The sequence below is a fragment of the Streptomyces spinosus genome, assembly GCF_020400655.1.
GTDB classification, from domain to species: domain Bacteria; phylum Actinomycetota; class Actinomycetes; order Streptomycetales; family Streptomycetaceae; genus Streptomyces; species Streptomyces argyrophylli.
Window position 1 is genome coordinate 168,338 of sequence record NZ_JAINRC010000004.1, and the last position, 57,271, is coordinate 225,608.

50 protein-coding genes (2 of these 50 cut by a window edge) are annotated in these 57,271 nt (G+C 71.8%); 22 read left to right on the forward strand and 28 right to left on the reverse strand.

Going from position 1 to position 57,271, the window contains the following annotated elements; genetic code table 11:
* Positions 1-484, reverse strand: partial view of an ABC transporter substrate-binding protein gene (locus tag LG395_RS10030; RefSeq protein WP_225809134.1) — the 5' end (the start) only. The gene continues 788 nt to the left of window position 1, outside the view; 484 of the gene's 1,272 nt are visible here — the first part of the coding sequence; its start codon is at positions 482-484; its stop codon lies off the left edge, out of view.
* 124 nt (positions 485-608) lie between these two features.
* Here LG395_RS10030 and LG395_RS10035 point away from each other — a divergent pair, with 124 nt between their 5' ends.
* Genes LG395_RS10035 through LG395_RS10045 form a run of 3 tightly spaced genes read left to right on the forward strand, consistent with a single transcriptional unit; the run spans position 609 to position 4,176 of the window.
* On the forward strand, positions 609-1,124 hold the full coding sequence (locus LG395_RS10035) for a PadR family transcriptional regulator (RefSeq protein WP_225809135.1): 516 nt from the start codon (positions 609-611) through the stop codon (positions 1,122-1,124).
* Entirely contained in the window at positions 1,121-1,873 is a 753-nt protein-coding gene (locus LG395_RS10040; RefSeq protein WP_171157405.1) for an ABC transporter ATP-binding protein, read from the forward strand. Before LG395_RS10035 ends, LG395_RS10040 begins: the two co-directional genes overlap by 4 nt.
* 20 nt (positions 1,874-1,893) lie before the next feature.
* The gene (locus LG395_RS10045) at positions 1,894-4,176 is read left to right on the forward strand and encodes an ABC transporter permease (protein WP_225809263.1); all 2,283 of its coding nucleotides are present in this window, start codon (positions 1,894-1,896) and stop codon (positions 4,174-4,176) included.
* A gap of 6 nt (positions 4,177-4,182) precedes the next feature.
* Here LG395_RS10045 and LG395_RS10050 read toward each other — a convergent pair whose 3' ends face one another.
* From LG395_RS10050 to uvrC, 13 genes are all read right to left on the reverse strand, one after another.
* Complete coding sequence (locus LG395_RS10050; RefSeq protein WP_225809136.1) at positions 4,183-4,959, reverse strand: DsbA family protein; 777 nt, start codon at positions 4,957-4,959, stop codon at positions 4,183-4,185.
* A gap of 122 nt (positions 4,960-5,081) precedes the next feature.
* The gene (gene pgi / locus LG395_RS10055) at positions 5,082-6,734 is read right to left on the reverse strand and encodes a glucose-6-phosphate isomerase (RefSeq protein WP_225809137.1); all 1,653 of its coding nucleotides are present in this window, start codon (positions 6,732-6,734) and stop codon (positions 5,082-5,084) included.
* Between the two features lie 52 nt (positions 6,735-6,786).
* Entirely contained in the window at positions 6,787-7,824 is a 1,038-nt protein-coding gene (locus LG395_RS10060) for an MFS transporter (RefSeq protein WP_225809138.1), read from the reverse strand.
* A 121-nt stretch (positions 7,825-7,945) separates the two neighbouring features.
* On the reverse strand, positions 7,946-8,281 hold the full coding sequence (locus LG395_RS10065) for an RNA polymerase-binding protein RbpA (RefSeq protein WP_003976875.1): 336 nt from the start codon (positions 8,279-8,281) through the stop codon (positions 7,946-7,948).
* Between the two features lie 203 nt (positions 8,282-8,484).
* Complete coding sequence (secG, locus tag LG395_RS10070) at positions 8,485-8,715, reverse strand: preprotein translocase subunit SecG (RefSeq protein WP_041665101.1); 231 nt, start codon at positions 8,713-8,715, stop codon at positions 8,485-8,487.
* A gap of 113 nt (positions 8,716-8,828) precedes the next feature.
* A complete protein-coding gene (gene tpiA, locus LG395_RS10075) occupies positions 8,829-9,605 on the reverse strand; it encodes a triose-phosphate isomerase (protein WP_171157398.1) in 777 nt (258 codons plus the stop codon).
* A gap of 3 nt (positions 9,606-9,608) precedes the next feature.
* Positions 9,609-10,820 carry a phosphoglycerate kinase gene (locus LG395_RS10080; protein ID WP_171157396.1) on the reverse strand — a complete coding sequence of 404 codons (1,212 nt, stop codon included), beginning with the start codon at positions 10,818-10,820 and terminating at the stop codon, positions 9,609-9,611.
* A gap of 136 nt (positions 10,821-10,956) precedes the next feature.
* Positions 10,957-11,964, reverse strand: a complete 1,008-nt coding sequence (gap, locus tag LG395_RS10085; protein ID WP_069781521.1) for a type I glyceraldehyde-3-phosphate dehydrogenase — start codon at positions 11,962-11,964, stop codon at positions 10,957-10,959.
* Between the two features lie 298 nt (positions 11,965-12,262).
* Entirely contained in the window at positions 12,263-15,217 is a 2,955-nt protein-coding gene (locus LG395_RS10090) for a M14 family metallopeptidase (RefSeq protein ID WP_225809139.1), read from the reverse strand.
* Positions 15,218-15,370: 153 nt separating this feature from the next.
* Positions 15,371-16,360: a DNA-binding protein WhiA gene (whiA, locus tag LG395_RS10095; RefSeq protein WP_030583311.1), complete on the reverse strand. Its 990-nt coding sequence runs from the start codon at positions 16,358-16,360 to the stop codon at positions 15,371-15,373.
* Entirely contained in the window at positions 16,351-17,418 is a 1,068-nt protein-coding gene (locus tag LG395_RS10100; protein ID WP_171157389.1) for a gluconeogenesis factor YvcK family protein, read from the reverse strand. Before LG395_RS10100 ends, whiA begins: the two co-directional genes overlap by 10 nt.
* Positions 17,415-18,518, reverse strand: a complete 1,104-nt coding sequence (gene rapZ, locus LG395_RS10105) for an RNase adapter RapZ (protein ID WP_225809140.1) — start codon at positions 18,516-18,518, stop codon at positions 17,415-17,417. Before rapZ ends, LG395_RS10100 begins: the two co-directional genes overlap by 4 nt.
* Entirely contained in the window at positions 18,515-20,665 is a 2,151-nt protein-coding gene (gene uvrC, locus LG395_RS10110; protein WP_225809141.1) for an excinuclease ABC subunit UvrC, read from the reverse strand. The genes rapZ and uvrC overlap by 4 nt, the downstream gene beginning before the upstream one ends.
* A 591-nt stretch (positions 20,666-21,256) precedes the next feature.
* Here uvrC and LG395_RS10115 point away from each other — a divergent pair.
* Entirely contained in the window at positions 21,257-22,204 is a 948-nt protein-coding gene (locus LG395_RS10115; RefSeq protein ID WP_225809142.1) for a hypothetical protein, read from the forward strand.
* 66 nt (positions 22,205-22,270) lie between these two features.
* Here LG395_RS10115 and LG395_RS10120 read toward each other — a convergent pair whose 3' ends face one another.
* Positions 22,271-22,699, reverse strand: a complete 429-nt coding sequence (locus tag LG395_RS10120; RefSeq protein WP_225809143.1) for a Rieske (2Fe-2S) protein — start codon at positions 22,697-22,699, stop codon at positions 22,271-22,273.
* Between the two features lie 341 nt (positions 22,700-23,040).
* Here LG395_RS10120 and LG395_RS10125 point away from each other — a divergent pair, with 341 nt between their 5' ends.
* Positions 23,041-24,180, forward strand: a complete 1,140-nt coding sequence (locus LG395_RS10125; RefSeq protein WP_225809144.1) for a LacI family DNA-binding transcriptional regulator — start codon at positions 23,041-23,043, stop codon at positions 24,178-24,180.
* Positions 24,177-25,097, forward strand: a complete 921-nt coding sequence (locus LG395_RS10130) for a carbohydrate kinase family protein (protein WP_225809145.1) — start codon at positions 24,177-24,179, stop codon at positions 25,095-25,097. Before LG395_RS10125 ends, LG395_RS10130 begins: the two co-directional genes overlap by 4 nt.
* 193 nt (positions 25,098-25,290) lie before the next feature.
* Here the strand turns inward: LG395_RS10130 and uvrA are convergent, their stop codons facing one another.
* Positions 25,291-28,317 carry an excinuclease ABC subunit UvrA gene (gene uvrA, locus LG395_RS10135; protein ID WP_171157375.1) on the reverse strand — a complete coding sequence of 1,009 codons (3,027 nt, stop codon included), beginning with the start codon at positions 28,315-28,317 and terminating at the stop codon, positions 25,291-25,293.
* 224 nt (positions 28,318-28,541) lie between these two features.
* Here uvrA and LG395_RS10140 point away from each other — a divergent pair, with 224 nt between their 5' ends.
* The 5 genes from LG395_RS10140 to LG395_RS10160 all read left to right on the forward strand — a co-directional run bounded on the left by LG395_RS10140 (position 28,542) and on the right by LG395_RS10160 (position 33,051).
* Positions 28,542-29,228 (forward strand): maleylpyruvate isomerase family mycothiol-dependent enzyme, encoded by a 687-nt coding sequence (locus LG395_RS10140; RefSeq protein WP_225809146.1) that lies wholly within the window; start codon positions 28,542-28,544, stop codon positions 29,226-29,228.
* Between the two features lie 86 nt (positions 29,229-29,314).
* Positions 29,315-29,971, forward strand: a complete 657-nt coding sequence (locus tag LG395_RS10145) for an MBL fold metallo-hydrolase (RefSeq protein WP_225809147.1) — start codon at positions 29,315-29,317, stop codon at positions 29,969-29,971.
* 455 nt (positions 29,972-30,426) lie between these two features.
* Complete coding sequence (locus LG395_RS10150; protein WP_225809148.1) at positions 30,427-31,311, forward strand: ABC transporter substrate-binding protein; 885 nt, start codon at positions 30,427-30,429, stop codon at positions 31,309-31,311.
* Complete coding sequence (locus LG395_RS10155; protein WP_225809149.1) at positions 31,308-32,243, forward strand: amino acid ABC transporter permease; 936 nt, start codon at positions 31,308-31,310, stop codon at positions 32,241-32,243. The genes LG395_RS10150 and LG395_RS10155 overlap by 4 nt, the downstream gene beginning before the upstream one ends.
* Before the next feature lie 79 nt (positions 32,244-32,322).
* Positions 32,323-33,051 (forward strand): amino acid ABC transporter ATP-binding protein, encoded by a 729-nt coding sequence (locus tag LG395_RS10160; RefSeq protein ID WP_225809264.1) that lies wholly within the window; start codon positions 32,323-32,325, stop codon positions 33,049-33,051.
* A gap of 13 nt (positions 33,052-33,064) precedes the next feature.
* Here the strand turns inward: LG395_RS10160 and aroQ are convergent, their stop codons facing one another.
* Positions 33,065-33,538 carry a type II 3-dehydroquinate dehydratase gene (aroQ, locus tag LG395_RS10165; protein ID WP_225809150.1) on the reverse strand — a complete coding sequence of 158 codons (474 nt, stop codon included), beginning with the start codon at positions 33,536-33,538 and terminating at the stop codon, positions 33,065-33,067.
* Between the two features lie 210 nt (positions 33,539-33,748).
* Here aroQ and LG395_RS10170 point away from each other — a divergent pair, with 210 nt between their 5' ends.
* Entirely contained in the window at positions 33,749-35,020 is a 1,272-nt protein-coding gene (locus LG395_RS10170) for an MFS transporter (RefSeq protein ID WP_225809151.1), read from the forward strand.
* 30 nt (positions 35,021-35,050) lie between these two features.
* Here LG395_RS10170 and LG395_RS10175 read toward each other — a convergent pair whose 3' ends face one another.
* The 6 genes from LG395_RS10175 to LG395_RS10200 form a co-directional block, all read right to left on the reverse strand.
* The gene (locus LG395_RS10175; protein ID WP_171157361.1) at positions 35,051-36,151 is read right to left on the reverse strand and encodes a calcium:cation antiporter; all 1,101 of its coding nucleotides are present in this window, start codon (positions 36,149-36,151) and stop codon (positions 35,051-35,053) included.
* Between the two features lie 315 nt (positions 36,152-36,466).
* Positions 36,467-37,468, reverse strand: coding sequence for a TerC family protein (locus tag LG395_RS10180; protein WP_225809152.1), 1,002 nt, complete (start codon positions 37,466-37,468; stop codon positions 36,467-36,469).
* Positions 37,469-37,693: 225 nt separating this feature from the next.
* The gene (locus LG395_RS10185; protein WP_225809153.1) at positions 37,694-39,703 is read right to left on the reverse strand and encodes a TerD family protein; all 2,010 of its coding nucleotides are present in this window, start codon (positions 39,701-39,703) and stop codon (positions 37,694-37,696) included.
* 29 nt (positions 39,704-39,732) lie between these two features.
* A complete protein-coding gene (locus LG395_RS10190; RefSeq protein ID WP_132783985.1) occupies positions 39,733-40,311 on the reverse strand; it encodes a TerD family protein in 579 nt (192 codons plus the stop codon).
* 170 nt (positions 40,312-40,481) lie between these two features.
* Positions 40,482-42,629, reverse strand: a complete 2,148-nt coding sequence (uvrB, locus tag LG395_RS10195; protein WP_171157356.1) for an excinuclease ABC subunit UvrB — start codon at positions 42,627-42,629, stop codon at positions 40,482-40,484.
* Positions 42,630-42,669: 40 nt separating this feature from the next.
* Positions 42,670-43,548, reverse strand: coding sequence for an MHYT domain-containing protein (locus LG395_RS10200; RefSeq protein ID WP_225809154.1), 879 nt, complete (start codon positions 43,546-43,548; stop codon positions 42,670-42,672).
* Positions 43,549-43,826: 278 nt separating this feature from the next.
* On the opposite strand from LG395_RS10200, the gene LG395_RS10205 reads away from it, so the two are divergent.
* Complete coding sequence (locus LG395_RS10205; RefSeq protein WP_225809155.1) at positions 43,827-44,699, forward strand: glycerophosphodiester phosphodiesterase; 873 nt, start codon at positions 43,827-43,829, stop codon at positions 44,697-44,699.
* 40 nt (positions 44,700-44,739) lie between these two features.
* Positions 44,740-45,294, forward strand: a complete 555-nt coding sequence (locus LG395_RS10210; protein ID WP_171157350.1) for a methylated-DNA--[protein]-cysteine S-methyltransferase — start codon at positions 44,740-44,742, stop codon at positions 45,292-45,294.
* A 136-nt stretch (positions 45,295-45,430) separates the two neighbouring features.
* Here the strand turns inward: LG395_RS10210 and LG395_RS10215 are convergent, their stop codons facing one another.
* Positions 45,431-45,862, reverse strand: a complete 432-nt coding sequence (locus tag LG395_RS10215; RefSeq protein WP_171157348.1) for a VOC family protein — start codon at positions 45,860-45,862, stop codon at positions 45,431-45,433.
* Between the two features lie 99 nt (positions 45,863-45,961).
* Here LG395_RS10215 and LG395_RS10220 point away from each other — a divergent pair, with 99 nt between their 5' ends.
* Both LG395_RS10220 and LG395_RS10225 read left to right on the forward strand, forming a co-directional pair.
* Positions 45,962-46,870, forward strand: a complete 909-nt coding sequence (locus LG395_RS10220) for a pseudouridine-5'-phosphate glycosidase (protein ID WP_225809156.1) — start codon at positions 45,962-45,964, stop codon at positions 46,868-46,870.
* The gene (locus LG395_RS10225) at positions 46,855-47,790 is read left to right on the forward strand and encodes a carbohydrate kinase family protein (RefSeq protein WP_225809157.1); all 936 of its coding nucleotides are present in this window, start codon (positions 46,855-46,857) and stop codon (positions 47,788-47,790) included. The genes LG395_RS10220 and LG395_RS10225 overlap by 16 nt, the downstream gene beginning before the upstream one ends.
* Positions 47,791-48,057: 267 nt before the next feature.
* On the opposite strand, the gene LG395_RS10230 is transcribed toward LG395_RS10225, so the two are convergent.
* Complete coding sequence (locus LG395_RS10230) at positions 48,058-48,852, reverse strand: methyltransferase domain-containing protein (RefSeq protein WP_225809158.1); 795 nt, start codon at positions 48,850-48,852, stop codon at positions 48,058-48,060.
* A gap of 176 nt (positions 48,853-49,028) precedes the next feature.
* Between LG395_RS10230 and LG395_RS10235 the strand changes: the two genes are divergently transcribed.
* The gene (locus LG395_RS10235) at positions 49,029-50,156 is read left to right on the forward strand and encodes a magnesium and cobalt transport protein CorA (RefSeq protein ID WP_225809159.1); all 1,128 of its coding nucleotides are present in this window, start codon (positions 49,029-49,031) and stop codon (positions 50,154-50,156) included.
* A 181-nt stretch (positions 50,157-50,337) separates the two neighbouring features.
* Here LG395_RS10235 and LG395_RS10240 read toward each other — a convergent pair whose 3' ends face one another.
* A complete protein-coding gene (locus LG395_RS10240; protein WP_225809160.1) occupies positions 50,338-50,970 on the reverse strand; it encodes a nucleoside/nucleotide kinase family protein in 633 nt (210 codons plus the stop codon).
* A gap of 47 nt (positions 50,971-51,017) precedes the next feature.
* Entirely contained in the window at positions 51,018-51,410 is a 393-nt protein-coding gene (locus LG395_RS10245; protein ID WP_212768285.1) for a winged helix-turn-helix transcriptional regulator, read from the reverse strand.
* Between the two features lie 98 nt (positions 51,411-51,508).
* Between LG395_RS10245 and LG395_RS10250 the strand changes: the two genes are divergently transcribed.
* From LG395_RS10250 to LG395_RS10265, 4 genes are all read left to right on the forward strand, one after another.
* The gene (locus LG395_RS10250; RefSeq protein ID WP_171157338.1) at positions 51,509-52,237 is read left to right on the forward strand and encodes an NAD(P)-dependent oxidoreductase; all 729 of its coding nucleotides are present in this window, start codon (positions 51,509-51,511) and stop codon (positions 52,235-52,237) included.
* Between the two features lie 63 nt (positions 52,238-52,300).
* Positions 52,301-52,999 carry a DUF2293 domain-containing protein gene (locus LG395_RS10255; protein WP_225809161.1) on the forward strand — a complete coding sequence of 233 codons (699 nt, stop codon included), beginning with the start codon at positions 52,301-52,303 and terminating at the stop codon, positions 52,997-52,999.
* 312 nt (positions 53,000-53,311) lie between these two features.
* A complete protein-coding gene (locus LG395_RS10260) occupies positions 53,312-53,791 on the forward strand; it encodes an anthrone oxygenase family protein (protein WP_225809162.1) in 480 nt (159 codons plus the stop codon).
* A gap of 156 nt (positions 53,792-53,947) precedes the next feature.
* Positions 53,948-55,435 (forward strand): glutamate synthase subunit beta, encoded by a 1,488-nt coding sequence (locus LG395_RS10265; RefSeq protein ID WP_225809163.1) that lies wholly within the window; start codon positions 53,948-53,950, stop codon positions 55,433-55,435.
* Positions 55,436-55,491: 56 nt separating this feature from the next.
* Here the strand turns inward: LG395_RS10265 and LG395_RS10270 are convergent, their stop codons facing one another.
* Positions 55,492-56,031, reverse strand: a complete 540-nt coding sequence (locus tag LG395_RS10270; protein WP_225809164.1) for a carboxymuconolactone decarboxylase family protein — start codon at positions 56,029-56,031, stop codon at positions 55,492-55,494.
* Between the two features lie 46 nt (positions 56,032-56,077).
* Between LG395_RS10270 and pdxR the strand changes: the two genes are divergently transcribed.
* Positions 56,078-57,271, forward strand: the 5' portion of a protein-coding gene (gene pdxR / locus LG395_RS10275; RefSeq protein WP_225809165.1) for a MocR-like pyridoxine biosynthesis transcription factor PdxR. Its footprint extends 246 nt past the window's final position; only the first 1,194 of its 1,440 coding nucleotides appear in the window; it begins with the start codon at positions 56,078-56,080; the stop codon falls past the right edge of the window.

Here is a 57,271-nt window from a genome sequence, read left to right on the forward strand (position 1 = left end):
GGCCGAGGACGTCCTTGCGGTACAGGAGGAGTCCGGCGTTCGTGACGTACGGGACCGCGTACAGCCGTCCGTCGTAGGTCGCCGTGTCCACGACCGGCGGCAGGAAGCTGTCCAGGGGGAAGCGGTCGCGGGGCAGCGGGCGGATCCAGCCGGCCGCCGCGAACTCGGAGGTCCAGTCGACGTCGATGTTGAGGACGTCGAACCGGCCCCGGTCGCCGCCGCGCAGGTCGGTCGTCATCTGCGCGTGCGTCTCGTCGGCGGAGTCCGGCAGCTCGACCAGGGTGACCCTCTCGCCGGGGTGGGTGCGGTTCCAGCCCTCCAGCAACGGGCCGAGATAGCCCGTGAGGTCACCGGCGGTGGCCAGCGTGAGCGGGCCCCGGCCGCCTCCCGCGCCCTCGTCGGCGCGGGCTCCCGAGGCCACGTACCCGGCCATGACCACGACGAGAACGAGAAGGCCCCTACCGGCGGCGCGCATCCACCGCATAGGTTCCTCCCTGTACACCCGGCACCACGGGCGCCCTCGCCCGGGGACAGAGGCCATGTATACCTGTTAGGTATGCGCGATACTAGGGCCTGGAGCACATGAAGCAGACAGGAGGACAGCACGAGTGCGCCTGCCCCTCCTGGCACTCCTCGCCCGCGGTCCGGCCCACGGCTACGAGCTGAAGCAGGACCTTGAGCAACTGCTGGGCGCCGCGTACCCTCAGCCGAACGTCGGCCAGATCTACGTCACCCTCGGCCGTCTGGAGAAGTCCGGGCTGATCGAGGGCGAGGACGTCGAGCAGTCCAGCCGGCCCAACAAGAAGGTCTACCACCTCACCGACGCCGGGCGCGAGGCGCTGCTCGCCTGGTTCGAGGAGACCGAGGACGAGCCGCGGGTGCGGGACGAGTTCTTCATGAAACTCGCCCTCGCCCCGCAGACCGGTCTCGCCGACCAGATCGCCCTCATCAACCGGCAGCGGCGCCAGTACCTCAACACCATGCGCAACCTGTCGAAACTGGCCGCGGCCGAGAGCCGGGACAACCGAATCGCCCAGCTGCTGATCGAGGGCGCGATGCTGCACCTCCAGGCCGACCTCGACTGGCTGGAACGGTGCCAGGAGGAACTGGAGGGTCTGGAGTGAGTGACGGGCACGCTCCGGTGCTGCGCGCCGAGGGACTGGTGAAGACCCACTACGGCGAGGGCGCGCCCGCGCACGCCGTGCGCGGGGTCGACCTCGCCGTGGCCCGCGGCGAGTTCGTCGCGATCACCGGGCCGTCCGGCGCGGGCAAGTCCACGCTGCTGCACCTGCTCGGCGGGCTCCAGCGGCCCGACGAGGGCAGCGTCTGGCTCGACGGCCGGTGCACGGACTCCTTCAGCGAGGCCCGCTGGGCCGTGGAGCGCAGGAAGGCCATCGGGATCGTCTTCCAGTTCTTCAACCTGGTGTCGAACCTGTCGGTCGCCGACAACGTGGAGCTGCCCGCGCTGCTCGCCGGGGTCCCGCCGAAGAAGGCCCGCGCCGAACGGGAGGCGCTGCTCGCCGAGCTGGGTCTGCGGGGCAAGGAGCGCAGCATGCCGGGCGAGCTGTCCGGCGGCGAGCAGCAGCGGGTCGCGCTCGCCCGGGCGCTGGTCAACCATCCGCCGCTGCTGCTCGCGGACGAGCCGGCCGGCAGCCTGGACAGCAAGGGCACCCGCGAGGTGATGCGGCTGCTGTCCCGCTTCCACGGGCGCGGCCAGACCATCGTGCTGGTCACCCACGACGCCCGACTGGCCAGCGCCGCCGACCGCGTGATCAGCTTCTTCGACGGCCGCATCGCCGACGACGCGGCCCTGGACGGCGCGCCGCCGCCCCGGCGGAGCGGCATATCCGGCGTGCTGGAGCTGAGGGACTGACCGTGCCGGACCTGAGGGACGTGCGGGCCACCCTGCGCTGGGCCCACTCCGACCTGCGCGCCCACCGCGGCGAGGCGCTGTTCCTGGTGCTGGCCACCGCGGGCATAGTCGCCTCGCTGCTGCTCGCCGCCGCGCTCTTCGGCTACGCCACGAACCCCTGGCAGCGGACCTTCGCCGAGGCGCACGGCGCCCACGTCTGGCTGCACACCGCGCCGTCCGCCGACGCCCGCGCGCTGGCCCGGCTGGACGGGGTCACCTCCGTCGCCGGCCCCTACCGTGCCGAGTCCGCCACCGTCGCCGCCCGCGGCACCCGCGCCTCCGTAGAACTGCGCGCCACTTCTGACCTGCCCTCCGTCGGCCGCCCCCTGCTCACCTCCGGGCACTGGCTGGACCCGGCGGCGCCGGACGGCGTGGTGCTGGAGAGCAGCCTGGCGCGGGCCCTGCTGGCCGAGCCGGGTGACACCCTGACGCTGCCCGGCACGGCGCGCACGCTCACCGTCGAGGGCATCGCCGACAGCGCCGAACCCCCGTACCGCCCCGGCGAGCAGCCCGGTCTGGTGTGGGCGCTGCCGTCCGCCGTGCGGGCCCCGGCCGGGCAGGTCATCGGGCTGCGGCTCGGCGATCCCTCGGACACCGACTACGCCGTCCAGCGGGCCGTCACCGTGCTGGGCGCCGGCGCGGTCGGCGAGGTCTCCACCTGGCAGCAGGCCCGCGCCGAGGCACAGGGCGACAACCGGCTGCTCGGCCAGGTGCTCGGGCTGTTCGGTCTGGGCGCCCTCGCCGCAGCCGGGTTCGCGGTGCACGGCGCCATCGCGACCCGCATCCGCGGGCACCTGCGTGACCTGTCGGTGCTGAAGGCGATCGGCTTCACACCCGGCCAGGTGGTACGGATCTTCCTGCTCCAGCACCTGGCGTACGCGCTGCTCGGCGCGGTGGCCGCGGCCCTGCTCACCGAGGGGCTGGGCAACCGGGTCCCGGGGCGGCTCGGGGACGCGGTGGGGGTGTGGCAGGGGCTGCCCGGGCACACCCTGGCGCTGTGCGCGGTGCCCGCCGGTGCGGTGCTGTTCATCGGTCTGACCACGGGGCTCGCGGCCTGGCGGGCGGGCCGGGTACCGCCGGTCCCGGTGCCGCGCCCGGCCGCGCCGGCGGGCGGGCGGCTGAGCGGGGCGGCCCGGCGGGCGCTGGGGCTGCGGTTGCCGGCCGCGCTGGTCCTCGGCTGTCACAAGGCGTTCGCGGGGCGCGGCCGGTCACTGGCCACCGTGGCCCGGTTGACGCTGCCGCTGCTGCTGATCGTGGTGGCGCTCAGCGCCTGGACCACGATCGACCGCCTCCACAGCAGCCCCGAGCGGGTGGGCCTGCCGACGGCGCTCACGGTCCGCTCGGACGGCGCCCTGGACGGGTCGGGCGTGCGGAGCGTGCTGGCGCACGACTCCCGGGTCGCCGCCGCCTACCCGGGCGTCGAGGTGGCCGCGCTGGTCCCGGGCCAGACCGGGACCATCGCCCTGCGCGGCGTCGGCACCCGCGCCGAGCCCTACCCCTACGCCCTCGCCGAGGGCCGCGCGGCCCGTGGTCCGGACGAGGCGGTGGCCGGCCAGGGCCTGCTCGACCTGCTGGACGCGCGGGTCGGCGACTGGGTGCGGATGACGGTGGGCGACCGGCCGCAGATCCTGCACATCGTGGGCCGCACCCTGGAACCGCGCAACGCCGGCCGGGTCGTCACCACCTCCCTGGACACCCTCCGGGAGAACGACCCGGAGCTGTCCCCGGCCTTCTACGAGCTGCGGCTGCGCCCCGGCGCGGACCCGCGCCACGTGGCCGCCGCGCTCGCCTCGGCAGGCCACGGCCACCTGGAGGTGCACGCCGTGGCGAACCCGGCCGACGGGCTGTCCCCGCTGCGCGGCGTCGTCGCCGGACTGATCGCCGTCCTGGCCCTGATCGGGCTGGTGGAACTGCTCACCGCGATCGGCGGCAGCGTCCGCGAGGGCGAGCGGGACGTACTGGCGCTCCGTGCGATCGGCATGTCGCCACGGCAGATCACCGCGATCACCGTCACGGCGACGAGCTGCACGGCCCTGGCGGCGGCCGTCACCGGGACGGCGCTGGGGCTGCCACTGGCCCGCCGGCTGATCGACGCCCAGGGCGGCTCCAGCGGCATCGGCGCCGGAATCGCCCAGTCCCCCTCCCCCGGCCTGCTTCTGCTGCTGGGCTCGGCCGCCGTTGTGGGGGCGGCGGCCCTGGCCACCCTGCCCGCGTCCCGCGTGGCCCGCCGGCGCCTCGCGGACACGCTGAGCGCGGTGGCCTGAACCCGCTCAGGGGGACACGGCCTGCCAGCTTTCCGGGTCTTTGCGGATCTTCCTCAGCAGGCCGCCGAAGACCGTCCCGTCGAACAGCAGGCCGTTGTACCGCACCGGGACGCGTACGTCGTTGATCTCCGCGGTGGGGGTGCCGGGACCCTCGGGCTCCCGCGGTCCGCCCGCCCTCTCGTAGGCGTCCTCGCTGTTGGTCACGAACGTCCGGTACTTCATGGTCCGGACGGCCGAGTCGAAGTCCGGTCCGCGCAGCCCCGGGACCCGCCCCGCCAGTTCGAGCAGGTAGGCGTCGGTGAACCCGTCCTCGCTCTCGGCGGGCTGGTGGGCGTAGAGCACGTCGTGGTACTCGGCGAACTTGCCCTTGTCCAGCGCGGCCCGCAGGGCGTTGACCGCCTTCCGGGAGCCCGTGCCCCCGAGCCGGGCGTCCAGGAAGGAGGCGAGGGTGTACTGGGTCCTCACCTCGCGCCGGATGGTCGCCTCACGCAGCTCGGGCGCACCACCGGTGGTCTCGAACTGCTCGCACACCGGGCACCGCGGATCCTCGTACAGGTGCACGGTCAGCGGGGCGGCCTCGTCCCCGACCATGATGGTCGTGCCGTCGTTCCCCAGCCGCTCCGGCATGTCCGCCGGCCCGGTGTACGGTACGGCCGTCGCCGTGGCCGTGGGGTCCGGCCGGCCCCCCTTCGACTCGGCCGGCTGCCCTCCGCTGTCGCAGCCCACCGCCGCCACTCCCGCCACGGCCACCGCGACCGCCGTGGCCAACACCCTGCGCACCATGCGCCATCCCTCCCCTGGTCCCACGGAACCCTAGGGGACGGGCGCGGTCGGGCGCGCGGGGATACCACCGCCACGGGCCCCGGCCGGGACCGGCTCCGGCCGGGGCCCGCTCCGGCCGCGGCTCAGCTCCGGCCGCGCAGCTCCCGGTACTTGGCGACCAGTGCCTTCGTCGACGCGTCCAGGCCGGGCACGTCGGCGCCCTCGGTGAGCGCGGGCTCGACGCGCTTGGCGAGCACCTTGCCCAGCTCCACGCCCCACTGGTCGAAGGAGTCGATGTTCCACACCGCGCCCTGCACGAACACCTTGTGCTCGTAGAGGGCGACGAGCTGGCCGAGGACGGACGGGGTCAGCTCACGGGCGAGGATCGTCGTGGTCGGCCGGTTGCCCTGGAACGTCTTGTGCGGGACCAGCTCCTCGGGGACCCCCTCCGCCCGGACCTCGTCGGCGGTCTTGCCGAAGGCCAGCGCCTGGGTCTGGGCGAAGAAGTTGGCCATCAACAGGTCGTGCTGGGCCTTCAGTTCCCCGCTCAGCTCGGCCACCGGCCGGGCGAAGCCGATGAAGTCGGCCGGGATCAGCTTGGTCCCCTGGTGGATCAACTGGTAGTAGGCGTGCTGCCCGTTGGTGCCGGGCGTGCCCCACACCACCGGTCCGGTCTGCCACTCCACCTGCTTGCCGTCGCGGGCGACGTACTTGCCGTTGGACTCCATGTCCAGCTGCTGGAGGTAGGCGGTGAACTTGGAGAGGTAGTGGCTGTACGGGAGCACGGCGTGGGTCTGGGCGTCGTGGAAGTTGTCGTACCAGATGCCCAGCAGGCCCAGCAGCAGCGGGACGTTGTCCTCGGCGGGCGCGGTGCGGAAGTGGTCGTCGACGGTCCGGAAGCCGTCCAGCATCTCGCGGAACCGGTCCGGGCCGATGGCGATCATCAGGGAGAGGCCGATGGCGGAGTCGTAGGAGTACCGGCCGCCGACCCAGTCCCAGAACTCGAACATGTTGTCCGGGTCGATGCCGAACTCGGCGACCTTCTCCGCGTTCGTGGACAGCGCCACGAAGTGCCGGGCCACGGCGGCCTCGTCGCCCAGCGCGGCCAGCAGCCACGTGCGCGCCGAGGTCGCGTTGGTGATGGTCTCGATGGTGGTGAAGGTCTTGGAGGCGATGATGAACAGCGTCTCCGCCGGGTCGAGGTCCCGGGTGGCCTCGTGCAGGTCGGCGCCGTCCACGTTGGAGACGAAGCGGACCGTGAGGTCGCGGTCGGTGAAGCAGCGCAGCACCTCGTAGGCCATCGCGGGTCCGAGGTCGGAGCCGCCGATGCCGATGTTGACCACGTTCCTGATGCGCTTGCCGGTGTGGCCGGTCCACTCGCCGGAGCGGACGCGGTCGGCGAAGCCGGCCATCTTGTCGAGCACGGCGTGCACCTTCGGCACGACGTTCTCGCCGTCGACCTCGACCACCGCGTCGCGCGGAGCGCGCAGCGCGGTGTGCAGCACCGCCCGGTTCTCGGTGACGTTGATCTTCTCGCCGCGGAACATGGCGTCCCTGAGGCCGAAGACGTCCGTCGCCGCGGCCAGCTCGCGCAGCAGGCGCAGTGTCTCGTCGGTGATCAGGTGCTTCGAGTAGTCGATGTACAGGTCGCCGACCCGGAGCGTGTACCCGGTGCCGCGCGCCGGATCGGCGGCGAACAGGTCCCGGAGATGGGTGTCCGCCAGCTCCTCCCGGTGCTTGGCGAGAGCGGTCCACTCGGGCGTCTGGTTGAGCCTGGTACGGCCGTCTGCGTTCATGTCCGACTTCCGCCTTCTTTCGTGCCTGTCCCAGCCGTTCCAACCTAATTGATCAGCGCGCGGGACGAGCGGTGGAGACGCTGTCCGCGCGGGCGACGGCGGATACGCCGGGTTCGCGCCCCGGTATCAGCACGACGACGGCCGAGGCGAACGGGACGGCCGCGAGCAGGGCCGGTGCGTTGAGGCCGTACAGTCCGGCCGCGGCCCCGCCGAGGAACGCGCCGAGCGGGGCACCGGAGGTGGAGGACGTCCGGAAGGCCGAGGCGATGCGGCCCACCATGGACCCGGGGCCGCGTTGCTGCATCAGGGTGACCCGGTTGACGTTCCAGACCCGCGCGGTCCGTGTGGCCACGCTGCTGTGCCACATCGGCATGGGCGCCCTGATCGCCACGCCTGCGCTGCACGTGAGCACCCGGTCCCGCCACAGCGCGCGCAGGCCCGCCCCGATCTCCGTGCGCAGGGTGCTGCCGGCCGGGCGGGGCTCCCGCTCCGGCGGCCGTACCCGCAGGGACGCCACGAGCGCGGCGGCCACCAGGTAGGTGCCCGCGTCCGCCGCGAACGGCATGAACGCCCCGGACGCCGGCAACAGCGGCACGAACGGGCCCGCCAGGAGTCCGCCCGCCGACTGCTGGCCGGTCATCAGCCGGGCGTTCGCACCGCCCAGGGCCTCCCGGGTCACCAGGGAGGGCAACAGGGCCGTGGAGGCGTTGTCGAAGAGCGTCTGGAGCGCGGTGAGAGAGAAGGCGAGCGCGATCAGCAGGGGTATGGAGGCGCACCCGAGGCCCACGGCGAGGGCGAAACCGGCGACGAGCAGGCCCCGCACCGTGTCCACCAGCCACATCGCCCGCCGTTGGCCGACGCGGTCCGCCACGGCACCGCCGAACAGCCCGAACAGCAGCCAGGGCAGGTATCCACAGGCGGTGACGGAGGCGATGACGAGGGGCTGCCCGGTGAGGCGCACGGCGAGCAACGGCAGCGCGGAGGTGCGCAACGCGTCACCGAACCGGGAGACCACGGCGGCCGTCCACAGCCGGCCGAATCCACCGCGCCAGGCAGGTGTCCCGCTGCTCGCCGTCCCGACCGCCCCCACGCTCGCCCCCTCCGATACGCCGATGCGCACACGGTAGAGGGCGGCACTGACAACGGATCGTCCACAGCGGGGCGAAACGGCTCCGGCCGGGCACCCGCGGGTACCCGGCCGGTCACAACTCCTAGATCTCGCCTCGCAGTTTGGCGAGCGCCTCGGCGAGGATCGCCTCGCCGTCGGCGTCGCTGCGCCGCTCCCGTACGTACGCCAGGTGCGTCTTGTACGGCTCGGTGCGCGGCGGGTCCGGCGGGTTGTCCCGGTCCTGGCCGGCCGGGAAGCCGCAGCGCGGGCAGTCCCAGGTCTCGGGCACCTGCGCGTCGCTGGCGAAGCTGGGCTGCGTCTCGTGCCCGTTGGAGCACCAGAAGGAGATGCGCAGACGCGGCGCGGACTCGCCGCGCTCGGCCTCGCCCATCGGCCCCGCCCCGACCCGGCTTCCTCGGATCGCGTTGCCACTTGCCACGGTCGTAACTCCCTGCGTGATGGTGCCGCGAAGCGAGTCGGCGTTTCGCTTCGCCGCGAGCGCCTCAGTCTACGTAAGGCCCAACGCGCGTCCAGTGATTGGAGTTACCGGCCCCCACACCAAGACGCAAGCCCCATGATAGGCCGCGCTCAGGAGCGCGTACCGAGCATGGGGCTTTACGTGCGGAATGTACTGCTCGTGGGTCAGCTGTTCGTCTTGATCAGCATGCCGAGGACGATGATGCACGCGAACCACAGCAGGCCCACCACGATGGTGATCCGGTCGAGGTTGCGCTCGGCGACCGAGGAGCCGCCGACGGAGGACTGCATGCCGCCACCGAACATGTCGGACAGGCCGCCGCCCTTTCCCTTGTGCATCAGCACCAGCAGCATCAGCAGCAGGCTGAAGATGATCAGGGCGATCGAGAACCCCAAAACCACGGCTGGACCAACTTCCTCGGATTCGGATGGACGACGGGGGCACAGCACCCGGCTGTGCCCCCGCAAGAGTACGACGTATCGCCGCTACCGCCTACTCACGACCGTGATCACTGGTCGCGGAAACGCACGATCTTGACGAACTCGTCGGCGTCCAGCGAGGCACCGCCGACCAGGGCGCCGTCGATGTCGGCCTGGGCCATGATCTCGGCGACGTTGCCCGACTTCACCGAGCCGCCGTACTGGATGCGGACCTGGTCGGCCACGTCCTGGGAGTACAGCTCGGCGATCTTGGCGCGGATGGCGGCGCAGACCTCCTGGGCGTCCCCGGCGCCGCAGACCTTGCCGGTGCCGATGGCCCACACCGGCTCGTACGCGATCACGATCGTGCCGGCCTGCTCGGCCGGCAGGTCCTTCAGACCGCCCTCGACCTGGGCGAGGGTGTGGCCGACGTGATCGCCCGCCTCACGGACGTCCAGCTCCTCACCGACGCACAGGATCGGGGTGAGGCCGTGCTTGTACGCGGCCTTGACCTTGGCGTTGACCAGCTCGTCGGTCTCGTTGTGGTACTGGCGCCGCTCGGAGTGGCCGATCACCACGTAGGTGCACTTCAGCTTGGCCAGCATCGGGCCGGAGATCTCGCCCGTGTAGGCGCCGGAGTCGTGCTGGGAGATGTCCTGGGCGCCGTACTTGATCTTGAGCTTGTCGCCGTCGACCAGGGTCTGCACGGAGCGCAGGTCGGTGAAGGGCGGCAGGACGGCGACCTCGACGGCCTCGTAGTCCTTGTCGGCCAGGGCGAACGCGAGCTTCTGGACGTGTGCGATGGCCTCGAGGTGGTTGAGGTTCATCTTCCAGTTGCCCGCCATCAGCGGCGTGCGCGTGCTCAAGGGTCAGTCCTCCAGTGCGGCGAGGCCGGGGAGCGTCTTGCCCTCGAGGTATTCGAGGGAGGCGCCGCCACCGGTCGAGATGTGGCCGAATGCGTTCTCGTCGAAGCCGAGCGTGCGCACGGCCGCGGCGGAGTCACCGCCGCCGACGACGGTGAAGCCGTCCGTGTCGACGAGTGCCTGGGCGACCGCCTTGGTGCCCTCGGCGTAGTCGGGGTGCTCGAAGACGCCCATGGGACCGTTCCAGAAGACGGTCTCGGCGTCGGCGAGCTTCGAGGCGTAGAGCTCTCGGGTCTTCGGGCCGATGTCCAGGCCCTCCTGGTCGGCGGGGATCTTGTCCGCGTCGACCACGGTGTTCTCGGTGGGCGCCTTGGTCTTCAGGTCCGGGAAGGTCCGGGAGACCACGACGTCGACGGGGAGCAGCAGCTCGACGCCCTGCTTCTCGGCGCGCTCCATGTACTCCTTGACGGCCGGGACCTGGTCCTCCTGCAGGAGGGAGATGCCGACCTCGTAGCCCTTGGCCTTGAGGAAGGTGTAGGCCATGCCGCCGCCGATGAGGAGCCGGTCGGCCTTGCCGAGCAGCTGGTCGATGACGGCGAGCTTGTCGGAGACCTTGGCGCCGCCGAGCGCGACGACGTAGGGGCGCTTGACGTCCTGGGTGAGCTTCTTCAGGACGCCGACCTCGGTGGCGATCAGGTAGCCGGCGTAGTGCGGCAGCCGGGCCGGGAGGTCGTAGACGGAGGCGTGCTTCCGGTGCACGGCGCCGAAGCCGTCACCGACGTAGACGTCGGCGAGGGCGGCCAGCCGGTCGGCGAACTCACCGCGCTCGGTGTCGTCCTTGGACGTCTCGCCGGGGTTGAAGCGCAGGTTCTCGATGACCGCGACCTGGCCGGGCTGGAGGCCGTCGACGGCGTCGTGGGCGGCGGGGCCGACGGTGTCCTGGGCGAAGGCGACCGGGGCGCCGAGCAGTTCACCGAGGCGCTCGGCGGCGGGCAGCAGCGAGAAGGCGAGGTCCGGGGCGCCCTTGGGGCGGCCCAGGTGCGAGGCGACGACCACCTTGGCGCCCGCGTCCGCGAGGGCCTTGACGGTGGGCAGGACAGCGCGGATGCGGCCGTCGTCGGTGATCGTCCCGTCGGCGAGCGGCACGTTGAGGTCGGCGCGGACGAAAACCCGCTTGCCGCTCACGCCGTCGGCGAGAAGTTCGTCGATCGTCTTCATGGGAGTGGACTCCTACAGGAGGGCTCGTGGTGCACCTGATCGTAAAAGGACGTGGTCAGTACGTGGGACAGGGCCCGGACAGCGCGGCGGCGCGCTGCACGGGCCCTGCTCCCACTTCGGGGTCCTGCTTCGGCGATCAGAGCTGGTTGCCGACGAAGACCGTGAGGTCGACGAGGCGGTTGGAGTAGCCCCACTCGTTGTCGTACCAGCCGATGACCTTCACGTTCTTGCCCTCCTGGACCATGGTCAGGGAGGAGTCGAAGGTGCAGGAGGCCGGGGCGTTGACGATGTCGGAGGAGACGATCGGGTCCTCCGTGTAGTCGAGGAGGCCCTTCAGCTCACCCTCGGCGGCCTTCTGGAAGGCGGCGTTGACCTCTTCCTTGGTGACCTCGCGGCCCAGCTCCACGACCAGGTCGGTGACGGAGCCGGTCGGGACCGGGACGCGCATGGCGATGCCGTCCAGCTTGCCCTTGAGCTGCGGCAGGACCAGGGCGGTGGCCTTGGCGGCACCGGTGGTGGTCGGGATGATGTTCTCGGCGGCGGCACGGGCGCGGCGCAGGTCCTTGTGCGGGAAGTCCAGGATGCGCTGGTCGTTCGTGTACGCGTGCACCGTGGTCATCAGACCCTTGACGATGCCGAAGTTCTCGTCGAGGACCTTCGCCATCGGCGCCACACAGTTGGTGGTGCAGGAGGCGTTGGAGATGACGTGGTGGTTCGCCGGGTCGTACTTGTCCTGGTTGACGCCCATCACGATGGTGATGTCCTCGTCCTTGGCCGGAGCCGAGATGAGGACCTTCTTCGCGCCGCCGGCGATGTGCTTGGCGGCGTCTTCCTTCTTGGTGAAGATGCCGGTCGACTCGATGACGATGTCGACGCCCAGCTCGCCCCACGGGATGTCGGCCGGGTTGCGCTCGGACAGCACCTTGATGGTGTGCCCGTCGACCGTGATGGTGTCGGCGGTGTGGGAGACCTCCTGCTTGAGGCGGCCCAGGATCGTGTCGTACTTGAGCAGGTGAGCGGTGGTCGCGGTGTCACCCAGGTCGTTGACAGCCACAACCTCGATGTCCGCTCCCTGCTCCAGCAGCGCGCGGAAGTAGTTACGCCCGATGCGGCCGAAGCCGTTGATGCCTACGCGGATCGTCACGAACCGATCTCCTCGTTGGTACGCCGGCCATGCGGTGCCGGCGAGCTCTGTTTGGGATGTCCCCGACCACCACCGACCCTACCTCTCTGCGGGCCCCGAGGTGACATCGAGATGTCCCATACACGGGCAGGCGGTCCGTACCTGTCAGTAGGGGTACGGACCGCCTCGGATCGACAATGGATTCACCCGTATTTGCTACGGAACGCGGGGCACTTCTGACGCCGTTTTCACTCGTTCGTGAGCGGGTCGGCTCAGTTGATGCGCACCTTGGCCGCGCACCCCTGAGAGGGGGGCGCGCTCACCTGTCGAGCGAGCCGAACGCCTTGCGCAGCAGAGCGGTCCGATCGGCCGCCGACGGCACCTGCTCCAGACCGAAGCCGAGCAGCACGGTGTCGTCCGTGGTGACCGCTCCGTACGTCTGGAACAGGGTCCCCGTGCGCGTCCAGTCCTTCAGCACCGCCGGGCTGCCGGCCGGTGGTCCGGCCGTCTTCCAGGCGCCGAGGGACGTCTCGAAGCCCTCGGTCTCCCGCGCCGCGCCGCCGACGACCAGCGAGGCGTCGTCGGCGAGGACGCCGTGTCCGCCGCTGCCGGGGTCGGTGATGTAGCTGATCGAGATCTCGACGGACTTCCCGGCGTACGCGCTCAGGTCGAAGCTCACCTGCCGCCAGCCGCCGGAGCTGCCGGTGAGGCTGTGCCACGCGCCGGTGGTGCCGGTCGCGGTGCAGGTGTTGCCCGTGAGCGTCAGGTAGTGCTTCAGCCACGGGTGCTCACCGATCAGGAAGCCGCCCCCGCACTCCTGCGGCACCGCCGCCTTCGTGGCCCCGCCGGTCTCCGGCAGGGTCGTCCAGTCGTCCGCGCCGACGGTGTGCGCCTCCAACACCGCGTGGTCGTAGCCGGGCTCGGTGTCCCACAGCAGCCGGGTGCTCAGGGCCGGCCTGTCGGCGGCGGTGACCCCGGTGAGGTCGACGGTGCGGGTGAGGCGCTTGTAGGCGTCGTCGGTGTGCACGGCGGCGGCCATGGAGGCGCCGGTGTACGGACCGTACGGGTTGACGGTGCCCGCGAAGGTGCCCGCGCCCGCGCTCCTGAACTGCGGGTAGGCGGCGATCGGCAGCTCGTCGGAGGTGACGCCGTAGGTGCCGGCCTTGTCGAGCGGGTTGCCGGGCGCGTCGCCGAGGGCCCCGGTGAAGCCGTCGAGCGCGCCGGAGCCGGTGAGACCGGTGGCCCCCTTGGTCGACGTACGGCTGTAGGCGCCCAGGTAGTACTGGCTGAAGTCGTCGGACAGGGTGCCGTCACCGAGGTCGACGCTGCCGCCGGCCAGCTCGCCGGCCTCGATCAGCCTGCCGCCCCCGTTGAGGTAGGCGCGCAGCTGGAGCTGGGTGGCGTTGGCGGGGCCGGCCGCGCCGGAGTAGTGGACGACCGTCCGGAAGTGCCCCAGCACGCCGAGCGCGTCCGGGGCGCCCTGCGTGGCCACGTCCCACACGAGCGCCCGGTGCCCCGCGCCCTTCAGCGCGTCCACGTACGTCCGTGCCTGCGTGGCGGCCGTGCCCTCCTCGGCGACCACCAGGGTGTCGGCCGCCGCCCGCTTCGCGACGGTGTAGGTGAAGTGGCTGCTGGAGACCTTCCTCCCGCTCCCGGTCCGGCCGGTGAACCACACCTCGACCTGGTCGCCCGGCTCGCCGCCGCGCACCTTCGCGCGGTACTCGTCGAAGTAGAGGTCGTCCTCACCGCCGTACGTCTCGCCGCCCTTCCAGTGCCTCAGCGCCTGGTCGCGGGTACGGCCGCCGTTGACGCGGTACCGGAGCCGCTTGTCCCGGACCGCCTTGCGGACGACGACCGAGACCTCCTGGTCCGCGCCCCGGGAGTACGACGTGGAGAACGCGGCCGGGGTGAAGTCGGCGGCGTTCAGGCCGACCGAGGAGACCGGCCTGTCGGGGTGCACGGCGGTCTCGGCGACGGAGAGCGCGAACGGGACGTTCTTGGCGAACTCCTGCTGGATCAGCTTCTCGTCGTCGGGGAAGTTGAAGACGGACTGGCAGTCCTGGCTCTTCCAGGCGTCGTCCGGGTCGACGTCCGACGCCGTCTGACAGGTCGACATCTCCGGGGTGAACATCGCCATCCCGTTGACGTTCGACGCGTGGCCGTCCGCCTCGCCGTTGGTGGTGTACAGCTCCGAGGAGACCTGCGGGTGGTAGCCCGGGACGGCCGAGTTGCCGGGGGTGCCGGCGAGCGCCTTGTAGAGGACGTCGTCGGGGGTCGGGGTGGCCACCTGCCAGCCGACGCCGTACAGGAGGAGTTCGGCGGCGGAGTGGTAGTTGATGCCGTACCGGAAGCCGACGCGCTTCTCGAAGGCGTCGAGGGCCTTGGTCTCGGGCTCGGAGCCCGGGCTCGCGCCGCGGTAGGTCTGGCTGGTGGGGTTGGGCGACGAGCCCTCGTCGTCGTAGCCCCATTTGTAGGGGAAGTTGCGGTTGAGGTCGACGCCGTCGCCCGTGCTGATGACGCCGTCGCCGTTGACGTCCCGCAGGTTCTTGCGCCACAGGCGGGTGCCGGAGTCCTTGAAGGTGTAGTCGTAGCCGTCCGGGTTGGCCGACAGGACGAACCACAGCTCGGTCGTGTCGACGATTCTCTTGACGCGCCGGTCGGTCGTGTAGCGGTCCAGGTAGTAGTGCATCAGGCGCCGGGTCATCTCCGGCGTGATCCACTCGCGCGCGTGCTGGTTGGACATGTAGAGCACGGCGGGGCGGGAGCCGTCCTTCGCCTTCTTCGCGTTCCTGGTCAGTTTGAGCGCGAGGATGTCCTGGCCGCCCAGCGTCCTTCCGATGGACTCCACCTTGGTGAGGCCGGGGTGGGCCTGGGCGGTCCGGAGGATCTCCTCCTTGAGGCCGCCCCGTCCGCTGTACGGACGGAACACGCCCTGGGCGGCCTCCTCGACCCTGGCCTCCGCCTTGGCCGAGAGCGCGTGCTCGGTGAGGGCGACGCCCTGCTCGCGCAGGCGCGCCGCCTGCCTGCCGGTGAGGTAGACCTCGACCTCGGTCCGGCCGTGTCCGCTCGCCCGCTTCCCGAGTTCGTGGCCGTCCTGGCCGGCCTTGAGCAGCAGGGGCACCTGCTGCCCGGTGACCTCGGCGCGGTAGACCTTGACCTCTTCCGGCCCGGACGGCGCCGGACTTCCGTTTCGTGCCTGGGCGACGGGTGCGAGGCTCGCTCCGCCGATCACCAGCGCGCCGACAGCGAGGATCGCTCTCGCTCTGTGTCTCATGAACCCCCCTAGCGGTGGTCCGCCACAGCGACGAACAGGTTGCCAGGCTCATGTCACTTCATGATCCAGTCAAGACCGCCACAAGGACACGCAAAAGCCGGTGCCGACCACCCGAACGGCCGTCGGCACCGGCCCATGTGACGCATCGTCCGGTCAGCCGGCCAGGTTGTCCGCCAGCTCCTCGCTGAGGTTGGCCTCCGTGCCCGGGATGCCCAGATCGGCCGCGCGCTTGTCGGCCATGGCCAGCAGCCGGCGGATACGGCCCGCGACCGCGTCCTTCGTCAGCGGCGGATCGGCGAGCGCGCCCAGCTCCTCCAGGGACGCCTGCTTGTGCTCCATGCGCAGCCGCCCCGCCGCGGCCAGGTGCTCGGGCACCTCGTCGCCCAGGATCTCCAGCGCGCGCTGGACCCGGGCCCCGGCCGCCACGGCGGCACGGGCCGAACGGCGCAGGTTGGCGTCGTCGAAGTTGGCGAGCCGGTTGGCCGTGGCCCGCACCTCGCGGCGCATCCGGCGCTCCTCCCAGGCCAGCACCGACTCGTGCGCACCCAGCCGGGTGAGCAGGGCACCGATCGCGTCACCGTCCCGGACGACCACCCGGTCCACCCCGCGCACCTCGCGGGCCTTCGCGGCGATCGACAGTCTGCGGGCGGCACCGACCAGCGCGAGCGCCGCCTCCGGGCCCGGGCAGGTCACCTCCAGGGACGAGGAACGGCCGGGCTCGGTCAGCGAGCCGTGCGCCAGGAAGGCCCCGCGCCAGGCCGCCTCCGCGTCGCAGGTGGCCCCCGAGACCACCTGCGGCGGCAGACCGCGGATCGGGCGGCCTCTGCCGTCCACGAGACCCGTCTGCCGGGCCAGCTGGTCACCGCCCGCGACAACCCGTACGACATACCGTGAGCCCCGGCGCAGTCCGCCGGGCGCCATCACGATCAGCTCGGAGCTGTGCCCGAAGATCTCCAGGATGTCCCGCTTGAGCCGGCGGGCCGCCATCGCGGTGTCCAGCTCCGCCTCGATCACGATGCGCCCGCTCACCAGGTGGAGGCCGCCGGCGAACCGCAGGATGGCGGAGACCTCCGCCTTCCTGCAGCAGGTCCGGGTGACGGGGAGCCGGGAGATCTCGTCCTTCACCGCTGCCGTCATCGCCATGGGCCGATCCTTCCATGCATCCGAAAAATACGGTCGTACGCGGCGGCCAACAGCTCCGGATCGTGCCGGGGTGTTCCGTCGGTCCGGGCCACCGGGGCCAGCTCGACCGCGGCTCCCAGCCGCTCGGCGGCCTCGGTGAGCGAGTCGCGGTCGGGCACGGCGGCCACGTCGGCCAGCACCACGTCCAGGGCGAGTTTAGGGGCGTGTCGCCCCAAAACCTCCAAATGACGCTGCGGGGAGAAGCCCTCGGTTTCTCCCGGCTGCGGCGCCAGGTTCAGCGAGAGCACCCGGCGCGCCTTGGTCTCGGTGAGCGCGTCCAGCAGCTCGGGGACGAGCAGGTGCGGGATGACCGAGGAGAACCAGGAACCGGGGCCGAGGACCACCCAGTCCGCGTCCAGGACCGCCGCCACGGCCTCGGGGACGGCGGGCGGGTCGTTGGGCACGAGGTGCACCGACTGCACCTCGCCGGGCGTCAGGGCCACGGTGGCCTGCCCACGCACCGTGTCCACGTCGTCCGGGCGCTCCGGGTCGTGCCCCTTGACCAGGGCCTGAAGCTCCAGCGGCACGGCCGACATGGGCAGCACGCGCCCGTGCGCACCGAGCAGCTTGCCGACCAGGTCCAGGGCCTGCACATGGTCGCCGAGCTGTTCCCACAGGGCGACGATCAGCAGGTTGCCCACCGCGTGCTCGTGCAGATCGCCCTGGGACTGGAAGCGGTGCTGGATGACCCGGGCCCAGGTCTGGCCCCAGTCGTCGTCCCCGCACAGCGCGGCCAGCGCCTTGCGCAGGTCGCCGGGCGGCAGTACGCCCAGCTCGTCCCGGAGCCGCCCGCTGGAGCCGCCGTCGTCGGCCACGGTGACGACGGCGGTGAGATCACCGGTGATCCGGCGCAGCGCGGCGAGCGAGGCGGACAGGCCCATGCCGCCGCCGAGGGCGACCACCTTGGGCTGGGCGCCGCGCCGGCGGGGCCGCGCCCCACGGGCCTCGGCCGGACGGCCGGCACGCGCGTCGGGCACCATCCGGCGCAGCCTGCTCAGCCGCGGTGTACGTTGCGTCATTCCCGTCCCATGTCCCGGTGCACGACCACCGTTTCCACGCCCTCGGCCGCGAGGCGCGCGGCGAGCTTCTCCGACATCGCGACCGAGCGGTGCTTGCCGCCGGTACAGCCGATGGCGATGGTCACATACCGCTTGCCCTCGCGCCGGTAGCCGGCCGCGATGAGCCGCAGCAGTTCGGCGTACCGGTCGAGGAACTCCTTCGCGCCGGGCTGGTTGAAGACGTAGGCGGCGACCTCCTCGTTGAGGCCGGTGTAGGGGCGCAGCTCCGGGACCCAGTGCGGATTGGGCAGGAACCGCATGTCCGCGACCAGGTCGGCGTCAACGGGCAGGCCGTACTTGAAGCCGAAGGACATCACGGTGGCCCGCAGCTCGGGCTCCTCCTCGCCGGCGAACTGGGCGTCCATCTTGGCGCGCAGCTCGTGCACGTTGAGGCTGGAGGTGTCGATCACCAGGTCGGCGTCGCCGCGCAGCTCGCGCAGCAGCTCCCGTTCGGCGGCGATGCCGTCGACGATGCGGCCGTCGCCCTGGAGCGGGTGCGGACGGCGCACCGACTCGAAGCGGCGGACCAGGGCCTCGTCGGAGGACTCCAGGAAGACGATCCGCCGGGTGACGCCCCGGGTGTCCAGGTCGGCGAGGGACTCGCGCAGGTTGTCGAAGAAGCGCCGGCCGCGCACGTCCACGACGACCGCGATCCGCGCCACGTTGCCCTGCGAGCGGGCTCCCAGCTCCACCATGGTGGGGATGAGGGCGGGCGGGAGGTTGTCGACGACGAACCAGCCGAGGTCCTCCAGACACTTCGCGGCCGTGGACCGGCCGGCCCCGGACATGCCGGAGATGATCACCAGCTCGGGGATGGCCGCCTCGGGGACCCCGGCTGTCTCGCTGCCCGTACTCACCTGTGCTCCGTTGTTCTGGCCGGTGTCCTGTCCGGCGTCCTGGTCGGTGCCGGGCAAACGGGTGTCCCGGCCGGTGTCGGTCCGGCCCGCGTCCGTTCGGCCGGTGTCGTGCCGGACGGCATCCCCACCCGGGCCGCCGTGCGCCTGGTCTCGCCCGTGCGCCTGATCTCGCTGTGCCGTGGGCTGTGCGTCGTGCTCGGTCATGTCTCCTGCCCCCGTCGTTCGTCCGGGACGCCCGCGGTCACGGGCTCCCCCGAGGAACCCCCCGTCGTGCCGGGTTCCTCGTCCTCAATGATCTCTCCGGTCGCCGTGTTCACGGCGGGCGCGGCCGGGGCCGCCTGGGCGAGGGCCACGGCGATGGTCTCGGCCGTCTTCCGGCCTATCCCGGGCACTTCCTGGATCTGCTCGATTGTGGCGGTCCGCAGCTTCTTCACCGAGCCGAAATGCTTGATGAGCGCCTGTTTGCGGGTCTCGCCGAGACCGGGGACGTCGTCCAGCGGGCCCGCGCGGAAGCGCTTGGCTCGCTTGGTGCGCTGGTAGGTGATCGCGAACCGGTGCGCCTCGTCGCGGACGCGCTGGAGCAGGTAGAGGCCCTCGCTGGTGCGGGGCAGCACCACCGGGTCGTCCTCGCCGGGCACCCAGACCTCCTCCAGGCGCTTGGCGAGGCCGCAGACGGCGATGTCGTCGATGCCCAGCTCGTCCAGCGCGCGCCGGGCCGCCGCGACCTGCGGCTGACCGCCGTCGACCACGACGAGCTGGGGCGGGTAGGCGAACTTCCTGGGACGGCCGTCGTCGTCCTTGAGCGAACCGGTGATCATCTCGCCGTCGGTGAGCGCGGCGCCGCCGTCGGGAAGCGAGCCGTCGGTGCCGGAGCCTGCGGCGAGGGAGCCGTCGGTGCCTGCGGCGAGGGAGCCGTCGGTTCCGGAGCCGTCGGCCCACTCCCCCGTCCGTTCCTTCTCGGCGAGGTAGCGCTTGAAGCGGCGGGTGATCACCTCGTGCATGGAGCGGACGTCGTCCTGCCCGGCGAAGCCCTTGATCTGGAACCGCCGGTACTCGCTCTTGCGCTGCAGACCGTCCTCGAAGACGACCATGGAGGCGACCACGTCGTCACCCTGGAGGTGCGAGATGTCGTAGCACTCGATCCGCAGAGGGGCGCTGTCCAGGTCGAGGGCCTCGGCGATCTCCTCCAGGGCACGCGAGCGCGTGGTCAGGTCGGAGGCGCGCCTGGTCTTGTGCAGCGCGAGGGCCTGCTGGGCGTTGCGCTGCACGGTCTCCATGAGCGCCTTCTTGTCACCGCGCTGGGGGATGCGCAGCGACACGTTCGACCCACGGCGGCCGGTCAGCCACTCCTGGACCGGCTCGACCGGGTCGGGCAGGGCCGGGACCAGCACCTCCTTGGGGACCGCGTCCCCGCTCTCCTCGCCGTACAGCTGCTGCAGGGCGTGCTCGACCAGGGCGCCGGTGGTGACCTCCTCGACCTTGTCCGTCACCCAGCCGCGCTGACCGCGGACCCGGCCGCCGCGTACGTGGAAGATCTGCACGGCCGCCTCCAGTTCGTCCTCGGCGACGGCGATGAGGTCGGCGTCGGTCGCGTCGGCGAGCACGACCGCGTTCTTCTCCATGGCCTTCTTCAGGGCCTCGATGTCGTCCCGCAGGCGGGCCGCCCGCTCGTACTCCATCTCCTCGGCCGCCTCCATCATCTGCTTCTCCAGACGGCGGAGGTAGGTGCCGGTGCGGCCGGCCATGAAGTCGCAGAACTCCTCGGCCAGCTCCCGGTGGTCCTCGGGGGTGATCCGGCCGACGCAGGGTGCGGAGCACTTGCCGATGTAGCCGAGCAGGCACGGCCGGCCGGTGCGGGCGGCGTTCTTGAAGACGCCGGCCGAGCAGGTACGCACCGGGAACACCCGCAGCAGCAGGTCGACGGTGTCCCGGATGGCCCACGCGTGCGCGTACGGCCCGAAGTAGCGGACGCCCTTCTTCTTGTGACCGCGCATCACCTGGACCCGCGGGAACTGCTCGTTCATCGTGACCGCGAGGTACGGGTAGCTCTTGTCGTCCCGGTACTTGACGTTGAACCGGGGGTCGTACTCCTTGATCCAGGAGTACTCCAGCTGCAGCGCCTCGACCTCCGTGGACACCACCGTCCACTCCACGGACGCGGCTGTGGTCACCATCGTCCGGGTGCGCGGGTGCAGGTTCGCCAGGTCCTGGAAGTAGTTCGCCAGGCGCTGGCGCAGGCTTTTCGCCTTTCCGACGTAGATCACCCGGCGGTGCTCGTCACGGAACCTGTACACCCCCGGAGAGTCCGGGATGTCTCCCGGCCTGGGGCGGTAGCTGGAGGGATCGGCCATGTCTCACACCCTACTGGCGAGCGCCGACACCGCGTCGGGCCTGTGGACAACGCCCCCACCCGGACGGCGTCCGTACGGTGGCCTCGGGGCATCCCTTCCGGCCGGCGGCCGACCGGAGGTCTCACTCGGGGGCTCGCGGGGCCTCGCGGACATGGGGCCTCGCGCTCGCGCGGGGCGGCAATCCGAGCCCGCCCGCACCTCCCTCCGACACCCCTCCGCGCCCCCTCCCCCGTACGCCCTCCGCGCATCCTCGCGCCGTCCGTCAGTCGCCTTCCGGCCATGCCGGTGACTTCCCGCCCGGCGTCGCCTGTCCGGCCCGGCGGCGGGCGAGGCGTGCGCCACCTCCGCCGTCTGCCCACCGGCCGCGGAACGGCACGGCCCGGCCAGTCGTCGGGAACGGCCGGGTCCCAGGTGTTGTCGGGTTCTGGTCAACACGCTTCAATGCGGGGGAACCCGGGGCCGTACACGCATGCGTACGGCAGGCGCGGCGTGCCCAGCCAGGGACGCGCGCGGTGCCCACGGGGGTGGCCCCGCACACCGCACAGGCGGTCTGACCAGCCGTAGCGACACCTCACAGAAAGGCCCCTCGGCATGCGGCATGCCACAGAGCACGCGGACGTCCCCACCGCGGAACTGGACACGGCCCTGCGCGGCGGCCCCTTCCACGTGGCGCTGCGCGCCGCGATCGCCGCACGCGGACTGCCGCTCCAGCGCGTGCAGCACCATCTGTCACGCCACGGGGTCAAGGTCGGCGTCACCAGCCTGAGTTACTGGCAGCAAGGTGCTCGCCGCCCACAGCGCCCCGAGTCGCTGCGCGCCGTACGCGCGCTGGAGGAGATCCTCCGGCTGCCGGACGAGTCACTGATCCGGCTGCTCGCCGAGTCCGACGAGCGGGCCACGGCCGACCGTCCGGCGGGCCGCTCCTACCGCTCCCTGATCGAAGCCTCGGGTGTCGTGGACCGGCTCACCGCCGGCCTCGGGTGGTCCCTGGACGGCGGGCTGCACACCGTGGGGCACCACGAACGCGTCGGGATCGGCGCCCGGCGGGAGCTGGTGAGCCGCGAGGCCCACCACATCGTGCGGGCCCACCGCGACGGCGTCGACCGCTTCGTCGCCCTCCACCACGGCGATCCCGGCTGCGACCCGCGCCGTGTCACCGTGCACGCCCTGGAGAACTGCCGCACCGGTCGCCTCCGCTGGGACCAGGAAACCGGCATCCTCGTCGCGGAGCTGCTCTTCGGCACCCGGCTGGGCGCCGGTGACACCTTTCTCTTCCGGTACGCCATCGAGGACGGCACGGCCGGTGCGTCCCGCGAGTACCTCCAGCGGTTCGGCTTCCCCGGCGGCCAGTACGCGCTCCAGGTGCGTTTCGACACGGGCACGCTGCCGGTCCGCTGCCACCGCTTCGCCCAGCACTCGGCCGCGGCTCCGCGCAGCGGCCGGCAGGAGCTGCCCGTGACCAGTCCGCACCACAGTGCCCACCTGGTCGAGCCCCGCATCCGGCCTGGCGTCCTGGGGATCGCCTGGGACTGGGAGTGAGCTGAGCCCCCGCCCGCACACCGGGCCGGGCCGGCGTCCACCGCTCGTCGGCCCGCTGTCCCGCGGTCAGTTCGCGGGACCGGCGACGATCCTGCCCTTCGCGGCCTTCACCGGCAGTTCGGTCAGCGGCTCGGTGGCCGGCGCCTGGACGACCTTGCCCGTCACGGCGTCGAACTCGCTGCCGTGACAGGGGCAGACCAGGGTCGTCCCCCGCAGCTTGTTGATGGGGCAACCGGCGTGCGTGCAGATCGTGCTGTACGCCTTCAGGGTGCCGTCCTCGGCACGGCTGACCACCACGTTGTGGTCGCGGTAGAGCTTGGCCCCACCCTTCGCGACCTCGTTCTCGGCGCCGAGGTCGACCGGCGCGGTGGGGGCGTCCGCGGCGGCACCACTGCCGTCCGGGGCCGAGCACGCGGCCAGGGCGAGCCCGGCGACCGGGGCCGCGGCGGCCCCGCGAAGGACGGTACGGCGGCTCGCGGAGGAGGGGGCGGGCATCTGGAACTCCACTGCTCAAGGGGTGTGCAGGGCGACGATACCCGGGCAGAGGGGACGGTCCGGGAGCGGGGTGGCGGGGCGGTTCGGGAGCGTCACGGCCGGTCCGGGAGCGGGGTCGCGGCCGGTCCGGGAGCGGGGTCGCGCTGGATGCGGGCGGAACCCGAGGTCCACTTGAGGGGCGTGCGGGGACGAACGCCGTGGGGCAGGAGACGTTCGAGGCAGGGACGTAAGCGTTTGCGTAAGCGTTTACGCGAGACGGGGGCATGGGGTACCGTCCGCCCGGAAGCCGATGAGACGGGGGCCGGCGCCGATCAGACGGCAGCCCCGGAGAAGGGAGCGCGATGGCCACCATGGCGGATGTCGCCCACAGTGCCGGGGTCTCCGTGGCGACCGTCTCCCACGTGCTCAACGGCACGCGTCCGGTACTCCCGCACACCCGTCAGGCCGTCCTCGACGCCGTGGACGCCCTCGGTTACACCCCGAACACCCTCGCCCGCTCCCTGGTGACCTCCCGCACCCGTTCCATCGGCCTCGCGGTGTCGGCCATCAGCAACCCGTACTTCACGGAGATCCTGCAAGGCGTCGAGGCCGCTGCCCTGGAGGCGGGCTACAGCCTGCTCATCGCGGATCCGCACGACGACCCCCGGCACGAACGCAAGGTCGTACAGCTCCTCCATGAGCGCCGGGTGGACGGCATGATCGTCGCCCCGTCCGCCGAGCCGGGTGACCTCGTCGGTTACCTGCGCCGCCACGCCGTACCGACGGTGTTCCTGGACCGGCTGGTCGACGCCGGGGCGGCGGAGGACGTCGCGCCGGACGACGGTGCCCAGGTCGCCGCCGCCACTTCGCCGGGCACGGCGCGTTTCGACCAGGTCTGTACCGAGAGCGCCGCGCCGACGGCCCTGCTCGTGACCCATCTCGCCGGGCTGGGGCACCGCCGGATCGCCCTGGTCGCGGGCCTGCCCGGACTCAGTACCACCAGTGAGCGCGTCTCCGGATACCGGGAGGGCCTCGCCGCGGCCGGTCTGGCACACGACGAGCGTCTCCTCGTGTGCGGCAACTCGGAGTCCGCCGGGGCCGAGCGTGCCACGGCCGGCCTGCTCGCCCTGCCCGACCCGCCCACGGCACTCGTCACCGCCAACAACGCGATGACCATCGGCGCGCTGCGCGCGCTGCGCCGGCACGGCCGGTCCGTGCCGGACGACCTCGCCCTGTGCTGCTTCGACGACTTCGCCTGGGCCGACCTGTTCTCACCCCGACTGACGGCGATCGCCCAGCCCAGCCGGGAGGTGGGCACCCAAGCCGTCCGGGTGCTCCTGGACCGCCTCGCCGAGCCGGAGCGGCCGGCCCGGACGGTCCGGCTGCCGTGCACGTTCGTCCACCGCACGTCCTGCGGCTGCCCGGAGGAGCCTGGCAGCGGCACCGGAGCCGCCGGGGCCACCGCAGTGTCCACGCTCGCCGAGAAGGGAACCACCTCGTGATCGTCGTCGCCGGTGAGGCACTGATCGACCTGGTACCGCAGGGCCCCGGCGCCCTCGCGGACCTGAAGCCGGCGCTCGGCGGCGGCCCGTACAACACCGCCGTGGCGCTGGGCAGGCTCGGCTCCCGCACCGCCTTCTGCTCCCGGACGTCGGACGACGCCTTCGGCGAGGCCCTGCTGGAAGGGCTGCGGCGGGCCGGCGTCGATGTGTCCGGTGTCCAGCGGGGGCCGGAACCGACGACCCTCGCGGTGGCCACGCTCGACGCCGCGGGTTCGGCCGCCTACTCCTTCTATGTCGACGGCACCGCCGACCGTCTGTTCACCGCCCCTACCGCGCTCCCCGCGGGTACGCGCGCGGTGTCCTTCGGCACCTGCTCGCTCGTCCTGGAGCCGGGGGCGAGCGCCTACGAGGAACTGATGCGGACCGCTGCGGGGCAGGGGCTGTTCACCGCTCTGGATCCCAACATCCGGGCGGGACTCATCCCGGACGCGGACGCCTACCGGGCGCGCTTCAGGAGCTGGCTGCCCTCGGTGACACTGCTGAAGCTGTCAGCGGAGGACGCGGCGTGGCTCGGCGGCACTCCGCGCGAGTGGCTGGCCGCGGGACCGGCGGCCGTGGTGGTCACGCGGGGCGGCGACGGTCTGACCGTGTTCACGCGGGACGGCGGGGAGCATTCCGTGCCGGGTGAGAAGGTCGATGTCGTGGACACCATCGGCGCCGGTGACACGGTGAACGCGGCCTTGCTGCACGGGCTGGCCGCCCGGGACGCGCTGTCCGCGGAAGCACTCGCCGCCCTCGGGACGGAGGGCTGGACACGGCTGCTGCGCTTCGCGGCACGGGCGGCGGCGATCACCTGCTCTCGGGCGGGGGCCGAGCCGCCGTACGCGGCGGAGCTGGGCGGTTCGGCCGCGCGGTGAGCGGTCTGCTTTCCGTGTGCTGTTGACAAGGTACGGCCGGGCCTGCGGTGTGGCGGGGGTCTGCCGACCGCCGGACCGGACTGGCTGATGGTGGAACGAACGGTGCCCCGCGGGAAGTTCCCGCGGGGCACCGCACTTTTGATGGCGTGTCAGAACAGGTGGCCTGTCGGAACAGGTGGCGTGTCGGAACAGGTCAGGCCTTGCGGGCCCGTGTCGTCTTCTTCGCCGGCGTCGCCTTCTTCGTGGCCGTGGCCGCCTTCTTGGTCGCGGTGCCGTCGGCCTTGGCCGTCACCGTCTTCCTCGTCGACGACTTGGCCGCGGCGGTCCTCCGTGCCGTGCCGCCCCGCTGTGCCTTCACCGGCGCGGCGTCACTGATCCGGTCGGCGCCGAGGATCTCACGCAGGAACTTGCCCGTGTGGCTCGCCGGAACCCCGGCGACCTCCTCGGGCGTGCCCTCGGCGACCACCAGGCCACCGCCGGCGCCGCCCTCCGGACCCATGTCCACGATCCAGTCGGCGGTCTTGATCACGTCGAGGTTGTGCTCGATGACGATGACCGTGTTGCCCTTGTCGACCAGTCCACCGAGCACCGTCAGCAGCTTGCTGATGTCCTCGAAGTGCAGGCCCGTGGTCGGCTCGTCCAGGACGTAGACCGTGCGTCCGGTGGACCGCTTCTGCAGTTCGCTGGCGAGCTTGACGCGCTGCGCCTCGCCACCGGAGAGGGTGGTGGCGGACTGGCCGAGGCGGACGTAACCGAGACCGACGTCGTTCAGCGTCCTGAGGTGACGGGAGATCGCCGGGACCGCCTCGAAGAAGTGCATGGCCTCCTCGATCGGCATGTTCAGCACCTCGGCGATGGACTTGCCCTTGTAGTGGACCTCCAGGGTCTCCCGGTTGTACCGGGCGCCATGGCAGACCTCGCACGGGACGTAGACGTCCGGGAGGAAGTTCATCTCGATCTTGATGGTGCCGTCACCCGCGCAGTTCTCGCAGCGGCCGCCCTTGACGTTGAAGGAGAAGCGGCCGGGCAGGTAGCCCCGGACCTTCGCCTCGGTGGTCTCGGCGAACAGCTTGCGGATGTGGTCGAAGACGCCGGTGTACGTCGCCGGGTTGGACCGCGGGGTGCGGCCGATCGGTGACTGGTCGACGTGCACGACCTTGTCGACCAGGTCGTCGCCGTCCACGCGCGTGTGCCGACCGGGGACGGTCCGGGCGCCGTTCAGCTCGCGCGCCAGGTGCGTGTAGAGGATGTCGTTGACCAGGGTCGACTTGCCGGATCCGGAGACACCGGTGACGGCCGTGAAAACACCCAGCGGGAAGGACACGTCGATGTCCTGGAGGTTGTTCTCACGGGCGCCGTGCACGGTGAGCTGCCGGGACGGGTCGCGGGGGCGCCGTACGTCCGGGAGCGGGATCGACTTGCGGCCCGAGAGGTACGCGCCGGTCTGCGACTCGGTGTTGGCGAGCAGCTCCTTCAGGGAACCGCTGTGCACGACCTTGCCGCCGTGCTCACCGGCGCCGGGGCCGATGTCCACGACCCAGTCGGCGACCTTGATGGTGTCCTCGTCGTGCTCCACCACGATGAGCGTGTTGCCCATGTCGCGCAGCCGCACCAGGGTCTCGATCAGACGGTGGTTGTCCCGCTGGTGCAGGCCGATGGACGGCTCGTCCAGGACGTAGAGCACGCCGACGAGGCCGGAGCCGATCTGGGTGGCGAGGCGGATGCGCTGGGCCTCGCCGCCGGAGAGGGTGCCGGCCGCGCGGTTGAGCGAGAGGTAGTCCAGGCCTACGTCGACCAGGAAGCGGAGCCGCTCGTTGACCTCCTTCAGGACCCGCTCGGCGATCTTCTTGTCGCGGGCGTTCAGCTTCAGTTCGCCCAGGAAGTCCGCGCAGTCGCTGATCGACATCGCGGAGACCTCGGCGATCGACTTCCCCATGATCGTGACGGCGAGGACGATCGGCTTCAGACGCGTGCCCTCACAGGAGGGGCAGGGCACCTCGCGCATGTAGCCCTCGAAGCGCTCGCGGCTGGCATCGCTCTCGGCCTCGCTGTGACGGCGCTTGACGAAGGGCACCGCGCCCTCGAAGGGGGTGGTGTAGACCCGCTCGCGGCCGTACCGGTTGCGGTAGCGCACCTCGATCTGGGTCTTGTGGCCGTAGAGCAGGGCCTTCTTGGCCCGCTGGGGCAGCCCCGCGAAGGGGATGTCCGTGCGGAAGCCCAGGGCGTCGGCGAGAGCACCGATCAGGCGGCCGAAGTAGTCCTTGGTGTGGCCGTGCGACCACGGGTGGATGGCGCCCTCGTCCAGGGACTTGTCCTCGTCCGGGACGATCAGCTCCGGGTCGACCTCCATGCGCGTGCCGATGCCGGTGCACTCCGGGCAGGCGCCGAACGGCGAGTTGAAGGAGAAGGAGCGGGGCTCGAGCTCCTCGAAGGACAGGTCGTCGTACGGGCAGTACAGGTGCTCCGAGAACATGCGCTCGCGCTCGGGGTCGTCCTCGGGGAGATCCACGAAGTCGAGCACGACCATGCCGCCGGACAGGCCGAGCGCGGTCTCCACGGAGTCGGTGAGGCGGCGCTTGGCGGAGTCCTTGACCGTGAGGCGGTCAATGACCACCTCGATGGTGTGCTTCTCCTGCTTCTTCAGGACCGGCGGCTCGGTCAGCTGGACGGTCTTGCCGTCCACGCGCGCACGGGAGTAGCCCTTGGTCTGGAGGTCGGCGAAGAGGTCGACGAACTCGCCCTTGCGCTCGCGCACCAGCGGGGACAGCACCTGGAAGCGGCTCCCCTCCGGCAGCTCCAGGACCTTGTCCACGATGGCCTGCGGCGACTGGCGGGAGATCGGGCGGCCGCACTGGGGGCAGTGCGGCTTGCCGATGCGCGCGAAGAGCAGCCGGAGGTAGTCGTAGACCTCGGTGATCGTGCCGACCGTCGAGCGCGGATTGCGCGAGGTCGACTTCTGGTCGATGGAGACGGCCGGGGAGAGGCCCTCGATGAAGTCGACGTCGGGCTTGTCCATCTGGCCGAGGAACTGCCGTGCGTACGAGGAGAGCGACTCCACGTAACGGCGCTGGCCCTCCGCGAAGATCGTGTCGAAGGCCAGGGAGGACTTGCCCGACCCGGACAGACCCGTGAAGACGATGAGCGAGTCACGAGGCAGGTCGAGCGAGACATTCTTCAGGTTGTGCTCGCGCGCGCCACGGACGATGAGACGGTCGGCCACGCCGGTCCGCACCTTTCTTGAGAGAAGTGACAGGGGCGGGGCCCCCGTCCTTCTCCAGACTAGGGGGAGCCACTGACAACGCCGGTCGGATTGCCCGGTTGCATAACAACCCCCGGCCCTCCAGCATGCCCGACGCCGCCTTCGACCATATAGCACGTGCATTCGATTCACGGGCGGCGTTCGTCACCTTCACCCGAAGGGGTGGCCGGACTAGGGTCGGCGTCATGATGGATCACGCTCATGACCTGGCCTGTGTACGGGAAGCGACGGATCGGCTCCTCAGCGCGGTCACCACCATGGACAACGCCTCGGTCGCCCAGCCGTCACGGCTTGGCGGCTGGAGCCGCGGACATGTGCTGGCCCACCTCGCCCGCAACGCGGACGCGCTCGTGAACGTCCTCCAGGGCCGTCCCATGTACGTGAGCGCCGAGGCGCGGGACGCCGACATCGAGCGGGACGCCCCGCGCCCCCTGGAGGTGCAGGCCGCCGACGTCCGGGACAGCGCGGCGCGCTTCCAGGCGGCCGGGGAGGAGCCCGCGGACTGGACGCGCACGGTGGAGCTGCGCAACGGGGTCACCGACTCCGCGGCCCGGGTGCCGTTCCGCCGGTGGGTGGAGGTGGAGCTGCACCACGTCGACCTCGGGATCGGGTACGAGCTGGAGGATCTTCCGGCGGAGTTCCTGGAGCGGGAGACCGGCTTCCTCACCGAGCGGTTCTCCGGGCATGCGGACATCCCGGCGACCCGCGTCACGGACGGCACGCGCGCGTGGACGACCGGGCGCGCGGCGGACGAGCCCGGGATCACGGTCACCGGCCGGCCGGCGGACCTGGTGGGCTGGCTCGCCGGGCGCCGCGACGGTGCGGCGCTGGAGGTGCGGGGCGGGGCGCTGCCGAAACTGCCTCCGCTTTAGGACGGGAGTTTAGGACGGGAGCGGCCGGACCGGGCACGCCCCGGCCCGGCCGTCCACCAGGACTCCCGCGCTATAGGCTGACCTTCATGACGTACTCCGGAGAGGTCAGGGTCGGCGGACCGGCGGATGTGCACGAGCTGAAAGACCTGATGATCACCAAGATCGCGGTCGGCCCGATGGACAACAACGCCTATCTGCTGCGCTGCCGTGCCACCGACGAGCAGCTCCTGATCGACGCCGCCAACGAGGCGGAGACGCTCCTCGGCATGATCGGTGACGACGGCATCGCGTCCGTCGTCACCACGCACCGGCACGGCGACCACTGGCAGGCGCTCGCCGAGGTCGTCGCAGCCACGGGCGCGCGTACGCACGCCGGCCGTGACGACGCCCCCGGCATCCCGGTGCCCACCGACGTCCTCGTCGACGACGGCGACGTCATCAGGGTGGGCCGCGTGGAGCTCACCGCGCGCCATCTGGTCGGGCACACGCCCGGATCGATCGCGCTGGTCTACGACGACCCGCACGGCCATCCGCACGTCTTCACCGGCGACTGCCTCTTCCCCGGCGGTGTAGGCAACACGCGCAAGGACCCGAAGGCGTTCGCCAGCCTGATCCACGACGTGGAGACGAAGCTCTTCGACGTATTGCCGGACGAGACGTGGGTCTATCCGGGGCACGGCAACGACACCACGCTGGGCACGGAGCGGCCGCATCTGCCGGAGTGGCACGCGCGCGGGTGGTGACCGGGGGCGCCGGCCGGCTTCCGGCCGGCTGCCATCCCTGTCCGCCGCATTCCCGACCGGTTCACGTCCCCTAGCGCGCTCCGGCGCACCCGCCGTACGCGCGCGCCACGCACCGCAGTTGACCGTGAGCCGAGCATGCGCCGTGCACGCGCCTGGCGTGCACGCCCCCTCCGCGCGCCCCGTGTGAACCTTTCGCACGCACCGGACCCCCGTGCGCACTCCCGGAGAACGGCCGACCGCAGTCAACTGGTAGGGCCCCGCGCAGGACGACGGCTCCTGAGCGGTAGGGGCCGCCGGTCTACAACCCCGCCCTCGGCCGGCGGCCCGGGCTCAGCCGGCACGCGCGCGTGGACAGCGGGCAGCCGCGTTCACACGGCCGCAACACCCGTTCCCAGCATGCGGACATCCACCGCCGTGACCTGGACAGACGCCGCGTTCGCTGTCAGTCTCCCGCCATGCATCCTGCCCCTCGCGCCCTGCGCCGCGCGGCCGCCGCCGTCACCGTAGCCCTGCTCGCCACCGCCGTCGGCTGCGCTCCGCAGCCCGAGGAGAAGGCGTCGGCCGCCCCGTCCGGGTCGGCCGCGAAGAGCTGCGCCAAGGGCTCGCTCCCCACCAAGACGGCCGGGAAACTGACGATCGCGACGGACGAACCGGCGTACGAGCCCTGGTTCAAGGACGACAAGCCGGCCAACGGCAAGGGTTTCGAGTCGGCCGTCGCCTACGCCGTGGCGAAGCGACTGGGGTACGACAGCAGCGCGGTCGTCTGGCAGAGCGTGCCCTTCAACAAGGCGTTCGCGCCCGGGGTGAAGACGTTCGACTTCGACATCAACCAGGTTTCGATCAGCGCCGAGCGTAAGAAGGCCGTGGACTTCTCGTCCGGTTACTACGACGTGCGCCAGGCGGTCATCGCCCTGAAGGGCGGCAAGGCCGCCGGGGCGAAGAGCATCGCGGACCTCAGGAAGCTGAAGCTGGGCGCGCAGGTCGGCACCACCAGCCTCGACTACATCACCGATGTCGTGAAGCCGGCACAGGACGCGGCCGTCTACGCCAAGAACGACCAGGCGAAGTCCGCGCTGAAGAACGGCCAGGTCGACGCCATCGTCACGGACCTGCCGACCGCGTTCTACATCACGGCCGCCGAGGTGACGAACGCCAAGATCGTCGGCCAGTTCGAGAACCAGACCGGCACAGCCGAGCAGTTCGGGCTGGTACTGGACAAGGGCAGTGCGCTGACCTCCTGCGTCAGCGGCGCCGTCGACGCCCTCCGCAAGGACGGCACGCTGGCCGGGATCGAGAAGCAGTGGCTCTCCGACGCCGTCGACGCCCCGGTGCTCAAGTGACGGTCACCAAGGGAGAGTCGGCCCGGGAGGGGGCGGACGACAAGGGGGACGTGAGCGGCGGCACGAGTGACGGTGTTCCGGACGACGGCTACGCGCCCTCCGAACGGCGCCTGGCTCGCGAGCGCTACAGACGGGCGCGTGCCCGCCGCGCCACGGCCGTCGCGGCCCTCTCCACAATCGTCACGGCCGCCCTGCTCTACCTGGTCGTCGTCAACGCGCCGGGCTGGCCGCGCACCAAGGAGACGTTCTTCAGCGCGCACTACGCGCGCGAGGCATTGCCGAAGGTCCTCGAAGGGCTGTGGCTGAACGTCCGCCTGCTGCTGATCTGCGGCGTCGCCGTCCTGGTCCTGGGCATGGTGATCGCCGTCGCGCGGACCCTGCGCGGTCCGGTGTTCTTCCCGCTGCGGGTGCTGGCCGCGGCGTACACCGACTTCTTCCGCGGCCTGCCACTGATCATCAATCTGATGATCGTGGTCCTGGGGGTGCCGGCGCTGCGGCTGCAGGGCGTGACGGTCGATCCGGTGCTGCTCGGCGGTACGGCCCTGACGCTGACGTACTCGGCGTACGTGGCGGAGGTGTTCCGGGCCGGCATCGAGTCGATCCACCCCTCGCAGCGTGCCGCGGCGCGCTCGCTGGGCCTCACCAACCGGCAGGCGCTGCGCCACGTCGTCCTGCCGCAGGCGGTGCGCCGCCAGGTGCCGCCGCTGCTCAACGACCTGGTGTCGTTGCAGAAGGACACCGGTCTGGTGTCCATCGGGGGCGCGGTGGACGCAGTACGGGCGGCCGACATCATCGTGGGCCGCAGTCTGAACTACACGCCGTACATCGTCGCGGGGCTGGTGTTCGTGGCGCTGACCATTCCGATGACCCGGTTCACCGACTGGGTGACGGCCCGGATGGACCGGCGGCGGGCGCAGGGAGGGTCCCTGTGAGGACCCGGGGAGGAGTGCTGTGAGCACGCGGGAGAACACGCCTGGGAACACGCCCGTGAGCAGCACGCCGGTGCTGCGGATGGAGTCGGTCCGCAAGACCTTCGGCGGCTCGGTCGTCCTGCGGGACGTCGCTCTGGAGGTGGCTCCGCACACGGTGACCGCGCTGATCGGCGCCTCCGGTTCGGGCAAGTCCACGCTGCTGCGCTGCGCCAACCTGCTGGAGGACATCGACGACGGCGCCATCTGGCTGGACGGCGAGGAGATCACCGACCCGCGCGTGGACCAGGACGCGGTACGGCGCCGGATCGGCGTCGTCTTCCAGGCGTACAACCTCTTCCCGCACATGACGGTGCTGGACAACATCACGCTCGCGCCGCGCCGGGTGCACGGCGTCTCCCGTACGGAGGCCGAGGAACGGGCCAGGGAGCTGCTGGAGCGCCTCGGGCTGGGCGGCAAGGCCGACGCGTACCCCGACCGGCTCAGCGGCGGTCAGCAGCAGCGCGTGGCGATCGTACGTGCCCTGGCGGTGCGGCCCCGGCTGTTGCTGCTGGACGAGATCACGGCCGCGCTCGACCCCGAGCTGGTGGGCGAGGTGCTTGAGGTGGTGCGTGGCCTGAAGGACGAGGGCATGACCATGGTGCTGGCCACGCACGAGATGGGCTTCGCGCGGGACGTCGCGGACCAGGTGTGCTTCCTGGACGGCGGGGTCGTGCTGGAGCGCGGCACCGCGGAGCAGGTCTTCGGCGATCCGCAACAGGAGCGCACACGGCGCTTCCTGCGGCGGATCGTGGAGGCGGGCCGGTTGTAGTCCCGCGCGCGGGTCACGCGTCCGCGCGCGCCGCCCCGGCCAGTGAGGCGACCCGCTCCACGCCGAACGCGTAGCCCTGCACTCCGCATCCCGCGATCACGCCGTCGGCGCGCAGCGAGACGTAGGAGTGGTGCCGGAACGATTCCCGCCGGTGGATGTTGGAGATGTGCACTTCCAGCACGGGCATGCCGTCACAGGTGTTGAGCGCGTCCAGGATGGCGACCGACGTGTGCGAGTAGGCGCCGGGGTTGATGACGATCCCGCAGTGGTTCAGCCGCGCCTCGTGGATCCAGTCGACCAGCTCGCCCTCGTGGTTGGACTGCCGGAAGTCCACCGTCCCGCCGTGCGCGGCCGCCGCCTTGGCGCACAGCGCCTCCACGTCGGCGAGCGTCTCGTGGCCGTAGATCTCGGGCTGGCGCTGGCCGAGGAGGTTCAGGTTGGGCCCGTTGAGGATCATGATCGGGGCGGTGGCCAGGGTGCGGGGCACGGTTCCTCCGGTCCGTTCGGGGCGGTCCGTCCACGACCGCCGCTCGGACCCGGTCTATCACGCCGTTCGGCGCGGACGACGGGCCACGCGCGCCGGTCGCCGCGGCGCGCACCCAGGCCACGTGATCACCTCCACGCGCCCCCGTAACCCTCGGTCACTGTGGGTAGTTGACGCGGCATGCACGATGTACACACGGTAAGAAACCCGTCCATGCCGCGGCTCGCCGCCGCCTCTCTCGCCGGGACCGCGATCGAGTTCTACGACTTCTTCGTCTACGGGACCGCGGCGGCCCTGGTGCTGGGACCGCTGTTCTTCCCGACGTTCTCGCCGCTCGCCGGGACGCTCGCGGCCTTCGGGACGTTCGGGGTGGGGTTCGTGGCCCGGCCGCTCGGCTCGGTGATCTTCGGGCACCTCGGGGACCGGCGCGGCCGGCGTCCGGTGCTCGTCGTCTCGCTGCTGCTCACGGGCGCCTCGACGGTCGCGGTCGGCTGCGTGCCGTCCTACGGGACCATCGGCGTGGCCGCGCCCGTGCTGCTGCTCGTGCTGCGTTTTCTGCAGGGGCTGGGACTCGGCGGTGAGTGGGGCGGGGCGGTCCTGCTGACCGCCGAACACGCTCCCGCCGGACGGCGTGCCCTGTGGTCGAGCTTCCCCCAGATCGGGCCGGCGCTCGGCTTCGTCCTGGCCAACGGGGTGGTGCTCGCACTGTCGGCGGGGTTGTCCGACGCGGAGTTCGCCCGGTGGGGCTGGCGCGTGCCGTTCTGGGCGGCCGGCGTCCTCGCGCTGGCCGGCCTGTGGCTGCGCTCCTCCCTCCGGGAGAGTCCACGATTCCTGGAGATCGACGACCACGCGCGTGTGCCGCTCGTGGAGGTCGTACGGCACCACGGGCGGCTGGTGCTGCTGACGGCGGGCGCGCTCGCGGTCGGTTACGCGGTGTTCTACGCGGTGACGACCTGGTCGCTGGCGTACGCGACGGAACGGCTCGGCGTGAGCCGTACGGTCATGCTGGTGTGCGTCATGGGCGCGGTGCTGATGAAGGGCGCTTGCACGCCCGTCGTGGCGCTGCTCGGCGACCGGTACGGACGCCGTCCGCTGTGCCTGACGGGGTGCACGGCCTGCGTCCTGTGGATGCTCCCCATGGTCGCCCTCCTGGCGACCGGCGAGCCGCTGCTGATGTTCCTCGCCATCCTGGGCGCCCTGCTCGCCTTCGTCACCATGTTCGCGGTGATCGCCGCGTACCTGCCGGAACTGTACGAGGCCCGGGTGCGGTGCACGGGCGCCGCAGTGGGCTACAACCTCGGCGGGGTCTTCGGCGGCGCCCTCACTCCCATCGTGGCCACGGCGCTCGCGGAGCGGGGCGGGCGGGTTCCCTGGGGCGTGGGGGCCTACCTGACGGCTATCGCGCTGATCAGCCTGGTCTGCTTCGCCTTGCTGCCGGAGACGCGGCCGGCGCCCGTGCCGGCGGTCGAGCCGGTCACGGGCTGACCGGACGCGTCAGGGCCACCTGCGTTCCCGCTACGGATTGATCGCCAGTTCCAGGTAGGCGGCGAACAGCACCAGGTGCACGCCTCCCTGGAGGGGGGTGGCCCGGCCCGGCACCACGGTCAGGGAACTGACCACCACGGTCAGCGCGAGCAACAGCATGTGGGTCGCGCCGAGGCCCAGGACGAGCGGCCCGGGCAGCCACACGGACGCGAGCGCCACGGCCGGGATCGTCAGACCGATGCTGGCCATCGCGGAGCCGAGCGCCAGGTTGAGGCTGGTCTGCACCCGGTCCCGGCGAGCGGAGCGCAGCGCGGCGATGGTCTCGGGCAGCAGGACGAGCAGGGCGATGATCACACCGACGACGGCGTGATGGAGACCCGCCGCCGCCACGCCCGACTCGATCGTGGGTGACACGCCCTTGGCCAGACCGACCACGCCGATCAGCGCCAGCCCGAGCAGGCCGAGGCTGGTCCAGGCGGTGCGCGCCGACGGCGGCTGGGCATGGTCCTCGGCGGTGATGACCTCGCCCTGACGGGTGATGGGCAGGAAGTAGTCGCGGTGGCGCACGGTCTGGGTGGCGACGAACAGCCCGTACAGGATCAGTGAGGACAACGCGGCGAAGGTCAGCTGGATGGTGGAGAACTCTGGTCCGGGCTTGCTGGTGGTGAAGGTCGGCAACACCAGGCTGAGTGTGGCCAGAGTCGCCACTGTCGCCAGCGCCGCGCCGGTGCCCTCGGGGTTGAAGACGGCCGTGCCGTGCCGCAGGGACGCGACGAGCAGGCAGATCCCGACGACGCCGTTGCAGGTGATCATCACCGCGGCGAAGACGGTGTCCCGGGCCAGGGTGGCACTCTTGTCGCCGCCGTCGGCCATGAGGGTGACGATCAAGGCCACCTCGATGATCGTGACGGCGATGGCGAGCACCAGGGAACCGAAGGGCTCGCCGACCCGGTGCGCGACCACCTCGGCGTGGTGCACGGCCGCCAGAACGGCACCGGCGAGGACGAGGGTCACCAGGCCGACGACCGCGCCGGGCAGGCCCCGGCCCCAGGTGAAGACCAGCAGGACGACCGCGAGCACCGGCACGAGGATCGTCCATTGTCGGGTGAGCGACCGGAGCCGAGTGATCATGCGGCGATGGTCGCAGAGGTGTACAAGGTTCGCATTCCGTTCTTTCCGGATACCTCTCCTCCTTACCGGTGCGAGGCCCGGTGCCGGTGGGACCGGGCCTCCGCGTCGCTATGGGGCGCCACCGAGGGGCGACAAGGCCCCGCCGGGGGGTGGCAAGGCCCCGCCGCGGGGCGACGGGAACCGCGAAGGAGCGTCGGCTCCCGCGGAGGGCTGATGCCTCGCCGGGGGCTCATGCTCCCCCGGCGAGGACCAACGCCCCCGTTCGCTGAGCGGCTATGCGGCTAAGCGGGATCGTGGGCTTCCGCCGCGCCCAGGTCAGACGTCGACGCTGCTCTTGCGAGCACCCTCGCCGTCGGTGTGCGCCTCCCCGGCGGCCACCTGCTTCCGCGAGGCCAGCAGGCTGGTGACCGTGGTGACGGCCAGGACCGTGCAGATCACGCCGAGCGAGACCGGGATGCTGATCTCGGGCACGTGGACGCCCGACTCGTGCAGGGCGTGCAGCACCAGCTTGACGCCGATGAAGCCGAGGATGATCGACAGCCCGTACGAGAGGTGGACCAGCTTCCTGAGCAGCCCGCCGATGAGGAAGTACAGCTGACGCAGACCCATCAGGGCGAACGCGTTAGCGGTGAAGACGATGTACGGGTCCTGCGTGAGGCCGAAGATCGCGGGGATGGAGTCTAGGGCGAACAGCACGTCCGTGGTGCCGATGGCGAGCATCACGACCAGCATCGGGGTCATGACGCGCTTGCCGTTCTGCTGGATCCACAGCTTGGTGCCGTGGTACCGGTCGGCCACGCCGAACCTGCGCTCCGCGGCCTTCAGCAGCTTGTTCTCCTCAAACTCCTCGTCGGCATCGTCCGTACGGGCCTCCTGGATGAGCTTCCAAGCAGTCCAGATCAGGAAGGCGCCGAAGAGGTAGAACACCCAGGAGAAGCTGGCGAGGATCGCGGCCCCGGCGGCGATGAAGACGGCCCGCAGGACCAGGGCTATGAGGACCCCGACGAGCAGGACGCGCTGCTGGTACTGCGTGGGCACCGCGAACTTCGCCATGATCAGGACGAAGACGAAGAGGTTGTCGACGCTCAGCGACTTCTCGGTGATGAAGCCCGCGAAGAACTCACCGGCCGGCTGCCCGCCGCCGAAGACGAGGAGACCGAGACCGAAGAGGCCGGCGAGGGCGATCCAGACGGCTGTCCAGACGCCCGCTTCCTTGATCGACACCTCGTGCGGCTTGCGACCGATGAAGAAGTCGACCGAGATCAGGGCGGCGAGACCCGCGATGGTGAGGGCCCACAGGCCCATGGAGACTTCCATTGCACCTCCGGCATTACGTGACGGCAAACACATCAGCGTTGTCGCTGCCGGAGGTCTCTTCCACCCGTGACGGGCCGGCGCCCCGGGACCGGACCGGTCCGTACTGACGGGTGCGCCGCAGTGAGGGAGTACTCCCCTCCGTACGGAAGACTGTACCCCAATCACCAAGGAAAGGTAAAGCGATAGGTAAAGCATGCGCCAAGTAAGCAGGTCAGGCTAGCTTTACTATTGCTTGGCACGGACTCGGGCGACCTCGGTGAGCACCTCGTGCAGGGTCCGGTCGACGGCGGGGGTCAGTGAGGGTTCGTAGGTCCAGGCGTGACCGATCCAGGGATCGGCGAGGTGGTCGTCGGGCAGCGGGGTGAGTCGCAGAAGCGAACGCCATAGCGGATCGAGCAAGGGGCCGTATGCGGTGGTCTCCGCACGGTTGGCGATGAGCAGGAGGTGGACGCCGACGGCCGGCCCCTCATCCGCGAGGTAGCGCAGCCGGGTCACCGAACGGTCGTCGAACCCGTGCGGGAAGTCGTTGACGATCAGGAGTTGCTGGGCGATGTCCACGTCCGCCGGCAGCGACTCGGCCGCCCCACCGCGCACCGCCATCTGCACCAGGTCGACGCGCCGGGTGAGCCCCTCCAGCGCCTGCGCGACACCCCCCGCCCCGGTCGCGGGCGGCGCCGCGAGAAGCCCGGTCCGCGTCAGCGGCAGCAGCGCGTGGGTCCCGGCACCGGCAGGGTCGAGGACGCGCACGGTGAATTCGCCGGCCGGGTGTACGGCGAGCAGGCGCGCCGCGAGGGCGACGGCCACGGACATGGCCAGGTTCCGCAGCTCGGCGGGGTCCGTCAGGTGAGCGGCGCCGGCCCCGGACGGACCGCTGTCGATCCACAGACCCCTCTCCAGGGGCAGCCTGACCAGCAGGGGAATGCGCAAGGGCGCGCTTTCGGGCAGGTGCAGATCGCCGAGCCGCAGCGCCATCGGCGGCTCGGCGGGGACGCGGTAGGCGTGCCAGACGGGGCTGTCCCAGCGGGCGCAGGCGGGCGGGAGCGCGGGCTCGACCACCTCGGCCTCGGCGATGAGCTGGGCGAGGTCGCGGTCGAAGGCCGCCCGTGCCTGGCCTGCCAGCTGGGTCCGGCGGGCGTGGGCCGCCTCACGCGCGGCGTCACCCGCCGTGCCGAGTCGCGTGCGGGGGTCGGCGAGGGTCTGGTCGAGCTCCTTCTCCAGGCGGGAGTCGGCGAAGTCGACGGCGCTCCGGTAGGCGGCCGTGGTGCGGGCGAGGTCCTCGAACATGCCCCAGACCTGGTTGTACAGCCGTTCCTCCATCGACCAGCCCACGGCGTCTCCGGCAACGGGCCGGGCGGGCTGTCCGTCGGCGACCGAGGGGGCCTCGGGCGAGGGCGGAAGCCCGCGGGTGCGGCGCGGGTGTGTGTAGTCGACCGGGCCGCCGGGCTGGTGGGGATCGGGGCCGCCATCCTCGCCAGGGGTCTGCGGGTGGTACGGACGCGGCGGCTTCGGCGGCCCTGAAGCGGACGACTCGGACGCGGTGGCGGGCGGAGAAGCCGGCGCGGGCTGCGAAGCGGTGGCGGGCCGCCAGGCGGATGCCGGTGGAGGGGTGGGCGAGGTCCGCGGTGCCGAGGCGGAGGCGGTCCGGGGACCGGCATCGGTCGGCGGTACCGATGCCGTACCGGGCAGGGTCCGGGTCGCCGCCTCCTGGATGGCCGTCGCGAGGTCGTCCGCGTCGGTCAGCCCCCGGTCGGCGAGGAGGGCGGGGAGACCGCTCGCGTAGCCCTGCCCCATCGCGCGGACTTTCCAGGCGCCCTGTCTGCGGTACAGCTCCAGGGCGATCACGGCCGTCTCGGTGTCCAGGCCGGTGAGGGTGTAGCAGGCCAGTTCGGTGCCGCCGGGTCCGCTCACCGCGGTGTGCGGGGCCGGGACGGCACCGAAGCCGAGGTGGCCCGCCGTGCCGGCGGGCAGGGCGAGGAACACGTCGACGCGGTGCACGGCCTCGGGCAGGGCGTCCAGGTCGACGGCCAGGCGGTGCCCGGCGGCCACCTGCCGGGGCACCTCGACGCCCGGCAGGGCGGGGGCCCCGGCGTGGGCCACCCACTGGCGGCCGTGCACCATTCCGTGCTCGTCGCCGAGTGTGAGTCCGGTCAGGACCGGCACCCCGGCCGAGATCCGGATCTCCAGCCGGACGTGGGACAGCGGGTGGTTCTGCCCCCGCACCAGCTCGGCCCCCATCGGCGTCACCCCCCTGCCGGCGACGGGCCCTAGAGGTGCGGCAGGATCGCCGGCATCAGGTCCTGGAAGGTACGGCCCCTGGCCGGGGCGCCGATGGCCGTCATCGTCCAGCCGGAACCCGCCCGGTGCACCTTGGCCATGATCTGGGCGGTGTACTCGCCGCCGCCGGCCAGGGTGTAGCGGGCGAGTTCCTGGCCGTTGGTCTCGTCCACGAGACGGCAGAAGGCGTTCTGCACCTCCTGGAAGGTCTGGCCGGTGAAGGAGTTGACCGTGAAGACGATCTGATCGATGTGGACCGGGACGCGCTGCAGGTCCACCAGGATGGCCTCGTCGTCCCCGCCCTGGCCGGCACCGCCGACGAGGTTGTCACCGGTGTGCCGCACGGAACCGTCGTCGCTGACCAGGTGGCGGAAGAAGACGACGTCCTTGGGTTCCGCGCCGGCGAAGAGAACGGCGGAGGCGTCCAGGTCGATCTCGCGGGTGCGGGAACCGAACAGGCCGCGCCGCTTGGCCGCCTGCCAGCCGAGGCCCATGCGGACCGCCGTCAGGGTGGCCCCGTCCTTCTTCTCCAGGCTGATGGCCTGACCCTTGGACAAGTTGACGGACACGGCTGAATCCCCTCTCGACGGTCCCCTGTTGCCGCGCGAGCCGTTGCTGCTCACCGCGCGGTTGTTCAGAACCCTACGCAGGGCCCCGAACGGTGCCGACCCCCGGCCCGGGCTTTGTGTCGGGGTTGCAACACTTGGCGTCCGGGCCGAAGGCCGGTACCGGGCGGGACTCAGGCCAGCCCGGCTTCCCGCATCTGGCGCAGCTCCTTCTTCATCTCGGAGACCTCGTCGCGCAGCCGGGCCGCGATCTCGAACTGCAGCTCCGCGGCGGCGGCACGCATGCGCTCGGTCATCTCCTCGATCTGCTCCGCCAGTTCGGCCGCGGGGCGGTCCGTGGGCACCGCCTTGCCCTTGGCGTTCCTGGCGGCCTTTCCGGCCTTCGCGCCCTTGGCCGCCTTGTCGCCGAGTGCCGGAACGGGGGCCTTCGCTGCCTTGCCGTCCTTCGTCTTGCGGTACCCGGAGCCGAGGAGCTGTTCGGTGTCGACCTCCTCACGGGCGATCTGGGCGACGATGTCGTTGATCTTCTTGCGCAGCGGCTGCGGGTCGATGCCGTTCGCCTTGTTGTAGGCGACCTGCTTCTCCCGGCGGCGGTTGGTCTCCTCGATGGCCTTCTCCATCGCCGGGGTGATCTTGTCGGCGTACATGTGGACCTGGCCGGAGACGTTGCGCGCCGCTCGGCCGATGGTCTGGATCAGCGAGGTGCCCGACCGGAGGAAGCCCTCCTTGTCGGCGTCCAGGATCGCCACCAGGGACACCTCGGGCAGGTCGAGGCCCTCACGGAGCAGGTTGATGCCGACCAGGACGTCGTACTCACCGGAACGCAGTTCGCGCAGCAGCTCGACGCGGCGCAGGGTGTCGACGTCGCTGTGCAGGTAGCGCACCTGGATGCCGAGTTCCAGGAAGTAGTCGGTGAGGTCCTCGGCCATCTTCTTCGTCAGCGTGGTGACGAGGACCCGCTCGTCCTTCTCGGTGCGCTTGCGGATCTCGTGCACCAGGTCGTCGATCTGGCCCTCGGTGGGCTTGACCACGACCTCCGGGTCGACCAGGCCGGTCGGGCGGATGATCTGCTCCACGAAGCCGTCCGAACGCGACAGCTCGTAGGGGCCCGGGGTGGCCGACAGGTAGACGGTCTGCCCGATGCGCTCCTGGAACTCCTCCCACTTCAGCGGCCGGTTGTCCAGGGCGGACGGCAGGCGGAAGCCGTGGTCCACGAGGGTCCGCTTGCGGGAGGCGTCACCCTCGTACATCGCGCCGATCTGCGGGACGGTGACGTGCGACTCGTCGATGACGAGCAGGAAGTCGTCCGGGAAGTAGTCCAGCAGCGTGTTCGGCGGGGAGCCCGGCGAGCGGCCGTCGAAGTGCATCGAGTAGTTCTCCACGCCGGAGCAGGTGCCGATCTGGCGGAGCATCTCGATGTCGTACGTGGTGCGCATCCGCAGGCGCTGGGCCTCCAGGAGCTTGCCCTGCTTCTCCAGCTCGCCCAGGCGCTCGCCCAGTTCCTTCTCGATGTCGTTGACGGCCCGCTCCATGCGCTCGGGCCCGGCGACGTAGTGGGAGGCGGGGAAGACGTAGAGCTGCCGGTCGTCGCTGATGATCTCGCCGGTGAGCGGGTGCAGTGTGGACAGCGCCTCGATCTCGTCGCCGAACATCTCGATGCGGACGGCCAGCTCCTCGTAGACCGGGAAGATCTCGATGGTGTCGCCGCGGACCCGGAAGGTGCCGCGGGTGAACGCCATGTCGTTGCGCGTGTACTGGATGTCGACGAAGCGGCGCAGCAGCTCGTCCCGGTCGATCTCGTCGCCGACACGGAGGGTGACCATGCGGTCCACGTACTCCTGCGGAGTACCGAGGCCGTAGATGCAGGACACCGAGGCGACCACGACGACGTCACGCCGGGTGAGCAGCGAGTTGGTGGCCGAGTGGCGCAGACGCTCGACCTCCTCGTTGATCGAGGAGTCCTTCTCGATGTAGGTGTCCGACTGCGGGACGTAGGCCTCGGGCTGGTAGTAGTCGTAGTACGAGACGAAGTACTCGACGGCGTTGTTCGGCAGCAGCTCGCGGAACTCGTTGGCCAGCTGCGCGGCCAGCGTCTTGTTCGGCGCCATCACGAGGGTCGGGCGCTGGAGCTTCTCGATCATCCACGCGGTGGTGGCGGACTTGCCGGTGCCGGTCGCGCCTAGGAGGACGACGTCCTTCTCGCCGGCCTCGATGCGCTTGGCCAGCTCGGCGATGGCTGCCGGCTGGTCGCCGCTGGGCTGGTAGGGGCTGACGACCTCGAAGGGCGCCACCGTGCGTTCGATGTGGGAAACGGGCCGCATGTCATCAACCGTACGACCCCGCACTGACAACCGGTTCCGATCAGCGGTTCTGCGGGGTGCGGGAGGCGTGGTGCTCGGGCCGGCGCACCGGGTGGTGTCCGTCGTGGACGGCGAGGCGGCGCTCGGCGTGGGAGGCGACGGCGGCGGCCGGAACACCCGGTTTCTGCTCGACGGGCCTCCAGTCGGGGCGGCCCACGAGCATCAGCGGGTCGAAGATCACTACGACGCCCGCGAGGAGCAGGAAGGCGAGCGGTCCGATCAGCATCGGCGCCAGCGCGGAAGCGGCCGGCGCGCCCCCGGCGGTGCGGGAGGCGCCGTCGAGGTGGACACTCAGGGCGGCCATGCCGGTGTAGTGCATGCCGCTGACCGCGAGCCCCATGACGAGGCTCGCGCCGACGCTCCACAGGAGGCCCCGCACCTGTCCGGCGGCCCACAGGGCGGCGGTGGCGGCGACGACCGCTATGACGACGGAGGCGGCGACGGTGGCGGTGTTGTAGGTGAACCGTCCCTGGAAGTGGACGCCCGCCATACCGAGGTAGTGCATCGAGGCGACACCCAGACCGGTGATCGTGCCGCCGGTGAACAGGGACGTGCCGGTGGCCCCCCGGTAGCCGACGATGAAGATCCCTACACCGACCATGACGATGGCGAGGCCGAGGCTCGCGTAGGTCATCGGCTTGTCGTAGTGGAGCGGTGCCTCCTCGACGCTGAAACCCATCATGGCGACGAAGTGCATGGTCCAGATGCCGGAGCCGATCGCCGCCGAGCCGAGGGCCAGCCACGCGGGCCGCCGTGCGTGCGTGACCAGCAGGGACCGTGTGGTGCAGCGCAGGCCGAGGGCGCCGCCGAGGCACGCCATCAGGTAGGCCACCAACGGGGTGACGGCCCCATAGCTGAATCCGTCGACCGTGCCTTGCATCCGCGGCTGCCCTTTCCGCCTTCTTCTGTCCCGGAAAACCCGAATACGCCCCCGTCCCAGGACCGCACGGGCGGTCAGGGTTGTCGCAGAGAGTATGACCCCCCTCGGATGGGTCGAACGATTTTCCGGCAAAGAAACACGGCCTTGCCGCAGTTGTGCGGCATCGGTGAGCGGACTTGGACATCTCCATGCATTGTGTGGGCGTCGTGCGCCGGGCGTCGTTGACTCAGTGCTGCCAGTCTGTTGCTGTCGGTATCCGCTCGATGCGAGGAGGACGCATGTACGCGCGCGTAGTCGCTGCCCCTGTGGCCGCGGCCCTGGGGACGGTGACCGCCCTGCTGAGCCCCCCGTCCGACGCCCGGGCGGGCGAGCACGGCGTGCCCACGGTGATCGCCCACCGGGGCGCCTCCACCTACGCGCCCGAGAACACGCTCCCGGCCGTCGACAAGGCCGCCGAACTGGGCTTCTCGTGGGTCGAGAACGACGTCCAGCGCACCAAAGACGGCCAGCTGGTCGTCCTGCACGACGAGACCCTGCGGCGCACCACGAACGCCGAGGAGCTCTTCCCCGGCCGGGCGCCGTGGAAGGTGCGGGACTTCACCGCCGCCGAGATCGCCCGGCTGGACGCGGGCAGCTGGTTCTCCCCCGTCTACGCGGGCGTGCGCGTGCCGACGCTGAAGGAGTACATGCGCCGGATCGAGCACAACCACCAGAAACTCCTCCTCGAGATCAAGAACCCGGAGCTGTACCCGGGCATCGAACAGCAGACGCTGAAGCTCCTGGGCAACGAGGGCTGGCTGGGCGGCAGGCACCTGGGACGGCTGATCGTGCAGAGCTTCAGCGCCGACAGCGTGCGGACCGTGCACGAGCTGAAACCGGCGGTCGTCACCGGCTACCTCGGTACGCCCACCGCGGCGCAGCTGCACGGGTTGACGCGCTTCACGGATCTGATCAATCCCTCGTACGGGTCACTCTCGCGGGGGTACGTCGCCTCCGTGCACGCCTTGCACGGACCGCACGGCCGGCCGCTGGAACTCCTCGCCTGGACGGTGGACGACGCGGCCACCGCACGTAAGGTCGCCGGCTACGGGGTCGACGGGATCATCAGCAACAAGCCCGACGTGGTGCGGGCGGCGCTGGGCTCCGACTGAGCCGGACGGCGTTGTCAGTGGCGGGTCGTACCGTAGGCGCATGGACAGCCATGGGCAGGATGAGCAGCGGGTCGTGTGGGCCGTCGTCGGCACGGACATCGGCCCGCTGATGCTGGCGGCGACCCGTGACGGCCTGGTGAACGTGGTCTTCCACGCCTCGGACGCGGTGCGCGGCCGGGCGCTGGAGCGGCTGGCCGCACGGCTGGGGTCCGAGCCCGTGGAGGATCCGGACTCGCCGCTGCTGAGCGAGGCGATAAGCCAGCTGCGGGCGTACTTCGCCGGCCGGCGGCACGACTTCGACCTGCCGCTGGACTGGTCGCTGATCTCCGGTTTCAACCGGCAGGTCCTGCGTGAACTGGCCTCCGGTGTGCCGTACGGCACCGTGGTGGGGTACGGCGATCTGGCGGGCCGGGTCGGCCAGCCCGGCGGGGCGCAGGCGGTCGGCGCGGCGATGGGCGCCAATCCGCTGCCGGTGGTCGTGCCGTGCCACCGGGTGGTGGAGAGCGGCGGCGGCATCGGGGGTTTCGGGGGCGGGCTGGAGACCAAGCGGAAGCTGCTCGCCCTGGAGGGTGTGCTGCCGGAGCCGCTGTTCTGACGGGTGCGGGGCGCGGCCGGGGCCTCTCGTCTGGATCATGCCGGGCTCGCGGGCCCTGGCACCGCGCCCTGGCCCGGCCTGATCCAGACGAAGGACACTGGTCGTCGCAAGACACTGGTCGTCGTAACGAAAGACCCTAGTCGTCGTAGTGCCGGGCCTCGAAGACGTTGCCGTCCAGGTCACGGAAGTAGAAGCTGCGCGTGGCGTCGCCGCGGGCGCCGGACAGGCCGTGGTCGATGCCCGACACGGGGACGCCGTGTTCCTCCAGGCGGCTCTTCAGGGCGTCGAAGTCCGCGGCCGGCAGCGACAGGCAGACGTGGTTGACGGGGTGCCCCGCGCTGTCGGCGGAACCGGGCAGCATCCTCATCTGCTCGGCGAAGCCGCGCGGGGCGAGGTCGATGATCGTTTCCTCGTTGACGCGTACGGAGGGGAAGGCCGCCGTGCCTTCCGCGAACTCGGCGACCCTGACCGGCTCCAGGCCGACGGCCGTCTCGTAGAAGGCGGCCGCGGCGACCGGGTCGGCCACCCACAGGACGACGTGGTCGAGGCGCGTGGTGTTGTTCCTCATGTCCACCAGGCTGGTGGCCCCCATGACGGGTCACAAGCGTTTATCCGTGCCCGGCGCCCGCCAGAGACTAGGAAGGACCGACGGACAGGAGGCGGGCACGTGGTGCTGGTGGTGTCGGAAGAAGTCCGGGAGGCGATCGACGCGGGGCGGCCGGTGGTGGCTCTGGAGTCCACGATCATCGCGCACGGCCTGCCCCGTCCGCGCAACCTGCAGGTGGCGCTGGAGCTGGAGGAGGCGGTGCGGCGGGAGGGCGCCGTGCCGGCGACCGTCGCCGTGCTGGACGGGCGGCCCCGGGTCGGCCTGGACAAGGACCAGCTGGAGCGGGTCGCCAACGAGGACGGCATCCGCAAGCTGGGCCATCGCGACCTGCCGCTCGCCGTGGCGACGGGGGCGAGCGGGGCGACCACCGTGTCGGCGACGGCACAACTGGCGTCCCTCGCGGGGGTGCGGGTGTTCGCCACCGGTGGGCTCGGCGGGGTGCACCGGGAGTGGACCGTGACCCAGGACGAGTCCGCCGACCTGGGGCTGCTGGCGCGGACCCGGATCACGGTGGTGTGCGCGGGCGTGAAGTCGATCCTGGACGTACCGGCGACGCTGCAGCGGCTGGAGACACTGGGCGTGGCCGTCGCCGGGTACGGCACCGACCGGTTCCCCGGCTTCTACCTGTCGGACTCCGGGCATCCGGTCGACTGGAGGCTGGACACTCCGGAGCAGGTCGCCGCCGTCATGCGCGCCCAGGACGCGCTGGACGCCCCCGGCTCGGCGCTGATCGTCGCCCACCCGGTCCCGGAGACGGAACAGCTGGACCCCGAGTTGCACGCGCGCGTGCTCGCCGACGCGCTGCGCGCCTGCGCGGAGCAGGGAGTCACCGGGCAGGCGGTGACCCCGTTCCTGCTGGACCACCTGGTCCGGCACACGGACGGTGCCTCGCTGAGCGCCAACCTGGCGGCGGTGCGCGGGAACGTCCGGCTCGCGGCGCGGATCTCCACGGCGTGGGCCAGGGGGTGACCGCCGGGCGGAACGGCGCGCTGCTGGTCGTCGGTGACGTGGTCACGGACGTGATCGCCCGGCATCGGGGGCCTCTCGCGGCCGGCACCGACACGGCCGCCGTGATCCGGAGGCTGCCGGGCGGCGCCGGCGCCAACGTGGCCTGCTGGGCCGCCCACGCGGGCTGCGCGGACGTGCGGCTGCTGGGGCGGGTGGGCACGGACGCCGTCGCGTGGCACGAGCGGGAACTGGCCGCGGCCGGGGTGCGGCCCCGGCTCGTGGTGGACCGGGAGGCGGCGACCGGCACCGTGATCTGCCTCGTCGACACGGGTGCGGCGGCCGAGCGGACGTTTCTGACGGACAGCGGGGCATCCCTGCGGCTCGGCCCCGCCGACTGGTCGGACGCGCTGCTCGACGGCGTGGCCCGGTTGCACCTGTCGGGCTACCTGCTGTTCACCGGGTCGAGCCGGGAGCTCGCGGAGACGGCGCTCGCGGCGGCACGCGCGCGTGGTGTGCCGGTCAGCCTGGACCCGGCCTCCGCCGGCTTCCTGGTCGAGCTGGGGGTGGAACGCTTCCTGGCGTTCGCCGAGGGGCTGGACGTGCTGCTGCCCAGCCGGGACGAGGCATGCCTGCTGACCGGACTGCCGGATCCGGCGGACGCGGCGGCGAAGCTGAGCCGTCTCGTGCCGCTGGTGGTGGCCAAGGCGGGTGCGGAGGGAGCGCTGGTGGCCCGTTCCGGCGCCGCGCCGGCCCGGGTTCCGGCCGTGCCGGCGGACCCCTGGGACACCACGGGCGCGGGTGACGCCTTCACGGGTGCGTTCCTGGCCGCCCTGCTCGCGGGCGCGGCACCGGAGGAAGCTGCGGCACGCGGCTGCCGGGCGGGTGCGGAGGCGGTCGGACGAGTGGGCGGCAGACCACCGCATCCGGGGGGCGGGGGGTGAGCGGTCGGGTGCGTGCCGGCCGCCTCCGCCGGATGCGGGCGCCTGTGAGCGGTGACCCGGTCACGCCCTGTGCCGGATGCCGGACCCTGTCGGCGCGAAAGCCGGGTGCTGTCGGCACGAAAGCCAGGACCTGCCGGCAGGCACGCGGACGCCGGGACCCGTAGCCGGGCGCGCGGATACCGGGCCCTGTCGGCGGCGAGGCCGGCGGGCGCGTGGAGCCCTGGTGCGTCGAAACGGTCCGGCAGCCGCGACTGCCCGCTGCCCCGGCTACCCCTTGTGCCCCCACGCCGAGATCATCTGCGCGGTGGCCAGGTCCATCGTCCCGGTCTCCACGTTGGCCAGGTGCTCGTCGATCTCCGCATCGGTGGCCAGGCCGGCGGCGACGAGCCGGCCACGGATCTGACGGACCGTCGCGGCCTCCAGGGCGGTGCAGGCAGGCGAGGCCACGGGGAAGTACGCGTCGGCCTCGACTCCGCGCAGTCCGGCCTCGCGGAGCAACCGCGGGAGTCTGCGGCCGTAGGAGAGGTCGGCGCCGCGGTCGGCGAGCAGCTTGCGGAAGCCTTGGCGCAGCCGGTTGGCGAGCCGCTGCTCGGGGCCGTACTCGTCGGGGCAGGTCAGGGGCTGGAGGGCGGGGTCGGCGTCCTCGATCAGCAGGCGTCCGCCGGGCCGCAGGGCTTTGACCATGTTCCGCAGCGCCCGTTCCCGGTCGGGTACGTGTACGAGGACGAGCCGGGCGTGGACCAGGTCGAAGCCCTCCCCAGGCGGCTCCTCGGCACCCACGTCGTGGACGCGGATCTCCACCGGCGGGCGGTCCGCGGCGGTGAGCCGCGAGGTGTCGATGTCGGTGGCGACGACCCTACCGGCCGGTCCCACTTTCCCGGCGAGCCAGGACGCGACGGAGGGGCCGCCGGCCCCCACTTCCCAGCAGCGCCAGCCGGGGCCGATACCGAGTCCTTCGATGTGCCGGAAGGTCGTGGGGTCGAAGAGTGCGGTGAAGGCGTCGAAGCGTTCACCCGCCTCGTTCTGCCGGTTGTCCAGGAGGTATCCGTCGGAGCGCGCCATGCTCCCATCATCCCGGTCATCCGGCCCGTCCGGCTCGGTCGCCCCTTCGTCCACAGGCGGGAACCAAGCGGAACTCCCTGTTCCCACAGGCTTGCCCGTGCTTTGCCGGGGACTGGCAGACTTGCCGGGCAAGGCGCGAAAGCGTCGCGCGAGGAGATCCACACGGGGAGATCCAGATGGTCATGGCAGGGAATCTGCGGAAGGTCACGGGGCTGGGCAGGGTCGGCGGCCTGCGCAAGGTGGCACGGCTGGCCCGGCGCCGGTCGCGCGTGGACCTGAGCCATCCCGCCAGATCGCCGCTGGGCTCGTCGGTGGTGAACTGCGTGACGTATCAGGACGGCGTACGCGTGCCCGGGTGCGCCGACCTGGTGGACGCCGTGCGGTTCGTGCGCAAGACCGGCGAGGGCTTCGTCTGGCTCGGGCTGCACGAGCCGACGGACCGTGAGTTCACCGGCATCGCCGAGCTGTTCGACCTGCATCCACTGGCGGTGGAGGACGCGATCGAGGCGCACCAGCGACCGAAGCTGGAGCACTACGGCGACACGCTCTTCGCGGTGTTCAAGACCGTCTGTTACGTGGAGCACGAGCAGCTGACGGCGACGAGTGAGGTGGTGGACACCGGCGAGATCATGGTGTTCGTCGGCGAGGACTTCGTGATCACGGTGCGGCACGGCCGGCACGGCTCGCTGGGGCCGCTGCGCGAGGAGTTGGAGGCGGACCCGCACCAGCTGGCCAAGGGACCGGCGGCCGTACTGCACGCGATCGCCGACCATGTGGTGGACGACTACCTGAGCGTCACGGACGCGGTGCAGGCCGACATCGACCAGGTCGAGACGGACGTGTTCTCGGAGAACGGCGCGCGTCTGGACGCGGGCCGCATTTACCAGATGAAACGCGAACTGCTGGAGCTGAAGCGGGCGGTGGTGCCCCTGGGCCGCCCGCTGGAGGATCTGGCGACCCGGCCGATACGGGTCGTCGCCCCGGAGATACAGACGTACTTCCGGGATGTGCTCGACCACCTGATACGGGCCAAGGAACAGATCGCCGCGTTCGACGAGCTGCTCAACTCCATCCTGCAAGCGCATCTCGCGCAGGTGACGGTGACGCAGAACGAGGACATGCGGAAGATCACGGCCTGGGCCGCGGTGATCGCCGTGCCGACGATGGTGTGCGGGGTGTACGGCATGAACTTCGAGCACATGCCGGAGCTGCACTGGCGATTCGGCTACCCATTGATCGTGGCCGTGACGGCGGGGGCGTGTCTGGCGGTGTACCGGGGCTTCCGGCGCAACGGCTGGCTCTGAGCGGCGGGGCTGGCAGGGGCAGCTGCCGGAGCCAAGCCGCGAGCTGCCGGCTCCCGCGGCCGCCTGGGCTCGGCGGCCGCCGGACAGGGTCAGGAGGGGTCAGGAGAGCCTGTTGCCCTCGTCCGGCAGGATTCCGGCGACACCCCGGATCCCGGCCGGATCTCCGGACCGCGCTTCCGGATCAGCCGCTCCAGGCGGGGTGGCGCGGGTCGTCGGCCCGCACCAGGACGTCCGCCGTGCCGGCCGGGTCGGTCTCGGCCTCGTAGCGCTCGAAGGCGGGGAGCGTCCAGTGGTCGGCCTCGGGCGTGCGGCGGCGGAGGGCGCCCGGGGAGAGGAGGAGGTGCACGGTCAGATCGAAGGGGAACCAGTGGCGCAGCAGGAGGGGGCCGTGGAGCAACAGGATGCCGCCGGGCGGGAGTGGGACGTAGGGGCTGCGGGTGGCCCGGTCCGTGGCCGGGTCCCACAGGTCGGGCAGGATCCGCCCGTCGCCTCCGGGGTCGAGCGGCCCGAAGACCTCCCGCCACAGGGCGCCCGTGTCGAACCATCCGTTGTAGTACGACTCGGCGTCGCGCCGCCCGTGCTCCAGGCGGAGCGAGGCGGGCCGCAGGAAGCCTTCGGTGCCGATCACGAGCGAGGGCCGGCCGCGCACCCGCAGCGCCTCGCCGACACGTGTGGCGAGGTCTCCGGGACGGGCGGCCGGGGCCCCGTCGAAGCCGACGCGCTGCCAGGCCGCGCTGTCGGACGGTCCCGCACCGGCCAGCCGGTCGGCGAGCCGCTCTGCCAGCCGTTCCCAGGTGATCGCTTCCAGTCGCACACGCCCATGATGCCGGGTGGCGGACGAGAGCGGCGCGGGTACCGGCCTCAGGCGGGCCGTCCGGCCGCGCGACGGGCCGCGAGCAGGGCGGGGAGGTGCGTTTCGCTCCACGTGCGGGCGGCGTCGAGGAGGGGGATGAGGGTGCGGCCGAGGGGGGTGAGGGCGTACTCGACGCGCGGCGGGTTCTCGTCGTACGCGGTACGGGTCACCAGGCCGTCGCGCTCCATGGCGCGCAGGGTCTCGCTGAGGACCTTGGGTGTGACGGCCCTGAGCGGGACCCGCAGTTCGCCGAAACGGCGTGGGCCGTCCTGGAGACAGCGGATCACCATGCCGGACCACTTGTCGCCGACCCGGAAGGGCACGGCGGACGACGGACAGAGGGGGTGGAACATGCCGGGATCGAGAGGTGCGGCACGGTCGTGGGCCGTCGCGTCGGTCATCCGTCGAGGGTAGCGCCGATTCCGTTGCGGTAACCGGGGGTCCGGTCCCTAAGGTCCTGGTCCGATCGCGGGCGACCGCGCGGGACTTGGAGGTCGGAATGAGCGGGATCGTGGTCTTCGGTGCCGGGGGCCGGGCCGGCCGGGCGGTGACGGCCGAGGCACGTGCGCGTGGGTACGCGGTGACGGCCGTGGTGCGGGAGCCGGCGAGACATCCGGATCTCGGAGCGGAGGGTGTCACGGTCGTACGCGGCGACGTCACCGATCTCCGGTCGGTCACCGGGGCCGCCGCCGGGCATGCCGGGGCCGTGCACGCCGTTTCGCCGTTCAGCGGACCGGAGCAGGGTTTCGACACGCTGGACCCCGGGTTCTTCGTGAAGGCGGCGGACGCGCTGCTCGAAGGACTCGCCGTGGCGGGCGTAGGCCGGCTCGTCGCCGTGGGCCTCGGGGCGAACCTGCTCGGCGCGGACGGGCGTCCGGTGATGGACGACCCGGGCGCGTTCCCGCCGGCGATCCGGCCGTTCGCGCTGGCGCACACGGCCGGCCTGCACCGGCTGCGGGAGCGCGGGAACGGCCCCGTCGACTGGGTGATGCTGACGCCCGCCGGCCACCTGGAGCACGGCGGTGTACGGACGGGGCGGTACCGCGTCGGCGGGGAGCGGCTGCCGGGCGGCGGTCGTGAGCCATGGCTGTCGTACGCGGACCTCGCGGTGGCGGTGGTCGACGAGATCGCGCAACCGGTGCGGCACCGTACGCGAGTGTCTGTGTTCAACCACCGGGACGAGCGGGACCAGTTCCCCGAGGTGGGGCGGGAGGGGGGAGGGAACTGACCGACGGGGAAGGAGCGAGGGCGGGCGTGGGAGGTGGCGGCGGTGACGGGGAAGGTACCGCGTATGGCGCTTCCCGCGACTCCCCACTCCCCCGGCCGTCTTGTCGCCATCCAGCCGTTGAAGCGCAAGCGGTGTGCCGGTTGCCGGCGCGGTCCGCTGTCGCTGCTGGTGCTGGAGGACGCGGCGCCGCGCTGCCTGGACTGTGCCGACCTCGGCCATCTGGTGTTCCTGCCGCGCGGCGACACGGCCCTGACCCGCAGATCACGGGAGGAGAGCGGGCTGTCGGTGGTGGTCGTGCGGTTCAACCGGCGCAAGAGCCGCTACGAACGCCAGGGCGTGCTCGTGGAGGAGGCCGCGCTGGCCCGGGCCGAGGCCCGTTGTCTGGCGGACGCGGAGGCCCGGCGCCGGCGGCGGGTGCGGGACGCGCGGCGCCGGGCGGCGGAGGACGAGCGGTTCGCGGCGGCGTTCGCGGCCGAGATCCTCCGGCTGTTCCCCGGTTGCCCGGCCGAGCGGGCCCGCGCCGTCGCGGCCCACGCGTCGGTGCGCGGCAGTGGACGGGTGGGTCGCAGCGCGGCCGGGCGGGCACTGACCGAAGGGGCGGTGATCTCGGCGGTCGTGGCGGGCGTCCGGCATGGGGACACGGCGTACGACCAGCTCCTGATGAGCGGGGTCCCGCGGTACGAGGCGCGGCGCCGGATCGCGGGGACCGTGCAGAGCGTGCTGCGGGCGTGGCAGGGGGCCGGGGAGGAGGGCGTGGGGTGACGAAGGGGCTGGGGGTGGAGGTGGGCGGCGTGGGCCTGATTGGCGCTTGCGGGCCGCGGGCGATCGCGGAGGGCCCGTGTGGCAGCGGGCCTCGGCTGGGCCTCGCGGCGCCCGCTCGCGCCGGCGGGGTGCCTCCTCCTGGTGGCGGCACCCCAGGGCCCGCCCCTACCCGCCGTCGGTGGAGGTCGGACGGTGCGTGGGAGCTGTGTGGGCGGTCAGGGCAAGGCCGCGGGCGGACGGGGCGTGGTGACGGGTGAGAGGGATGCCGGTGCCGGGCCGCGGTCCGGGTGGGACGGAAATGGGGGTGCGGGGATGATCGGCGGGCCGTTCTTCGTGCTGGTCGTGGTGGGCGTTCTCGGGACCGGGCTGGTGGCCGGGGTCTTCTGCGGGTTCTCGACCTTCGTGATGCGGGGACTCGCGGCGCTGCCGCCCGCGCAGGGCGTGGCGGCGATGAACGCGATCAACGTCGCGGCGGTGCGGCCGGCCTTCATGACCGTGTTCACCGGGTCGGCGGCGTTGTGCGCGCTGATCGCGGTGGTGACGTTCGTGGTGTGGCCGCAGGAGGGGAGAGTGGAGCTGCTGCTGGGGAGCGCGTCGTACCTGGCCGGCTCGTTCGGGCTGACGGTCGTCGCGAACGTGCCCCGCAACGACAGGCTGGCCCGGCTCACCCCGGGGACGCCGGAGGCCGCGGTGTACTGGCCGGCGTACGTGCGCGAGTGGACGTTCTGGAACCACGTCCGGACGGCCGCCTCCGCCGCGGCGGCCCTGTTCTACATACTGGCCCTCGCCTGAGCCCCCCCTCCGGCGGCGGGCGCCCGCGAGAAAGCGCTGTCAGCCACCCTGCGCGGGCGTCCGCGGAGACGTATCGTGGCCGGAAGAGCGCCGCCCGACGACGCACGGCCCTTCGTACACCCGGTGCCTCCGGTGCCCGTACGCGAGGAAGACGTTATGGCCGATCCCAAGGGGTTCATGACCACGCCGCGCCAGGAGTGGCCGCGGCGGCCCGTGGAGCAGCGGGTGCGGGACTGGGACGAGGTGTACGTCCCGGGCGCGCTGCTGCCCATCATCAGCAAGCAGGCCGACCGCTGCATGGACTGTGGCGTCCCGTTCTGCCACCAGGCCTGCCCGCTGGGCAATCTCATCCCCGAGTGGAACGACCTGGTCGCACGGGAGGACTGGCGGTCGGCGAGCGACCGGCTGCACGCCACGAACAACTTCCCGGAGTTCACCGGGCGGCTGTGTCCGGCGCCGTGCGAGGCGGGGTGCGTGCTGGCGATCAACCAGCCGGCCGTCACCATCAAGAACGTCGAGTGCGCGATCGCCGACCGGGCGTGGGAGGAGGGTTTCACGCCTCCCCGGCCACCCGAACGGTTGTCCGGGAAGACGGTCGCCGTCATCGGCTCCGGTCCCACCGGGCTGGCCGCGGCACAGCAGCTGACCCGGGCGGGGCACACGGTGGCGGTGTACGAGAAGGACGACCGGATCGGCGGGCTGATGCGGTACGGCATCCCCGAGTTCAAGATGGAGAAGCGGCACCTGGAGCGGCGGATCGAGCAGATGCGGGCCGAGGGGACGAAGTTCCGTACGTCGACGGCGGTCGGCAGGGACGTCCCGGCGGCCGAGCTGCGGTCCCGGTACGACGCGGTGGTGATCGCCACGGGTGCGACGGCGTGGCGGGAACTTCCGGTGCCGGGCCGCGCGTTGAACGGGATACACCAGGCGATGGAGTACCTGCCGCTGGCCAACCGGGTGTGTGAGGGGGATCTGGAGGCGTCGCCGCTGTCGGCCGCAGGCAAGCACGTCGTGATCGTCGGCGGCGGAGACACCGGGGCGGACTGTCTGGGCACCGCGGTGCGCGAGGGGGCCGCGTCCGTGACCCAGCTGGACATCTACGCACAGCCGGGTGCGGAGCGCGACGAGGACGCCGAGCCGTGGCCGACGTACCCGAAGATCTACCGGCTGTCGGCCGCGCACGAGGAGGCGCGGGACCTGCGGACGGCACCGGCGGCGGACGCGGACGCGCGGCTGTTCGCGGCGTCCACGCTCCGCTTCACCGGCGACGGGAGGGGGAACGTACGGTCACTGCACCTGGTGGAGGTCGACGAGCAGCGGCTTCCGGTGCCGGGTACCGAGCGGACGCTCCCCGCCGACCTGGTGCTGCTGGCCCTCGGGTTCTCCGGGCCGGACCAGGGGGACGGTCTCATCGAGCAGTTGGGGCTGGCATTGCGGCCGCGCGGCACGATCGCCCGGGACGACGGTTTCGCGACCAACGCCCCGGGGGTGTTCGCCGCCGGGGACGCGGCGCGCGGGCAGTCGCTCATCGTGTGGGCGATAGCGGAGGGCCGGGCGGTCGCGGCGGCCGTGGACCACTATCTGACGGGGAGTTGCCGGCTCCCGGCCCCGATCCGGCCCACGGACCGGCCGATGGTGGTCTGACACACCGTCGGGGAGCCGGCCGGGAACCGATGCGGCCGGGGACCGGCGGGGGCCGGTCAGCGGGCGGCGCGTTCGTCGGTGCCGGCGATCTTTCCCGTGGCCAGGGCCACGCGGTTCCACGTGTTGATCGTGAGGATCAGGGACAGGACGTGGGCCAGTTCCTCGTCCTCGAAGTGGGCGGCGGCCTCGGCGTAGACGGGGTCGGGGACACCGCCGTCGGCGACCAGGGTCACCGCCTCCGTCAGGGCGAGGGCGGCCTGCTCCCTGGGGGTGAAGAAGTGCCGGGCCTCGCGCCAGACGGCGACCATGTGCAGCCGGTCCTCGTTCTCGCCGGCCTTGCGGGCGTCGTTGGTGTGCATGTGCAGGCAGTAGGCGCAGTGGTTGAGATGGGAGGCGCGGATCTGGATCAGTTCGACCAGGGCCGGTTCGAGGCCCCGGCGGGCGGCGGCGTCCAGGCCGACGATCGCCCGGAACACCTTCGGGGCGGCCTTGGCGAAGTCCAGGCGGGTACGGCCGGCCTCGGCCGTGGCGATGCCGTGCGGGAGGCCGACGGTGGAGGTGGCGGCGGCGGTCGCGGTGGTTGTGTGCGTCGTCATGTCTCCAACCTAGGGACCGAAAAGACCGGCGGTAGGGTGCATTTCCATGACGGAATCGTGGGTCAATTCCGCGGAGCGGATCGGTGCGGATCTGCATCTGGAGCTGTCGGGCCCGGGTGGCCGGCGAGCGGCGCTGACCGGGGCACTGCGCGAGGCCGTGCGCAGCGGGCGGCTGGCGCCGGGCACCCGGTTGCCGCCGTACCGGTCGCTCGCCGCGGACCTGGGGGTGGCTCGCAACACGGTGGCCGACGCCTACGCCGAGCTGGTCGCCGAGGGCTGGCTGACCGCCCGGCAGGGTTCCGGGACGCGGGTGGCGGAGCGGGCCGAGCCGCTGCGTGACAGCGTACGAACGCCCGTCGAGGTGCCCCCGCGCGCACGGGGGCCGGTGCACGACCTGCGGCAAGGGTCGCCGGACGCGTCGGCTTTCCCGCGTGCGGCGTGGGCGGCCTCGTACCGCCGGGCGGTGCAGACGGCGCCGAGCGAGGCGTTCGGGCCGGGCGATCCCGCCGGACGCCGCGAGTTGCGCGAGACGCTGACGGAGTATCTGGCTCGCGCGCGGGGGGTGCGTACCGAGCCGGACCGGATCGTGATCTGCTCGGGTTTCGCGCACGCGCTGCGGCTTCTCTTCGGCCGGGGCGTCCAGGACTGGCCCGTTGCGGGCGGGGTGGTGCGTGGTCCGCTGGGCGTGGAGGCGTACGGGCTGGGGTTCCACCGGGAACTGCTCGCGGGGGCGGGCGTGCGCACCGTACCTCTGCCGCTGGACGAGCACGGGGCGCGGGTGGAGGCGCTGGGGCGCGAGCGGGCGGTGCTGCTGACGCCCGCGCACCAGTTCCCGACCGGCGGCCCGCTGCACCCGGAGCGCCGGGCGGCGGTGATCGACTGGGCACGCGCGCGGGGGGCTGTGGTGCTGGAGGACGACTACGACGGCGAGTTCCGCTACGACCGCCGGCCCGTCGGCGCGCTGCAGGGGCTCGATCCGGAGCGGGTGATCCACATCGGGTCGGTCAGCAAGAGCCTGTCGCCGGCGTTGCGGCTGGGCTGGATGGTCCTGCCGCGGCGGTACGTGGAGCCGGTGCTGGCGGCGAAGGGCGAGCGGGAGGGGTGGGCGAGCGTGCTGGACCAGCTCGCTCTCGCGGACTTCGTCGCCTGCGGGTCCTACGACCGTCATGTGCGGCGTATGCGGCAGCGGTACCGGCGCAGGCGGGACCGGCTCGTCGCGGCGCTCGCCGCGCGGGCGCCG

Bases quoted from the DNA above. Each gene is read 5' to 3' on its own strand.
- LG395_RS10260 (WP_225809162.1), top strand. From the start codon at position 53,312: ATGATCGGCGGGCCGTTCTTCGTGCTGGTCGTGGTGGGCGTTCTCGGG.
- LG395_RS10200 (WP_225809154.1), bottom strand. From the start codon at position 43,548: ATGCAAGGCACGGTCGACGGATTCAGCTATGGGGCCGTCACCCCGTTG.
- uvrB (WP_171157356.1), bottom strand. From the start codon at position 42,629: ATGCGGCCCGTTTCCCACATCGAACGCACGGTGGCGCCCTTCGAGGTC.
- LG395_RS10145 (WP_225809147.1), top strand. From the start codon at position 29,315: ATGACGTACTCCGGAGAGGTCAGGGTCGGCGGACCGGCGGATGTGCAC.
- pgi (WP_225809137.1), bottom strand. From the start codon at position 6,734: ATGAACGCAGACGGCCGTACCAGGCTCAACCAGACGCCCGAGTGGACC.
- LG395_RS10180 (WP_225809152.1), bottom strand. From the start codon at position 37,468: ATGGAAGTCTCCATGGGCCTGTGGGCCCTCACCATCGCGGGTCTCGCC.
- LG395_RS10170 (WP_225809151.1), top strand. From the start codon at position 33,749: ATGCCGCGGCTCGCCGCCGCCTCTCTCGCCGGGACCGCGATCGAGTTC.
- LG395_RS10090 (WP_225809139.1), bottom strand. From the start codon at position 15,217: ATGAGACACAGAGCGAGAGCGATCCTCGCTGTCGGCGCGCTGGTGATC.
- LG395_RS10265 (WP_225809163.1), top strand. From the start codon at position 53,948: ATGGCCGATCCCAAGGGGTTCATGACCACGCCGCGCCAGGAGTGGCCG.
- LG395_RS10210 (WP_171157350.1), top strand. From the start codon at position 44,740: ATGGACAGCCATGGGCAGGATGAGCAGCGGGTCGTGTGGGCCGTCGTC.
- LG395_RS10185 (WP_225809153.1), bottom strand. From the start codon at position 39,703: ATGGGGGCCGAGCTGGTGCGGGGGCAGAACCACCCGCTGTCCCACGTC.
- LG395_RS10215 (WP_171157348.1), bottom strand. From the start codon at position 45,862: ATGAGGAACAACACCACGCGCCTCGACCACGTCGTCCTGTGGGTGGCC.
- LG395_RS10255 (WP_225809161.1), top strand. From the start codon at position 52,301: ATGGCGCTTCCCGCGACTCCCCACTCCCCCGGCCGTCTTGTCGCCATC.
- LG395_RS10150 (WP_225809148.1), top strand. From the start codon at position 30,427: ATGCATCCTGCCCCTCGCGCCCTGCGCCGCGCGGCCGCCGCCGTCACC.
- LG395_RS10175 (WP_171157361.1), bottom strand. From the start codon at position 36,151: ATGATCACTCGGCTCCGGTCGCTCACCCGACAATGGACGATCCTCGTG.
- LG395_RS10100 (WP_171157389.1), bottom strand. From the start codon at position 17,418: ATGACGCAACGTACACCGCGGCTGAGCAGGCTGCGCCGGATGGTGCCC.
- LG395_RS10235 (WP_225809159.1), top strand. From the start codon at position 49,029: ATGGTCATGGCAGGGAATCTGCGGAAGGTCACGGGGCTGGGCAGGGTC.
- LG395_RS10245 (WP_212768285.1), bottom strand. From the start codon at position 51,410: ATGACCGACGCGACGGCCCACGACCGTGCCGCACCTCTCGATCCCGGC.
- LG395_RS10205 (WP_225809155.1), top strand. From the start codon at position 43,827: ATGTACGCGCGCGTAGTCGCTGCCCCTGTGGCCGCGGCCCTGGGGACG.
- LG395_RS10140 (WP_225809146.1), top strand. From the start codon at position 28,542: ATGATGGATCACGCTCATGACCTGGCCTGTGTACGGGAAGCGACGGAT.
- LG395_RS10125 (WP_225809144.1), top strand. From the start codon at position 23,041: ATGGCCACCATGGCGGATGTCGCCCACAGTGCCGGGGTCTCCGTGGCG.
- LG395_RS10120 (WP_225809143.1), bottom strand. From the start codon at position 22,699: ATGCCCGCCCCCTCCTCCGCGAGCCGCCGTACCGTCCTTCGCGGGGCC.
- LG395_RS10160 (WP_225809264.1), top strand. From the start codon at position 32,323: ATGGAGTCGGTCCGCAAGACCTTCGGCGGCTCGGTCGTCCTGCGGGAC.
- LG395_RS10080 (WP_171157396.1), bottom strand. From the start codon at position 10,820: ATGAAGACGATCGACGAACTTCTCGCCGACGGCGTGAGCGGCAAGCGG.
- LG395_RS10115 (WP_225809142.1), top strand. From the start codon at position 21,257: ATGCGGCATGCCACAGAGCACGCGGACGTCCCCACCGCGGAACTGGAC.
- uvrC (WP_225809141.1), bottom strand. From the start codon at position 20,665: ATGGCCGATCCCTCCAGCTACCGCCCCAGGCCGGGAGACATCCCGGAC.
- rapZ (WP_225809140.1), bottom strand. From the start codon at position 18,518: ATGACCGAGCACGACGCACAGCCCACGGCACAGCGAGATCAGGCGCAC.
- LG395_RS10250 (WP_171157338.1), top strand. From the start codon at position 51,509: ATGAGCGGGATCGTGGTCTTCGGTGCCGGGGGCCGGGCCGGCCGGGCG.
- LG395_RS10230 (WP_225809158.1), bottom strand. From the start codon at position 48,852: ATGGCGCGCTCCGACGGATACCTCCTGGACAACCGGCAGAACGAGGCG.
- LG395_RS10050 (WP_225809136.1), bottom strand. From the start codon at position 4,959: ATGGTGCGCAGGGTGTTGGCCACGGCGGTCGCGGTGGCCGTGGCGGGA.
- whiA (WP_030583311.1), bottom strand. From the start codon at position 16,360: ATGGCGATGACGGCAGCGGTGAAGGACGAGATCTCCCGGCTCCCCGTC.
- LG395_RS10270 (WP_225809164.1), bottom strand. From the start codon at position 56,031: ATGACGACGCACACAACCACCGCGACCGCCGCCGCCACCTCCACCGTC.